The organism is uncultured Phocaeicola sp., from assembly GCF_948499155.1.
Lineage (GTDB): Bacteria > Bacteroidota > Bacteroidia > Bacteroidales > Bacteroidaceae > Phocaeicola > Phocaeicola faecalis.
In genome coordinates, this window is record NZ_CAOOSE010000001.1 from 115,344 (window position 1) to 173,014 (window position 57,671).

Below are 57,671 nucleotides of genomic sequence, written 5' to 3' on the forward strand. Positions count from 1 at the left end.
ATCCGTCCCATTGGCCAATCGCGGAGTGAGCAATACGGCACGGTTGGAGTTCACATCAAGCTCCGACAAATCTATATCCATCGTAACGGTCAGATACTTGCCATTGCGGTTCATGTTGAAGTTCTCAACAGATACACCGGGCAGAATGTCCTTCGTGTCCTGAGCCACCGCTTCAGACATACCTGTCATGCCAAGCAGGGTTGCCAGTATGAATATCGTCCTTTTCATTTCACTGTAATTTAGAATAGATAAACCAAGTTAATGGCCGCTTTCGTGACACCCACGTAGTGATGCGGCTTGTCCGTTTCAATCTTCTTGCCGCATCCGGCACACCGGAAACGGTCGTAACGGGTATAGGAATAACCGATGCCTATTTCCGTTTCCAAGTTCCAATGCCGGCCAAGTACAAAAGCGTAACCGTATGACACACCGCCTCCGACGAACCATCCCTGATAGCGGGTATCCTTCAGTTTACGGAAGTCCGTTCCAAGAAAATTCACATTGAGATTGATGCCGCCGACATTATACTGTCCTCCATGCAAATAGGCTCCGAAATAGGAGCCGCCAAAGCGGTCACATAGCCAATACCTGACTCCGGGCTGCACTGCCCAATGCTTCCAGCGTTTGTCGTTTGAGAGCGTCCACGCATTGAACTGACCATCCACTTCCAGTGTCCACTTGGGAGCAAGGCCTACCTCCAATCCTATATTCGGATTCAACGCAAAATCTGCCGTCAGATTGGTTTTCACACCCACCTTCTGCGCACAGAGTTCCTGCGAGACACAGGAGACGACTATCATAAATAATAAAAGCGCACGTTTCATTTCCTATTTATATTTATTTCAGTTTCACTCTTTATCGCAACATCTCTATAAGAGAATGACTGCATGGTAAGAATTGCGTGATTTATAGGTGATAACCGTATCAAACGGATATTGCTTTCGAACTACATAGTTGCTACGCTTAACAGAATCTGTGTAAATCAGCATTCGCTGTCGAAGAACAATTCCTGTTTATCAATCAGTTAAATCCTATTTCACGTATTCATATTTCTCTTATAGAGAGAATGAAGCTACTGCCCAACAACTATATATTTTGAGAAGCACTTCTTTTAACCATGTTTCATACGTCTTTCGAAATCCACTCAAAGAAATTGACACCCAAAGCTCTTTCGTTCCCACTATGGAAAATGCGAGTGTGTCCCCGTAAACGTATGTCCATTGATACATCTCCTTTTAAGAGAATTATTTTATATACAAAGAAAGTAAAAACATAAGTAATCGCAAAACAAATATTAAAGAAAAATCAAAAAAATATGATGATTTATTTTTTTAACCTAAAGAGGTCAAGCAATATCAGGCTTTTCACACTGTTTTTATGATGTAAAACACTTGATTATCAATCCACAATAAAATCCCTAATTCTCTTAAAAGGAGATTTAGGGATTTGCACAACAGATTTTTGTCCGATTTTACTTATTTGGCTGTATCAAACCGAAACAGATTTTCATCCAATCATAGTCCTTACAGTGCCTCAAGTATTTGTTTGTTAGCTTTATCAACGGCAGATGTATCCAGAGAGGCGAGATAGATGCGCGTGGTCTTTTCGGAATCGTGTCCCATTGCTTCACTAATGATTGGAAGCGGAATGTTCTTACTCCGGGCAATGGAAGCCCAACCGTGACGCGCCACGTATGTGGTCAACGGAATTGCCAATCCCAGTTGTTCGCCCAACTTCCTCAACTTGTCGTTGACCAGATGAGCCGCATTCTTGTACTGCCTTCGTGCATCCACTTCCATATTCTTGATAATGGGCAACAGATAGGGAGTGTCCGCGATGTCGTATTTGTCGATGATTTCCTGCATGGGTTTCTCCCATTTAATGGAGAGCTGCTGCCCGGTTTTTTGTCTGCGATAAGAGAGTATTCCGTTCTGAAGGTCTTTTTTTCTTGAGAAATGCCATGTCAATGAATGACATTCCACGTGTGTAGAACGAGAACATGAAGACATCCCTTGCCAAATCGGTCGCCGGAGAAAGAGTCAAGTCCAAATCACGGATCTGACGGATGATATTCAGCGGAACAGCCCGCTTGACCGTCTTGTCGATACCCGTATAAACGTGTCTGAACGGAGAGCGTTGTACGGTCAGTTCCTTTTCGACGGCTCGGTTGTAGATGGCCCGTAAGCCACGCATATAATAGGACGTGGTATTGGGACACACCCCTGCCGCTTTCAGGAAGTTTTCATAGCGTACCATCAAATCGGAATCAACTTCATCGAGAAACACATCATTTTCGCCACAAAAACGCTCGAAACTTCTGGTGACAGCCGTGTAGCGTTCTGCAGTACGAGGTTTCCCAATCTGTCCCATCTGCCGGATAACCTCACGGGCAAAAGAAATGAAGCCCTTGCCCTCCGAAGGTGTGAGATAGCATTTCAGCACGTCTTCGGCAGTATAGTCCTCACCGGCACGCTCCAGACGTGCGATTATATTCCTGAACCGTTTGGTGTTCGCGTACAAAATCTCTTTCAGTGATGCAAGATAATTGCTGCGGCTATCCCCGATACCGGGCGGAAAAACGATTTCCGCATGAGCGGAATCCCATTCACAGGGATATACCTTGTAACCGGTGTTAACTTGACGTGCTACACGTCCGTGAACCACTTGATAGAATAATGTGCCTTCTTTCGTCGGAATAGAAGATGCACGAAATTTAACTTTCATTGTTGCCATATATAACAGATTTAGTGTTTCCACTTATAAAAGATAAAGGAGACCGCAGCTAATGTGATGGCAATCAATCCGGCATATACAACTGTTATTTCGTTCAAAATCTCTAAATGGAGTAGTTTCACGTTTGCGAAAATGACAAGGGCAAAAAATGAGGCAAGTATCAGCAGCAATGCAATCATCCCCCAGAATGTCGCCTGTGTCATGGATATGTGATTCTCATTGCGGCGGATATCGTTGTCCGCCTTTTCGCGTTCCCTGCGAATACGTGATATGGCATTGTCGGCAATGGCATTGACTCCTTCCAATAATGCTTGTCTGTCGTTTTCTGCAAACCTTATAGGAAATGAAGCCTTAAGCAGGTCATGGAGATTCTGCATTGTTCCCGCATATGCAGCGATTCCTTCAATGAGGTCGTTCAACTTTTTATGCGCATCCGCAATCTCCGGCTTGAGTCTGCGGAACTCGTTGGCAAGCGCATCGTTCCGTTGTTCAAGTCTTTGCCGCCGTGCTTCTTTCGCCTTGATGTGGCTGACAGAGCATTGGTTTATCTTTTCCAGTTCTTCCTTTACCGCATTGATTTCCTTGAGTAGATTGCGCAATTCGGCAATCTGACAGTTCACTTCCAAGAGCAGTCCTTCAAACTCCTGCTTGTCTTGCTCCAGTTCCTGTCCGGGTGTATAATTGTTAAGCCGCTCCCGTAGGGCAGACGTATCGGGTTGTTTCATTGTCACTGATGTTTTTTAGGTTTGTCATTTACGTTTCAATCCTGATTTCATTTGTCTGCCAAGCCTGTGCGAAGCCTCACGCGCACAACGACGGGCAAACTCTATCTCGTCCTCTTCCGGGTCGCGTCCCCATTTGAGGTCGGACTGTGAGCCGCCTCCGCCACCGCCGGAAATCTCCCCGTAAGGAGAAGCGACAAGCGTAAAAAAGGCAATCGCCAGATTCTGCAAAGCCTGCCAGTTGGCCAGCTCCCGGAAATCGAACTCGTCATTCAGACAGTCAAGCACCTTTTCGGGGATATAGCGGTCGTAGTTCTTTCCGGCATATTCAAACTCAGTGCGCAGGCGGTCGGGCTGCCACTCCGTGTAATACTCATAAACCGGATTATTCCGTCCTGCATCGGTCTGTGGCTTTTGCTCGGCTTCATTGTGAACAGACGGCTTCGGTGCCGTTATAACAGGCTGTTTCGGTGTCGGACTTTCCTGTTTGGTCTGTTCGGGATGCAGTTTCTCCCAAGTCCGCTCGATACGGGATGCGGTCAGGTTGCGCCCCTTTCCAAGTTCCGAGCCCTTGAACCTTGAACTGCCTTTGTGAAGCACATAGCCGCGTATCACGCCTTTCTTGTCCTTGCGCAGATACAGTTCGTAGCCTTTGGCGGCAAGTTTCTCCGCATAGCCCTTCCAAGACCATTCGTCTAGTTCACGCAAGGCCTCCATACAGTCCTCACTGACTTGCGGAATACGGCTTTCATGTATGTGTTTGGCAGTTATCCATCCCCTTTGCCGGGCAACCTGTTCAGCTGCCCGATGTGCGCGGATGTGGATGGCGTGGTCGTTGTTGATGTTCCCGTTTTCGTCTATCCGGCAGACGACGGCATGGAGGTGAGGTATGCCGCTGTCCGATTCCCTGTGCAGCCACACGCTGGATTTGCTGCCCGATATGTTGGTCGGCACGGAAATGACCTCGCCGTCCTCATTCAGAATTTCCTGATTGTCGAAAGCCGCCGCGAAGTCGTTCCACAGTTGCTGCCAGTCCTTGACCGTGAAATCTTCGGTATGTTCCATCGCCGGACTTATCTCCAAGCGGATGACGTTGTTCTTGATGTCCGGGCGGTCCATGGTGGCGAATTTCATTTCCGTCCAGATGCCCGAAGCGTCCATGCCCTGCAGTATAAAGTTGTCGCAGATGCGCGTTATCTTTTCGGGATGTTTCTTGTTCCTCGATTCCCCCGACACGTACAGCATCGCCCTGATGCCGTGGCTAATGGATTTTGCCTTGGCTATCATACGGCATCCTCCTCTGTCTCTCCGTCCGTTGTCCCTGCCGGGTAGCTGTTCGCCTTCTGTGCGGACTGCAGGAAGTCGGTGACATGGTCTGTCACCCGCGCCACTTTCTCGTACCATTCGAGTATGGTGGGCTGATGGTGGAAAAGGCGTACCTTCTCGTCATCGTTCAGTCCGTGCAGGGCGTTGGCGAAGTTCACCATGTCCGTCCGGCAAGCCGCAAGCTGCCGCAGACCGTCCACCTCCGTAACCGAAAGCCGCTGTCTCGGCCGGTAGTTGAGTGCCCTTGCCCGGATGAAGTCGCTGCGTGTCATGCCGCACTGCCCGGCGGTGCTCTTAATCTGATAAAGCTCCTGCTCCGTGACCTTGGTAACTACCACCTTGTCACGCCTTATAACGGGCTTTTCCTGTCCGGATTCCGGATTATCCTGTATTAAAGTATCTTCGTGTTCCATATATAACTGGTGTTCTTGAAATTGTAGTGAAACGGTATCTAAAAAAGGGAAGGTGCGAGCCTGCGAGCGGCTGGGACAACGGTTTGCCGAACCGTTGCGAGAGCGTCGTGGTAATACCGTCCAGAGGCGGTAATACCTCGGCATATCTCGTAACTCAACGCTATCGCTCCATGCCATTCCACCCGTCCGTCTGCCACTTCCTGCACGGGACGGATGCCACTTATCGCCGGACTGCGGAACAACAGGAAGGGCGTTGTTTGCCCTGTAATTGTCGGTTCGGTTGTTTCCCCAGCTGCCTTTCGGCTCTTATTCTTCCCTCTGTTCATTGGTAAAAGGATTGGAAATGAATGTGCCATCCGCTGTTTTCCACCCACGGACGCACGGGAAGGTCATCACGGATGCCACCCTTGAACGGTTGGTGTCAATAAGTCCCAAGTCTGTAAGTATCGCCAGCAGGTTGCGTATGCGCTTCCTGCCCATGTTCCATTGAGTGGAAAGCTGTTCTTCGGAATACTGCGCCTGACCAGCGGAAAGCGTGAGTGGTCTGCGGAATCCCTTGCCCTCTCCGGCTGTAAGTGCCATTTTCGCCAGCAGGTCGCCAAACAATATGAAGTTTACTGTTTCCCTGCCGTCATCATCTGTCGTTGTCCCGTACAGCCATTGCAATGCCTTCTGAGAAAAAACTAATGACAGGGATGCGATACCTGCCGGGTACATGAATCTGTATGTTTCCTTGTCCATAAAACTTTGTCTTTATAAGTGTGATATTTTTGCTTTTGGAAAAGAATAAAGCCGTGTAGGAATCAGTATGGAAATTCCAAACTGCTTTCTTGTTGTTCCCTGCACGGCTTCATCTTTTGGATGGTACATAAGGGGAATATGGATTTTCCGATAATCAACCTTAGTCCTTCAATTGTGTATCAACCCGAAATGAGGGAAGAAAAAAGAGGTCGCGTGAACATTGGTAATCCGGTTCTCCACATCTTATGCACGGTCATTTGTTTGCCCCACTGCCGACTATGTTCCCTTGTGACGGTTGTACGGATGCCGGACGTTTGGCAAGGTTTGATACGGCATGGCTGATGTCCTCCGCATTTACTGCAATGGAAAGCAAGACCTTGTTCACCGTCACCAGTTGCTGCTTGTCGCAGAACTCCGACACACGTTCCAGTAAACCGAATGCACGGTTCAGCCGATGTCCCTGTGCGTTGTCTGCCGTCAGGCGGTCGTTGTCCGTACTGCTGTTGAGATAGCGGTTGAGCGCGAGGCGGTCATCCGCTGAAATGTTGTCTGCCGTCATCTTGCCGTCGGCGATGGCGATACTCACACGCAAGGCGTCCGCCTCGTAGATGCCTACGCTCTCCAAGAATGCGCGGATGATTTGTGCGTCCTTACCGCTCACCTCGCGTTTACGGTTCTCGTTCTTCTTCTCTGCCGGAACGGTTGCGGTTGTGCCGCCCTGTTCCATGTTCCTGTTCTGTTCCATACTACATTTGTTTTTTGATGTAAATAAAAAAGGTTGTTTACTTCAGTCCTGCCAGATAGCGGCCGGCTTCCTCTGCGATTTCTTCCTGTGAGGAGATACGGACACCCGTGAGGAAAGCGTCCAAGTCTTCTTTCTTGAAGAAGCACAGTTTGCCCGTCGGCTTGTACATCGGGATAGCCCGGCGCATCATCAGCTTGCGGAAGTAGGAGAGCTTGAAGCCGCAATACTCGGCCGCCTCCCTGGTGCTTAAAAGTTTTCTTTGCTCTGTCATGTGCGTATATTTTAGTGAATAATCTGCTTCGCCTTTGTCGTGGCGACAGTGCAAAGGTATGGCGGCTTTTTCCTGGAACAATCAATATAAACAACACAAACAGAATGATTTGCGAATTATAAATGCAACTATAAACAGGGTTAAAACGAAGTATAAGGGAACTATAAACCCTCCATAATCACGGATAATCCGCACATGGTAACTTATAAGTGCGGAAAGAAACAGGCCTGTTCACGGACGGGCATAAAAAAATCCCGCCATCGGGTTACGGTGACGGGAACAAGGAAATGGATAATGCAGGTCAGACCTTCTTGAACTCTTCAAGGTCGTAGGTGTCGAGCTTCGGACGAAGGCGGGTCGCCTTGCGCAGCAGTTTGGCGATATGCCGCTGGTGTTCGGACGGGTTGTCCCTGTAGGCGGTCTTGAAGTTGCTTGCCAGCTGTGCGCCGTTGTTGAGTGGCCAGAACTTCTCGAAGATGACCCATTTGCCTTTCCTGATTTTGAGGGCGGCGCAAAGGGCGCTGGCGATATAGGCGTAGAGTGTCTGATTGATTTCGTCATCCTCCTTTTTCATCAGCGGCCGGAAGTCCGTGTCAAGATAACCGTCTTCCCGGAACAGCACCAACAGGAACAGAGCATCGTTGGTTTGCAATGTTTCGGGTAGTTTCCTTATCAGTTCCGGCTGTACCTTTGAAACAAGGCTGTCGTAGTGCCTGATTTCATCCTCCTGCTTCATTATGGAAGGTGGCGTGGATGCTGAAAGCAAGGCTTCGATTTGCTTTTCTTCTGCTTCGTCCGTGTACTGTCGCTTCTTTGGAACAAGTCTGTTCCACCGTTGTAGCAGCCATGATTTTATCTGTTTGCCGTATGCCATCCCGATGGTGCAGGGCAAAAGGAAAACCACGGCGAAGAGCGAGACCATGATTATGCAAGTGCTCCAATCCGTATGTTTGTCGGGAGTAAGAATAAAGGCGAGCAACAATGAAATCACAAACCACGAAGCGGTCAGGACGGAGCGGTCTTTGGAAAGCCACTTGTCTATGATGATGTCGTACAAGAGGAAAAACTCGGCTACCAGTCCGATCCACCCGACAATGGACAGGGTGGCAAACACAAATCCTGCCGTGGTCGCTCCCATGCGGAAGGCGACGGCGGCAACCAGACTGAATGCGGTTGCGGCTACCACAGTAAGCGGCAATAGCATCGTGAGGATATTATCGGAGATTCGTTTCATAAAAAGGGGCTTAGCTTATCGAATTAAAATATGCCATTCAGTTTGTTTACGGCGGCTATTTTGTCCTCCATCAGCACCTCCGCATAAATCTGTGTCGTTGCGACAGAGGTGTGGCCAAGCAGTCGGCTCACCGTAGCAATGTCATTCGTGGCGGCGAGGGTCAGCGTTGCGAAGCTGTGCCTCCCGGTATGGAAAGAGACCCGTTTGTTGATTCCGGCTCTTTTCGCCATCTTCTTCAGGACGGTGTTGCAACCTCCGCATGTGCCTATGTCAAAGACAAAATCGTCAAGTGTCTTGTCACCGCGCTCAGGCATCCATGCCATTGCGTTTGTACCCAAAGGAACGGTTACGGGCTTTTCCGTCTTTTTCATCGCCTCTATCCTTATCGCCATCCCGGACTGTGACCGCTCGATGTTGCCCCACTTCAATTGTTTCAGGTCACTGTAGCGCAGACCTGTGAAACAGCTGAACAGGAATGCCATCTTGGTCGTAGAGCTTCGTGTCTCCACCTCCATCAGCCTGTGCAGTTCCTCACGTGTCAGGAAATCGCGTTGGTCAGTCGGCTTCTTTATCCGCTCGTCCCTTGACAGCAGGTGATAGGGGTTGCACTTGATGACACCGTCCCTTGCCGCCTGATTGAGCATCGTATTCATCTTTAATTGAAACAGGTGCATGGTAGATTTGGCCAGCCGTCTTGTTCCACCGTCGGAAGTCCGGCATTCATAGACATCGGTCATGTAGTGCAGGAATCCCCGGTAGAACTCCCTGTCTATGCAGTCCATTGTGAGACGCGGGCTTTTGATGTGCGCGAGATAGTCGTTCACCATGCGGATAAGGGTGTCGAAGTGTTTGAGATAAGTTGAGGAAAGCCCTGCGTTCGCGTGCATGGCTTTGGCGTATTCGTCCATCCAAGTGCTCACAAGAATTTTGTCAGCCTCCTTCAACGGGCTACCGTCCTCTTCCGGTGTCTCGCCGAGCAGCCGTCTGGCTCTGATGGCGATTGCCTTGTCCATCGCGTTCTTGTTCTGTTCCTTTGCATGTGGAGCGGAATCAGGGACAAGGTACAGTTTGGGATATTCATACCACCGCTTGCCCTTGTCATAATAATCAAGGTATATTGTCCTGTTGCCGTTCTTCAGCTCGCGTGTCCGTATCTCTATCCTCATGCCTGCCTGTCTTTGTCGAAGAACCTGTCCATCATATTGACGGCATCAATCTTCTTCTGGTCGATTATTTTCGCGTATATCTGAGTGGTCGCCACGTTCTTGTGACCGAGCAGCTTGCTCACCGTGTAGATGTCAACTCCTATGGTCAGCATCATCGTCGCGTAGCTGTGGCGGCTCACGTGAAAGGTCACGTGCTTCTCTATCCCGGCTTTCTTCGCCCATTCCGCCAGCCTTTGCTCTATGACGGAAGCCGCGCTTGACAGGCGGAAGATTGGCTCGTCCCCGTCTTCCATCTCACGGAGATAGCCGAGGGCATCCTTGGAAAGCGGCACGTTGACGACCTGCTGCGTCTTGAGCATCCTGACCCTTATATAACGGGTGGAATCGTTGGGCGTTGTCAGCACCTTGTTCCATGTGAACGTGCGGATGTCGCTGAGACGCAGCCCCGTAAAACAGGCGAACAGGAATGCCTTTTTCAGTTCCCCGTCATCGCAGGGAGTGGCCATCATTCTTTTCAATTCATCGATGGTGAGATAGACCCTTTGGCTTTCCTGCTGGTGGAAGCGTTCCTTGGATGTCAGCAAGGTCATGGGGTTGCGCTCGATGATACCGTCACGCAGTGCCGTGTTCAACGCTGCTGTAAGCACGGCCTGTGTCTGTAGTCCCGTACAATTGCTTATCGTCCTTTCTTCGTTTTTCAGTCGCTTGTTCTTCGCCGTGCGGAGGAAATTGATGAAGCCACGGCAGAAATCCAAATCAACCTCCAGCATGGATATGTTGAGCCGTCCGGTTGAACGTAGGTATTCCTCCACCTTGCGCCGCATGAACTTACGTCCTTTCATGGTTGATTCGGTCAGGCCGTTCCCCTCGCTGGCGTATTTTTCAAGATACGCGAGAAGTGGCATCGAGGCTTTCATCACCTTGTCAAGGTTGGCTATGCCGTAGTTCTGCAGCGCGATGATGCGCTCCGACTTTATCTTCTCGGCAACGCTTCTCGCATGTTCGTTCTGTATCTTGTCAAGAGGCGTATTCTCCGGTACAAGGTACACGCCAAGCGACTCCACCTTGCGCACACCTTTTGAATAGATGTCAAGATAGAGGCTCCTGTTGCCGTTTGCGAGCTTGCGCTCCCGGATGCGCACAGGCTCTTTCGCCTTGGTTGTCTTCTTCGGTCTTCCCATAAATCATTCAAAATTGTCCTTGCCGTCAAGCAACGTATTGTTTTTCTTCTGCAAAGGTACAATAATTGTTTTGTTTCACGTAACAAATACGCAACAAATATAAGGAATTTATGGAAATTTATGTTTCGCCAAAGGAATCAAAAAATACAATCAATTATAATTGAATACCAATATATTACACTTCTTTTAGTTACTTTGTTTTCACTTGTTTCGATTTTGTTTTCTTATCGCAAAACTTAAACATCATCCATTTTGTCTAATCGCTTAAATCTAATTGTTTTATTCTTAAGAATTAAGGCTAAACTATCAATAGAAGTATATTGGTGTATTATCATGCTAATAAATTTTAGTGTATTTGCAAAATTACAAAATAATCCCCACCTGCATTGCTACAAGTGGGGAATTTGTGAATAATAGAGTGTGCTTTAGTAATCTGAATCTCCTGTGAACGTATCCATCAGTTTATCCATCTGCTCACCAATGCACTTGTCTATCAGCTTTGCATAGTGGGCAGTCATTCTTGTATTGGTATGTCCTAACATTTTAGAAACGACTTCCAGAGATATGTTGTTTGCTAAAGTAACTGTGCTTGCAAAGGTGTGACGGCTTGTGTGAAAGCAGATTCGCTTATTAATTCCACATAGTATAGCTATGTCTTTCAGATATTTATTAATGTCCGCAGGGTCTTGAATAGGGAGTAGTTTTTCTCCACCTTTGTACTTATCCAATATCAGTTTGGCGATAGGGAGTAGGGGGATGCGTGATAGAACTCCTGTCTTAACTCTACGCTTTTTTATCCATATTCTGCCTGCACTGTCTTTCTCAAAGTGTTCAGGTGTCAAGGTCTTAATGTCAATGTAACTAAGTCCAGTGAAGCACCCAAAGAGGAACATATCTTTAGCTCGTTCCAATCTTGGCAGGGGAGTGTCAAAGTTGATAATCTTCCTCAATTCTTCTTCATCCAAGAAATCTATTTCTACGGGTTCGCGTTCCACCTTATAGACATTTACAGGATTGTAGGATATATAAGAGTTGGCAACAGCTAAATTCAGCAACTTCTTTAAGAATTTTAAATGCTTGGTGCAGGAGTTTTGTCCCATCTTCTTCTCTCCTAAAAGGTAAGCATGGAATCCTTGAATGAAGCCTAAGTTTATCTCTCTTAAATATAAGTCCTTGCGCTCATATTTCTTCTGAATAAACTCTTTGAACAGTCTGCCTGTGTATTCAAACACCCAATATGTAGCAGGGGCAACAGTTTTACCTACCATAGCCTTACGCTCTGCGTTGTGTTCTTCCAAAACTTCCAATAAAGTTTTCTCATTCAGTGCTTCCACTTTATCTGTGATAGCTTCTTTTAATAGTTCAGCAGTGATAAGATAGCCCTTTTGGAGTAGCTCAATCTCTTTTTGATATATCTTATTCCGTAGTTGAATCAGATAACCATTGATTAGCTGGGCTTCTTCACTCTTGCCTTTTACAGCTTGCTTCTCTTTGTTCCAATCAGCAGCAGGTACGTGTTTGCCTGTACTAAAATAAATTCTCTTTCCATTAGTGGTGATTGAAACTTCAATAGGTGATAGACCTTTCTTGTTTTGCTTACTTTCTCTCAATGAAAAGTAAACCATTGTACAATGTTTCTCCATTTTAAATTAAATGTTATATGGAGTGTATTGCATTGTATTATAGTTGATTATGCTAATTCTTGCAGCCGTTTTTAGAAAATGGCAAATTCGGCTGCAAATCGGCTGCAAAAGTAACTTATTTATGGCTTGATTTGAGAAGTAATTGGTTACTCTTTGCATGGGTTGTTCTGACTTAAATAAGACAGAATTTAGCTTGTTACCCCCTTACCGATTCACTATTCATTAGCTCTCAATAATGAGTGATGCAAGGTGCTTCAACCTGTTGTTTAAGCCAAGTTACCACAAATAAAAAACTCCTGCAACCACAAGGATTACAGGAGTTTATCAGTATAAAGTAACTTATATTACTTGCTCAAAGCAGTAGCCACGTCAACCGCACAAGCCACTGTACAACCTACCATCGGGTTGTTACCGATACCCAGGAATCCCATCATTTCTACGTGAGCGGGAACTGATGAAGAACCAGCGAACTGAGCGTCTGAGTGCATACGACCCATTGTGTCGGTCATACCGTAAGAAGCAGGACCGGCAGCCATGTTATCCGGGTGAAGAGTACGGCCTGTACCACCACCTGATGCTACTGAGAAATAAGGTTTGCCTGCAAGAACACGTTCTTTCTTGTAAGTACCTGCAACCGGGTGCTGGAAACGAGTCGGGTTAGTAGAGTTACCGGTGATTGATACGTCTACACCTTCTTTCCACATGATAGCTACACCTTCGCGAACATCGTCAGCTCCGTAGCATTTTACTTTTGCACGAGGACCGTCAGAGTAAGCGATTTCACGAACAACTTTCAGTTCACCTGTGAAGTAATCGAACTCAGTCTGAACGTATGTAAATCCGTTGATACGAGAGATAATCTGTGCAGCATCTTTACCCAGACCGTTCAAGATACAACGCAGAGGCTCTTTACGTACTTTGTCTGCTTTTGCAGCGATTTTGATAGCACCTTCAGCAGCAGCGAATGATTCGTGACCTGCCAGGAATGCGAAGCATTTAGTTTCTTCGCGAAGCAACATAGCAGCCAGGTTACCATGACCGATACCTACCTTACGGTCGTCGGCTACAGAACCCGGAATACAGAATGCCTGCAAACCGATACCGATAGCTTCGGCAGCTTCGGCAGCGTTTTTGCAACCTTTCTTCAGTGCGATGGCAGAACCTACTACGTAAGCCCACTTCGCATTTTCGAAACAGATAGGCTGAGTTTCTTCACAAGTTTTATAAGGATCAAGTCCGGCAGCTTCGCAGATTGCGTTAGCTTCTTCGATGTCTTTGATGCCGTTTTCGTTCAAAGCAGCAATAATCTGTTTGATACGACGGTCTTGGCTTTCGAATTTTACTTCTCTAATCATATTCTTTCCTCCTTATAATTATTCGTGACGTGGATCAATTTTCTTAACAGCTCCCTGTTCTTCAGTTACACGTCCGTAAGTACCTGTAACCTTCTTCAACGCTTCGTTAGCATCAGTACCCTTCTTGATTTCGTCCATGAACTTACCCATGTGAACGAATTCGTAACCGCAGATTTCGTCGTTCTTATCCAAGAATACGTTCTTGATGTAACCTTCAGCCATTTCAAGGTAGCGGGGACCTTTAGCCAAAGTACCATACAAAGTACCTACCTGGCTACGAAGACCTTTACCCAAGTCTTCCAGACCGGCACCGATAATCAGACCGCCTTCTGAGAAAGCCGACTGAGTACGTCCGTAAACGATTTGAAGGAAAAGTTCGCGCATTGCTGTGTTGATGGCATCACAAACCAAGTCGGTGTTCAATGCTTCCAATACAGTCTTACCCGGAAGGATTTCAGCAGCCATGGCAGCTGAGTGAGTCATACCTGAGCAACCGATAGTTTCTACCAATGCTTCCTGGATGATACCTTCTTTTACGTTGAGGGTTAGTTTACAAGCACCCTGCTGAGGAGCACACCAGCCAATGCCGTGTGTCAAACCAGAGATGTCTTTAATTTCTTTTGATTTTACCCACTTTCCTTCTTCAGGAATAGGAGCCGGTCCGTGATTAGGACCTTTCTTCACAACACACATGTGTTCTACTTCGTGTGAATAAGTCATATTCTTTACGTTTTTTGGTAATAAAATAAATATTCGTAACCACGTGAAAAAGGTTAGTTACCCTTTTCGCCCACAAAGTTAGTCCTTTTATTCTTTTCTGCAACCTATTGCGTGCCACTTTTTGATATTAAATTAAATAAATTTGTTGTGAGACAATGTTTTGCAAACTAGACTTGCCAAAATCCTTTTTTCTTTCAGCCGAATCACTTATCTTTGTACCTATATATATTATAAGGATGGAAACGAGTAAAATAGAAATTAAGGATGCAGTACTCCGACAGGGTGCTGAGGAAGGTATGGATGAATTTATTAAAGTCTTTACCGATAAGTATTTGGAGGTGACGGGCGGTGTGATTAATGCCGAAACAATGCCGTTGCTCAATGGTTACCAACATTCATTGTTGGGTTATCATTTCTTTCGTGAAGAAATTAATGAAGGGGGCTTCATTCAGTTGATTCAGAATGGTTATGGACCGTATATTTTTGATAATCCTTTTGCTAAGTCGATGCGTCTCTTTGGAGCGAAGGAGTTCTCGAAGTTGGTTTATAATGCCAAGAAGATTTATGATGAGAACCGTGCTGACTTGGAAAAGGACTGCGATGATGAAGAGTTTATGGCAATGTATGAGCAATACGAGGTGTTTGATGAATTGGAAGAGCAGTTTATGGATATGGAGGAGCTTGTCACTGCACAGATTGCCGAATATGTGGACAATAATATAGAGCAGTTTGCGGAAATAGTGGAGTAACTCGGCTTACATATTAATAAAGGTTAATGTTGGGAGAGTTGTGCAGTATTTGAGTTTGGAGCTCATTTAATCATTAAAACAACAAAAAAGAGTTGAAGTTTTCCTTTAGACTCGAATCTTTTAATTAATTTTGCAAACCCTAATAATAAAGAGAAGAAAATGAAAAAAATGAAGTTAGCAGTGTTCTTTGCTGCATTGGTATCTGTGTTATCCTTTAGTTCTTGCTTGGACACTAATAGTGAAAGTGCTTATGATGGTGTGGTTCTTGTAACTGTTACAGGTGATGAGTTTCTTGGCTATAAACTATATGCTGATGGTGGTGGTATTTTAGTTCCTACAGCTGCTAATATGAAACAGCTTGGTGATTGGAGCAAGGTTAAACGTGCTCAAGTGGCATTTAAACATTTGGATGAAGTGTTGCCGGAACCTTCGGAAAATACTACATATAAAGTAGAAATAGTTTCTGCTGCTCCATTACATGGAGGTGCTGATATGATTAATACAGCTAGAGATGTAGAAGCTAGAGACACTTTATATAATAACCAAGACCCTGTTATTGATTTAGGAGCAGTCGGTATCTATAAAGGATATATTACATTTACTCCTCAGTTCAATTATAATTCAAGTGCTCCTTACTACTTTAATATGAGTTATGAAGGTGAAGGAAAGGACGGAATTGATCTTGACAATAAAAAGTTGACTTTGACGTTCCATTATGATAATGGAAAAAACGATTCTTATAATTCTATTAACATATTATGTAGCTTCCCTTTCGCTTCTGAATTATATCGTAAGTTTAGTGATGTAGGTTCAGACTCTATAAATGTTGTTTTGAGAGCTGTCAGTGACAGAAATCTTGAAAATCCTAACTATTTGGAGAAAACAGTTAAAATGGCGGTTAAAGATTTTAAAGCTCCTTCTTACGGATACTAATAAATCATTATATTGAAAGTAGAAAAGTCCTCTTTTCCCTTTGGGAGAAGGGGATTTTTTATACCTTTGCAGTTCATTGAAGTATAACAAAGGTAAATAGATTAAGCATTGAACTACAAAGACTTATTTAATAGAGTGATGTTGTTGATTTCCTCTCCGGCCAAGGCTTGGGCAGAAATCAAGACAGAAGAGGATGGACGAAAAGTGCTTGGTGCATTTGTTTATCCCATGATAGGATTGTGCGGCTTGTCCGTTTTTATAGGCACTTTTATTGGAAATACAGCAGGAGTATCTGCTTTTCAGATAGCAATGACTCGCTGTTGTGCCATTTTTGTTTCTCTCTTTGGAGGGTATTTCTTGGCTGCTTATGCTGTAAATCAGTTGGGAAAGAAATTGCTGAACCGTGGTGAACAGTATGAACTAAACCAACAATTTGTGGGTTATGCCATGGTGGTGACGTTTGTGCTCGATATCATCAGCGGTTTGTTCTCCATCTCCATTTTGCATTGGATACTCCAGTTCTATACCGTGTTTGTGGTGTATGAAGGGGCACGCACACTGATGAAAGTGGAAGAGACTAAACTGACCCGATACACATTGATTGCTTCGGTGATTGTGATTGTTTGTCCGGCGCTCATTGCGGCGGTATTTAATGAGTTATCTGTTATTTTGAATTGATGAAACCGACTCCTGTAAATATAAAAAATAAACGTGCGTCGTTCGATTATGAATTTATCGACACGTACACAGCAGGTATTGTGCTGACCGGAACAGAGATAAAGTCCATTCGTATGGGCAAAGCCAGTCTGGTGGATACCTATTGCTATTTTGTGCGTGGTGAGTTGTGGGTGAAGAATATGCATATCGCAGAATATTTCTATGGTTCGTATAATAACCACACAGCCCGCCGTGAACGTAAGCTGTTGTTGAGCAAGAAAGAGTTGCGCAAATTGGAAGAGGCCGGAAAGAATCCCGGCTTTACCATTGTCCCTGTCCGCTTGTTCCTGAATGAAAAAGGATTGGCAAAATTAGTCATCGCTTTGGCAAAAGGTAAAAAACAATATGATAAGCGCGAGTCCTTGAGGGAAAAGGATGACAGGCGTGAAATGGATAGAATGTTTAAGAGATAGTATATATTGTGAATGGCTACATTGAAGCAGATTATTGATGAACGAATTCTCATCCTCGACGGAGCGATGGGGACAATGATACAAAAATACAACTTATCGGAGCAAGACTTTAGAGGAGAACGGTTTGCACAAGTTGCCGGTCAGATGAAAGGCAACAATGATTTGCTGTGCCTTACCCGCCCCGATGTGATAAAAGATATTCATCGCAAGTATCTGGAAGCAGGTGCAGATATCATCGAGACAAATACGTTTAATGCTCAGCGGGTGTCGATGGCAGATTATCGTATGCAGGATATGTGCCGTGAGATAAACTTGTCGGCGGCCGGAATCGCCCGTGAAATGGCGGATGAATATTCCCGAATGACTCCCCATAAACCGCGCTTTGTGGCAGGTTCTGTCGGTCCTACCAATAAAACATGCTCAATGAGCCCTGATGTGAATAATCCTGCAATGCGTGCACTCACTTATGATGAGTTGGTCAGTGCCTATCGGGAGCAGATGGAAGCGTTGTTGGAGGGGGGAGTGGATGCTCTCCTGATAGAGACTATATTTGATACGCTGAATGCCAAGGCTGCTGTTTTTGCGGCTGGGGAGGCAATGCAGGCCGTGGGGCGCGAAGTGCCCTTGATGCTCTCGGTGACGGTGTCGGATATTGCAGGCCGTACACTTTCCGGTCAGACTTTGGATGCTTTCCTTGCGTCTGTTCAGCATGCCCCTATTTTTTCTATCGGCTTGAATTGCTCTTTCGGCGCCAAGCAGTTAAAACCTTTTTTGGAAGGGCTGGCTGCGCGTGCTCCTTATTATATCAGTGCGTATCCCAATGCAGGACTTCCCAACAGTTTGGGGCAGTATGACCAGACTCCCGGGGATATGGCTTCGGAAGTGAAGGAATACATAGATGAGGGATTGGTGAATATTATCGGCGGATGCTGCGGTACGACTGAAGAATATATTGCCGGATATGTCCCATTGGTGCAGAAGGCACGTCCTCACATTCCGGTCGGTAAACCCGAACGGATGTGGCTCTCGGGGTTGGAGTTGCTTGAGCAGACACCCGAAATCAATTTTATCAATGTGGGCGAACGCTGCAACGTGGCCGGTTCCCGTAAGTTCCTTCGTCTGATAAACGAAAAGAAATACGAAGAGGCATTGAGCATCGCACGCAAGCAGGTGGAAGACGGTGCTTTGGTCATTGATGTCAATATGGACGACGGGCTGCTGGATGCCAAGGAAGAGATGACTGTTTTCCTGAATTTGGTGATGTCTGAACCCGATATTGCACGTGTTCCTGTGATGATTGATTCTTCTAAGTGGGAGGTGATAGAAGCCGGACTGAAGTGTTTGCAAGGTAAGTCTGTCGTCAATTCCATATCACTGAAAGAGGGAGAGGAGAAATTTATAGAACATGCCCGTCTGATTAAGAAGTTGGGAGCTGCAACGGTGGTGATGGCTTTCGACGAAAAGGGACAGGCTGATACGTTTGAACGGAAGATTGAAGTTTGTTCGCGTGCCTATCGTATCCTGACGGAGCAGGTCGGCTTTAATCCGTATGATATCATCTTCGATCCCAATGTGTTGGCTGTGGCTACGGGAATTGAGGAACATAATAATTATGCTGTTGATTTTATCAAAGCGACCGGTTGGATAAAGCAGAATCTTCCCGGAGCGCATGTAAGCGGAGGGGTAAGTAACTTGTCATTCTCTTTCCGTGGCAATAATTATATCCGTGAGGCCATGCATGCCGTATTTCTTTATCATGCCATTCAGCAGGGTATGGATATGGGAATTGTGAATCCCGCCACTTCGGTGCTTTATACCGATATTCCTGCCGATGTGCTGGAACGGATAGAAGATGTGGTGCTGAACCGCCGTCCCGATGCTGCCGAAAGGTTGATTGAAACGGCAGAAGCTTTAAAGAATACCGATGCCGGCAACAAAACGGCGGAACAGGAGCAGTGGCGTGAGGCAGCGGTAGAGATGCGTCTGCAATATGCGTTGATAAAAGGCATCGGCGATTATTTGGAGGAAGATTTGATGGAAGCGTTGCCGTTATACGAAAAAGCGGTGAATATCATTGAAGGCCCGCTGATGGATGGAATGAATAAGGTGGGTGAGCTTTTTGGAGCCGGAAAAATGTTTTTGCCTCAAGTGGTGAAGACTGCCCGCACCATGAAAAAGGCGGTGGGTATCTTGCAACCGCTTATTGAAGCCGATAAGCAGGAGGGGGCCCGCACTGCCGGAAAAGTATTGATGGCAACTGTGAAAGGTGATGTGCACGATATCGGGAAAAATATCGTATCGGTAGTCATGGCTTGCAATAACTATGAAATTATAGACTTGGGGGTGATGGTTCCTGCCGAAACGATTGTACAGAAAGCCATAGAAGAGAAAGTGGATATCATCGGATTGAGTGGGTTGATTACTCCGTCGCTTGAGGAGATGGCACATGTGGCTGTCGAGTTGCAGCGTGCGGGACTGAATATTCCAATTATGGTTGGTGGTGCTACGACTTCCAAACTTCATACTGCCCTGAAGATTGCTCCTGTTTACGGTGGTCCGGTCATTCACATGAAAGATGCTTCACAAAATGCATTGGTGGCAGCCCGCTTGTTGAATGCTGAGTCGCGCCGGGAGTTTGTGGAGGGAATAAACAGAGAGTATGAAGAGCTCCGCAGCAAGAATGGTGCAAAACAGGTAAAGACCGTTTCTTTGGAAGAGGCGCAAAAGAATAAATTGAATCTTTGGTAAGGAGGTTTATCCTTCAAAGCATTTAAGGAATGATTGAAAAGGGGTTGTGTCAAAATGTGGATAATACTGTCGTTTTGTTCGTAGGGGCGAGGTTCGCTCGCCCGAAAACAGTTTGCTTTGTGTCTTCGGGCAGGCAAACCCTGCCCCTACAGCTGACGATTGGATAGGCCATTTTAGTTTTGACACACCTCCTTTTTTTAAAGACGAAAGAGTTTTTTGAAAAGAACAAGGTCTTTTTAGAGGGTTGCTGTCACGAAAAAGCTTCCGCCTTTTTAATTCATTTGATGTTTCACCGCAAATCGTTGAGCATGAGTGGAATAATGCCCTGTTGTGTGTGAAACGTATTTTTTATTAAAGTCCTTTCATAGGTGATTTAGAAATTCTTCCGCTTTAATCAGTGTCTCCGGTTTTCCGATATCTATCAATTGTAAGTTGTCGGCGGGATAGCACTGAATCTTGATGTTTCTGCAAACTTGCAGATAAAAATCAATAATCGAATATTTTCCGGGTCGCATGCCTTTATTCAGCAATAGCGGGTTGATTGCTTGTATGCCGCTGTAAGCATATTCTTGATACTTTCCTTCTTTGTACTCTAATCCGGCAGGCTTCACTTGGCCTGTGTTTTTATTTATCCAGCCACATAACAGATTATTGTCATCAAACAGCAAGTAGCGGGAGGTGATGCGTCTGCTTACCAGCATGGTGGCGTATACATCTGGATTTTGCTGGTGGAAGCGGATTAAATCTTGCAAATCGCAGTTGGATAAGATATCTACGTTATGCAGTAGGATGCCTTCTTTATCTTCATGGAGAGGCGGCATGAAATACTTGCCGGCTTTTTCCAGTCCTCCTCCGGTGTCCAGCAATTCTTCTGTCTCATCAGAAATATAGATATTGACACCGAAATTGCCATTGGCCTTTAAAAAATCGAGAATCTGATTGGCAAAATGGTGTACATTAATCACTATTTCGTCAAATCCCGAAGCTTTCAGCTTTAATATAACATGTTCCAGCATAGGTTTTCCGGCCACTTCTATCAATGCTTTGGGCTTGGTGTCTGTCAGGGGTTTGAGCCGGCTGCCCAGGCCGGCTGCAAAAATCATAGCTTTCATAAAGTCGATTCGAATATTTGTTCTATGTTCTGTTCGCGGTGTATCAGGATAACCTTTACACCGAATGTCCGGTTTAAATGTTCAGCCATGTGTTGGGCTGAATAGACTGACCGGTGTTGTCCGCCGGTACAACCGAAGCATACGGACAGGTTGCTGAAACCTCGCTCCATGTATCGTTTGACCGATGCATCCACCAGTGCATAGGCGTGTTCCAGGAAAGGAAAGATTTCTCCGTCTTCTTCCAAGAAGCGGATGACAGGTTCGTCCAGTCCGGTGAAGGGCTTGTAGCGTTCGTATTTTCCGGGATTGTTCACAGCACGGCAATCGAATACATAACCGCCGCCGTTGCCTGTCGGGTCATCGGGAATACCTTTCTTATAGGCAAAACTCATCACTTTAACCGTCAGTTGGCGTTTCTTCAGCTCGTCCTTGAATTGCTTCAGCTCTGTCAGCTCACGCAGAACGGAGCATAGGTAAGGATATTCGGGATATTCATCACGCAATAATTGCCTCAGGTTTTCTATGGCATAAGGTACGCTTTGTATGAAATGGGGCTTTTTCTCAAAATACCCGCGAAATCCGTAGGCTCCCAACACTTGCAAGGTGCGGAAGAGTACAAAATGGCGCAGTTGGCTGAAGAAATATTCTTTGTCTACCGGCTTGTATTTGCAAAGCGCGTCAATGTATTCTTCTAAGAGTTCTTTTCTCAATGTGTCCGGATATTTGGCTTTGGCTTGCCATAGGAAAGAGGCTATATCATAGAAAAACGGCCCTTTGCGTCCGCCTTGAAAGTCAATAAACCACGGCTTTCCGTCTTTAATCATTACATTCCGGCTTTGGAAATCGCGATACATGAAAGTAGCTGAAGAGCTGCGGAGCAGTACATCGCTCATCTTCTGGAAATCATCTTCCAGCTTATCCTCCTGAAATTCTAGTCCGGTAGCTTTCAGAAAACAGTATTTAAAGTAGTTCAAATCCCAGAGGATGGAACGTTGGTTGAATTCCGGTTGCGGGTGGCAATGCGAAAAGTCAAATCCGTCGGCTCCTGCGAATTGGATGGCCGGCAGCAGGCGGATAGTCTTGCGGAGCAGTTCTTTTTCTTCTTCCGAGAATACGCTGGTGGCACGGCCTTTTTCGATGGCATGAAATAGTAATGTGTCACCTAAGTCTTCTTGCAGATAGTAAGTTCTGTCTTCCGAGGTGTAATAAACTTCGGGAACAGGAAGACCTTTTTTGCGGAAATGTGCGGCCATGTAGAGAAAAGCGTCGTTCTCTTCGATGGAAGTACCATAAACACCGATTAAATTCTGTGTTCCGGTGAGTCTGAAATAACGTCTGTTGGAACCGGAAGAAGGCAATTCGGTAATCGTCTCGGCGGTTACACCTGTGTATGTCTGGTATAAATGCTGTAAATCTTCTATAATCATGACTTTAGTATTTGTAAGCAAAGATACCAATTAATATTGGTAATAGAAAAATGGGGAGCGACTTCGTTTATTCGCTCCCCATTTTTTATTTGATTTCGATTTCCTCTTTCATGTCTATTTCTTCTCCGTGCATATCAGTAAACTTATATTGCAGGAATGCAAGACTTTGATCGGGGATAATCTTTATTCCGAATCCGTATTTCATTTGCCATTTACGTTTGAGTGACACAAGGCCCTGATTAACGTAAGCAGCAATATACGGGTGGATGTACAGTGTAAATTTCTTAGTCTTCAGCTTATTGACCAGGTAATCAATTTTACTCTCCAATGTATCCGTAAAAAGGATGGATGGTTTGATGCTACCTTTCCCGAAGCAGGTGGGACAGGTTTCATCTGTAGTGACATCCATAGCCGGACGCACGCGTTGGCGGGTAATCTGCATCAGTCCGAACTTACTGAGAGGGAGAATGTTGTGTTTGGCTCTGTCTTTCTGCATATTTTGGCACATGCGTTCATACAGTTTTTGTCTGTTCTCAGCCAGGTTCATGTCTATAAAGTCGACGACAATAATACCACCCATATCACGCAATCTCAACTGGCGTGCCAATTCATCGGCGGCCCCCAGATTGACATCCAGTGCGTTAGCCTCTTGTCCGTTACCGGATTTGGAACGGTTACCGCTATTGACATCCACCACATGAAGTGCTTCAGTATGTTCAATAATCAGGTAAGCTCCACTCTTGTACGAAATCGTTTTACCGAATGAGGACTTGATTTGTTTGGTAATTCCAAAATTGTCGAAGATAGGAAGCTGCCCTTTATACAATTTCACGATTTCTGCCCGTTCAGGGGCGATGAGAGATACATAATCCTTGATTTCGTGGAACACTGTTTCGTCATTTACGTAAATGTTCTCGTATGAAGGATTAAATAAATCGCGCAACATTGCTACCGTGCGGCTGGTCTCTTCATAAACCAGTGCAGGAAGTTTGGCTGCTTTTTGTGCTTTTGTAATGGTCTCTTCCCAATGTTTCAGCAAGACTTTAAGCTCGGCATCAAGTTCGGCCACCCTTTTTCCCTCTGCCACAGTGCGAACTATCACTCCGAAGTTTTTCGGTTTGATACTTTGCAACAGTTGCTTGAGGCGGGCGCGTTCTTCGCTCGATTTAATTTTTTGAGATACGGAAACCTTGTCATTGAAAGGGATAAGAACCAGATAACGTCCGGCGAAAGATAATTCGCAGGTCAGTCTGGGTCCCTTGGTTGAAATAGGTTCCTTTACGATTTGCACGATTACTTCCTGACCTTGTTGGAGGGTGGTTGAAACAGTTCCCTCTTTGTCAATGTCAGGCAGCATAGTAGCTTTTGAAATTGGATAAAGTTTTTTGCGGTCGCTTAAAACTTGCTTCAGATACTTCTGATAAGAATGAAATTGAGGTCCTAAGTCTAAATAGTGAAGAAAAGCGTCTTTTTCAAAACCGACATCCACGAAACAGGCATTGAGGCCGGGCATTAGCTTTCTTACCCGTCCCAGATACATATTTCCCACATTGAAAGAAGCACTTCTTCCTTCTTTTTGGAACTCCACCAGCGCCTTGTCTTCCAGAAGCGCAATGGAAATCTCTTTGGGTTGTACGTCTACTACTAGTTCGCTTGTCACTTTAGTATTCTTAAATTATTCACTTTTCTCATTAAACAAAGAACAAACCTGAAAGACAGTTTGTTGCTTTGCAAGGTTTGTTCTTTATTTGTCGTCAGACAGACTACAAATTATTTTTTGCTTTTATGTCTGTTCTTTCTTAGTCTTTTTTTACGCTTGTGCGTTGACATTTTATGTCTTTTTTTCTTCTTTCCGCTTGGCATAGCTTCAAATTTTATGGGTTAATACTCTAGTTGTTTATTTTTTTACTGATAATGTAAATGTCTTTGCTGGCTTAAAAGCCGGAATATTATGTTCCGGAATGATAATCGTAGTGTTCTTTGAAATATTGCGAGCTGTTTTCTGGGCTCTCTTTTTCACAATAAAACTTCCAAAACCACGCAAGTATACATTTTCCTCTCTTGACAAAGATTCCTTAACTGTATCCATGAAAGCTTCAAGTGTATTTAATACTGCTTGTTTATCAGCACCGGTTTTCTTCGTAATTTCGTTTACGATATCTGCTTTAGTCATTTCGCTAATAATTATTGTTATACTTAGTATCTTAATTTTTTGGACTGCAAATATATAGCTTTTCTAGCTCTTTAAGAAATATATTCAGAATAAATTTCCTAAAAAAATCTCTGCTTTGGTTTTCTTGCCTTATTTTTGCAGAATTATTGCACACTTTGTGCTGATTTGTAACGTTGGACATGAATAATTTTGGAAGAATACTAATAGAATGGTATCAGAATAACAGGCGCGACTTGCCTTGGCGCAGGACGAAGAACCCTTATTTAATATGGATTTCGGAGATTATACTGCAACAGACGCGTGTCGCTCAAGGTTATGATTACTATCAACGTTTTGTAAAACGTTTCCCGGATGTGTTTTCGTTGGCAGATGCCGATGAAGATGAGGTTATGAAGTATTGGCAAGGACTGGGTTATTATTCCCGCGCCCGCAATTTGCATGCTGCCGCGCGCAGCATGGCCGAGGCAGGAGGATTTCCCAAGACATATAAAGAGGTGTTGGCCTTGAAAGGGGTAGGGGGATATACTGCGGCTGCCATTTGTTCTTTTGCTTACGGAATGCCTTATGCCGTGGTGGATGGAAATGTCTATCGGGTGCTTTCGAGGTGGTTGGGAATTGAAACGCCCATAGATTCTACAGAAGGGAAGAGGATATTTGCAGAAGTGGCGGCGGAGTTGCTGGATAAAGCACAACCGGGGCTTTACAATCAGGCGATAATGGATTTTGGTGCATTACAGTGCACGCCTGTTTCTCCCAACTGTATGTTTTGTCCTTTCATTGATACTTGTGTCGCCCGGCAAAAGGGGTTGGTGGATACGCTACCTGTGAAACAGCATAAGGCAAAAGTGACTAATCGCTACTTTAATTATATCTATGTACGCATGGGCGCGCATACATTAATCAATAAGCGGACCGGAAATGATATTTGGAAGAATCTGTATGAGCTTCCTTTGATAGAAACGGAGAGCGAAGTGCCCGAAGAAAAGTTTTATGCTTTACCCCAGTGGCAGGAAATGTTGGCTGAAGGTGAGGTCCCGTCAGTACGGCTGGTGCAAAAAGGAGTGAAACATGTCTTATCCCATCGGGTGATTTATGCAAATTTCTATGAGGTTATCCTTCCTGAGAATGCTGCCTCTTTTGCACAGTATCAGAGAATTAGGATAGAAGATTTGCATAAATTTGCTGTTTCTCGCTTGGTAAATCAGTTTTTTTCGCTAATTTTGGAGCCTGATAATTAAAATGGAAGAAAAGAATGTCATTAAATAAAGTGCAATTAATAGGGAATGTAGGTAAAGACCCTGATGTGAGATATTTGGATAATGGTGTTGCGGTGGCTAGTTTTTCTTTGGCTACCACAGACCGTGCATACACCCTGGCAAATGGGACTCAGGTTCCCGAACGTACCGAATGGCATAATATTGTGTTGTGGAGAGGATTGGCGCAAACGGCTGAAAAGTATGTTCGCAAAGGAGATAAACTTTATATTGAAGGTAAAATCCGCAGCCGTTCCTATGATGACCAGAATGGTATCAAACGTACTATCGTTGAAATATTTGCTGACAATATGGAAATGTTGACTCCCCGTACTGCTCCTCAGCAGCAAGGAGGCTATGCGCAGCAGGCACAAGCCACTCCACAGCAAGTGTCTTCACAACCGGCATCGCAACAGCCTGCAGCCAATAGCGTGACAGATGATTTACCGTTTTAATTTTAAAGAACCGGATGTTTAACTAAAACCAGATTCCTTGGACCCTGACTCGTATTTATGCCGCTTGGCGGATTTGTTTGACGGTGTGACCGTGACTACTCCTACTATAGGAGCGATTATAGCTATTATATTAGCTGTTATATTATTGTATGCATCAGGCTTTGTGTCTGCTTCAGAAATTGCTTTCTTCTCTCTGTCTCCCGGCGACTTGAGTGAAATAGAGGAAGGGCAGACTTCTTCCGACAGGCGTATCAGTGCGCTGCTGGATGATTCTGAACACTTGTTGGCCACTATTCTGATTTCTAATAATTTTGTGAATGTGACGATAATCATGCTGTGCAATTACTTCTTTGCCAGCACCATTCATTGGGGAAATTCTGTAATACTTGAATTTTTGGTTATAACAGTCATTCTTACTTTCTTATTACTTCTGTTTGGAGAGATAATGCCCAAAATTTATTCGGCGCAGCATACTTTGAAGTTTTGCCGTAAGGCTGCTCCGGTCATTTCTTTTTTGAAGACATTATTTTCTCCTTTGTCTGCTTTGTTGGTTCGCTCTTCATTCTTAATTAATAAATGTGTGGCGAAGAAGAACTATAATATTTCAGTAGACGAATTGTCGCAGGCATTAGAATTGACCGATAAAAATGAGATTTCGGAGGAAAGCAACATTTTGGAGGGAATCATCCGTTTTGGTGGGGAGACCGCCAAAGAGGTGATGACGCCACGTTTGGATATGGTGGATTTGGAAATCAATACTCCTTATGCCGAGGTTCTGAAGTGTATTGTAGATAATGCGTATTCACGTATTCCTGTATATGCCGAGTCACGTGATAACATCAAAGGTATTCTTTATATCAAGGATTTGTTGCCTCATCTGAATAAGATGGATAATTTCCGGTGGCAAACACTGATTCGTCCTGCTTATTTTGTTCCTGAGACAAAAATGATTGATGATTTGCTGCGTGACTTTCAGGCAAATAAAATTCATATTGCCATTGTTGTTGACGAATTCGGAGGTACTTCGGGTATTGTAACTATGGAAGATATCATTGAGGAGATTGTGGGAGAAATCAATGATGAATATGATGATGAAGAACGCACGTATGTGAAACTGAATGACCGTACTTATATTTTCGAGGCTAAAACTCTATTGTCTGATTTCTATAAGATAATGAAGATAGATTCGGACTTATTTGAGAGAGTAGAAGGGGATGCCGATACGTTGGCAGGTCTTTTGCTTGAGATAAAAGGAGAGTTTCCGGTGTTGCATGAGCGTTTGGATTATGAGAATTATCATTTTGAGGTATTGGAAATGAATACTCGCCGGATATTGAAAGTAAAGGTCATGGTAGACGAACCCCAAGTGGCAGAAGAAACGAAGTAGTCATTATGCCGTTATATCGGAAAATTAAAGAGAACGGACTGCTGGTCGGAGTATGGAAAACCGACGAAACGATGGAGCGGTTATCCGCCTTGCTTGGCGATATCTCTATGTATGAGAAAGAACTGGAGCATTTTACCTCTGATGTGAGAAGATATGAATGGCTGGCCGTACGTGTATTGCTGAAAACATTGTGTGGAGAAGAAAAGAGAGTTGTTTATCTTCCTTCCGGAAAACCATATCTGGCGGATGGCAGCGCTCACATCAGCATATCTCATACGAACGGTTATGTGGCAGTTGCCTTGCATCCGACCGAAGAAGTGGGAATCGATATTGAAAAGTATGGGACAAAGGTTCGTAGGGTTGTCTCACGTTTTGTGCGGCCGGATGAAGAAAAAACGGTGAATCAAGGTAATGAAGTGTATATATTGCTTCTTCATTGGTCTGCCAAAGAAACATTGTTCAAGGTGATGGGAGTGGAAGGTGTCGACTTTATCCGGCATCTGCATGTTCTGCCTTTTGTCATGGAAGAGGAGGGATGCTTTGAAGCGCAGGAGTATCGGACGGAGAAACGACAGCATTATCGGGTGCGTTATCTTACTCATCCTGAGTTTGTTCTCACTTGGACTATCAAAAAAATGCCAACGTGATTCCCATCAGGTTGGCACTCAAATAAACTTGGCAGAGTTTATTCTTACTAAAAAAACTTTTACCTGATTACCTTTTCTGGATAGTGAAACGGAGAAGATAGCGGATATGAATCATCCTTTATGTTCAGTGTTCCAAGCTCTTTCCTCGAAAGCTTCAGATGTGAATTTGTATAGGCAGGTCTTCTGACTTGTTTCCGCTATAAGCACCTTCCCGGAGATGTTCTCCAGTGGTTGATGGGGTTTGCTTATGCGTTTTGTGAAACATACAGCAGCGGGACTGTTCAGGATTCTCACCTGATTCCCTTTTAATCGTTTATCTTTGGATTAAGGATAAACGAACCGATACGTTGCAAATATACTGCTTATCTTTAGAAAAACAATTAATTCTTTCGGTTTTTATAAAGGGAGGAATAGAATTTTTGCCTTATCTTTGTGGCATAATTTAGAAGAACTATGATTATAGCAGTAGATTTTGACGGAACAATCGTGGAACATAAGTATCCCGCAATAGGTAAAGAAATCCCTTTTGCCATAGAAACATTGAAAAAATTACAGCAAGAACGTCATTTCCTTATATTATGGAGCGTTCGTGAAGGTCGTTTATTGGAAGAAGCGGTGGAGTTCTGCCGTCAGCGGGGATTGGAATTTTATGCTGTCAATAGCAATTATGCCGAGGAGAAAGACAAAAGCCAGCATTATTCGCGTAAGTTGAAGGCAGACTTGTTTATTGATGACCGCAATTTGGGCGGGCTGCCTGATTGGGGGGTGATTTATGATATGGTGCACAATCGCTTGAGCTATGAAGAGGTATATCAAAATCTGAATCGTGAAGAATGCCCTGCTCCAAAAGGTTTTTGGGCAAGGCTTTTCAAATAAGAGTCTTTTATTCTTTGCACAGCGTAAATATGAACTCTAGTCCTCCACCGGGATTATTCTTGGCAAAGATAGTCCCGCCATGCAGGATGACTGCGTTTTTCACAATGGCAAGTCCGAGCCCTGTGCCGCCTAATTTGCGTGAGCGTCCTTTATCAACTCGGTAGAAGCGTTCGAACAGGCGGCTTAAATGCTCGGGAGCGACTCCTATACCGGTGTCCGAGAAACTGAAATAATAGAAGCGTTCGTCCTCACGGAAACAACGGGCTGTTATCGATATTCCTGTGCCGGCATAGGCGATGGCATTGTCTGTCAGGTTTCTGAAGATGGAATAGAGCAGGGAAGCGTTGCCGGATACAGACAGTCCTTGGGGCAGTAAATTAGATGCTGTTATCTGTTTCTCTTCCAGTTCCAAGGCAACTTCATTCAGTATGTTTTGCATCATGCCTGTCAGGTTGACTTGTTCTGTCTCTATCATATTGGGAGCTTCCTCCATACGTGTCAAGACAGAAATATCACGTAATAAATGTGCCAACCGGTTACTTTGAGCATAACTGCGTTCGAGAAACGTGTTCATTTTCTCTCGCGTCAGTCCGGGATTATTGACTATTGTTTCAAGATATCCTTGTATGCTGCTGACCGGGGTTTTTAGTTCGTGGGCGATATTCTGGGTTAGTTGTTTTTTCAATCGTGCCTGTTCTTCCTCTTGGGTGATGTCATTGATAGAAATCTCAAAGCTATCGTCTTGGAAAATAATGCAGTCTACCGAGAAAACACGTCCGCTTTTGTCTATCACAATCGACATCCGTTTTTCTTCCTTGCTGATTGTGCGTTCTTTATTTTTGGCTATGAACTCAGTAATGGGCTGAAGTTCAGGGATGGAGAAGATTTCCTCTGTCGAACTCAGGTTCTTGTCCGAGATGAGGTTGGCGTACTGGGTAAAGAGATTATTAACCAGTATTTCTTGTTTCTTATGGGTAAAGACTCCCAATCCTTCACGGGATATTTGTAAGTGGGTTATCAGTTTCTCTCTTTCGATATACAAATCTTCTTTTGTCTGATGCAGTCGTCTGTATATCTGAATGATATGTTGGGAAATCTCACCCAATTCATTCTTCGGGAATGCTCCCTGCAGGTCAGTGTCTATCGGCTCGTTGCGATCGGCCTTCAAAGCAAATTGTTGCAACTGTGTGATTGACATTCCCAATTTATGCGTAAAACGGTAAAAGATAAAAATCAGAACGAGACTCACCATAAGCGTAAACCATACAAAATGTGAATCTGCCTTTAAATGGTGCATCAGGCTGACACTATAAGGCAATGCGGAACGGATTATATAATGGGTGCCCGGATAATATCGGGCCGAATAGAAAAACTCTCCTCCCAGACTTTCGGACTGGCGGTTGATGGAGTAGCCGCTTCCTTGGCTGATGGCTTTCTTTATTTCTTCTCGGTTAAGGTGGTTGCTGAAATGTAGCGGATTCTGTTCGATATTATCGTATAACACTTTTCCTTCTTTGTCAATCAGGGTGACACGTAGCTCGTTCAATGTATGTTCGTGTACATATTTATCCAGCAGTTCCAGATTCAAGGTATCTTTTTCGCGGAGGAAGTCATTCAGACGGTCATTGTAATTCTGCAGTTGAGTGTTGAGCAGCTCTATTTTATATTCCTTTTCCCTGCGATATTGAAATGCCATGAAACAAACGGCAAAGGCAAGAAATAATACAATGACAGAAAGAAAGAGCTTCTTGCTGAACGATAATACATGGCTGGATAGTTCAAGTGTCATAATAAAGCAGACTTTTTTATTGGCATTCAAAGCAATAACCGTATCCCAGGCGTGTGACGATACATTTTCCATATTCTCCGACTTTCTTGCGCAGCCGGGTGATGTTTACATCAATGGTGCGGTCGAGTACATACACTTCTTCTTGCCAGACTTTCGCTAAAATATCTTCGCGGGAAAATACACGTCCTTGATTTTGCAATAGGAGCAGCAGAATTTCAAATTCTTTTTTGGTCAGAGAGACTTCAATACCGTCAATACTCACTTTCTTTTTGGTCATATCCAGTACGAGGCCTTTATAAACCAGTTGCTGCGGAGTATCTTTCTCGTCACCCGATGCTGTGCGACGTAGCACGGCCTTGACGCGTACCATTACTTCGCGCAGGGAGAAAGGTTTTGAAATGTAATCGTCAGCTCCCAAATTAAAGCCGGTCACTGTGTCGTTTTCTGTATCTTTGGCAGTAATGAAAATAATAGGAATAGTGGCGGTGGCTTTATTCTTTTTGAGCATACTTGCCATCTTGAAACCTGAGATCTCACCCATCATGACATCCAGCAAAAGGAGGTCGTATTTGGTGAGATCCATTTTTAAGGCTTCTTCGGCAGAGTTGGCAGTATCTACCAAGTATCCTTCGTTTTCCAAGTTGAATTTAAGAATCTCGCAGAGATCCTCTTCGTCATCAACTACTAAAATGCGGTAATCATTCATGTCGTTCCTCTTTTTATTTAATACAAAACTAATCTTTTCTTGTTTCGCATTGCAAAGATGGAGCGTTTTTATTACTATTTAATGAAACAAATATTACAAATCTGTTACATTGTAGGTATGGTAAACTCACCGGCAACCGGAACACTCATTTGATGCCGTATTTCACTTTCGCTCTTGCCATGACCTAAAAGAAACATCAGTTTTGTAAGGACGGACTCTACTGTGCTGTCATACCCGCTGATTACTCCGGCATCGAGCAGGTGAAGTCCTGTTTCATATCTTTCCATCTCCACGCTTCCCGTAGAACATTGGGAAATATTGATAATGACGATGCCACGGTCGGTAGCTTCTTTCAGTAAGTCGATGAACCAAGGCTTTTGTGGGGCATTGCCCGAACCGTATGTTTTAAGCACCACAGCCCGCAACCCGGGAGTATGAAGGATGTTCCGTATCATATTTTCCTGAATGCCGGGGAAAAGTGTCAGGATGATGACATTGGTGTCATACAGATAATGGGGTTTCAGGGACACATTGGGATTGGCTTTATGAATGCGGTCATACTCATACTTAATATGAATACCGGCTGTGGCAAGTGACGGATAATTATATGAACGGAAAGCATTGAAGTTTTCCGCATTAATTTTTGTTGTCCGGTTGCCGCGAAGCAGATGGTTTTCAAAGAAGATACATACTTCGGGAACGATGGCCGTACCATCGGGATGTTTGGCGGCGGCAATTTCAATGGAAGTGATAAGATTTTCCTTACCGTCGGTACGCAACATGCCAATGGGGAGCTGGCTGCCTGTCAGGATGACCGGTTTGCTTAGGTTCTCCAACATGAAACTAAGGGCGGAAGCGGTGTATGCCATGGTGTCTGTTCCGTGAAGAATGACAAAACCGTCAAAGTTATCATAATTGTAAGTGATGATTTTTACCAGTTTTGCCCATAAAGAAGGTTCCATGTCGGAAGAATCGATGGGAGGATTGAACTGATAGGAAGAGATGCGGTAATTGAAACGCTTTAACTCCGGGACATTCTCTTGAAGTTGGTCGAAATTGAAGGCTTCTAAAGCACCTGTTTCAGGATTCTCAATCATACCGATTGTACCGCCGGTGTATATTAGCAAAACGGAAGGATATTCACTCTTTATCATAAGTATGTCTTATTGAATTATGGCACAAAGATAGTGAATATGTGGAAATATGGCAAAAGTAAGATGGAGAAATAACAAAATGTTTTTGCTGTTTCTCCATGCATTCATTTAAGTGGTGCCTTTCTTACTCATCGTTTAATGCTTTGAGCAGCTTGTCGGTTGCTTTTTCTGCATCTCCTTTTTCATCGCCTAGCAGTGTGACGAACTTGCTTCCGATGATTGCTCCTGCTGCATTGGCGGAGGCTGTTTCGAACGTCTGTTTATTTGATATTCCGAAACCTATCATTCGTGGGTTACGCAAATTCATGGCTGCAATGCGTTGAAAATATGCTTGCTTTTGTGCACCGAAATCTTTCTGTGCACCGGTAATGGCTGCCGAGGATACCATATAGATAAATCCGTCTGTATGTTCGTCAATCAGCCGAATGCGTTCCTCGCTCGTTTCGGGTGTAATCAGCATAATGACTTTTATATCATATTTCTCTGCAATGGGTCGAAACTCATTCATGTAATCTTTAAAGGGAAGATCGGGAATGATTACTCCGTCGATGCCAATCTCTTTGCAGGTGAGGCAGAAGTTCTCGAAGCCGAATTGCATGATGGGGTTTAAATATCCCATTAAAACAAGAGGGATTTGTACTTCGTGGCGAATGTCTCTCAGTTGGTTGAAAAGGAGCTGTAGGGTCATACCGTTTTTCAATGCCTGCGTTGCGGCATGCTGGATAACGGGGCCGTCTGCCATCGGGTCGCTGAAAGGAATGCCTATTTCAATCATATCGACTCCCTTGCCTGCCAGCGTTTTAATCACGTTTGCAGTACCATCAGAGGTAGGATAACCGGCGCAAAAATAGATGGATAAGATATCCTTTTGCTTTGTGCTGAATAAATTATTAATTCTGTTCATTCTATGTTAGATTTGATTTGTTCAATAAATGTGTTTAATAACTCTGCATCTTTTTTGCCCGGAGAAATTTCGAATCCGCTATTGAGATCGATGCCTGCCCATGCAGGGTGGCGGAACTCTTTCAGAGCATGCAGGCTGTCGGGCTTTAGTCCGCCGCTCAGCAGAAAGGGGGTGGAACCGTGATACGCCGAAAGCATTTGCCAGTCGAATGTTTTTCCCGAACCGCCAAAGCCGGTACAGGCTGTGTCGAACAGAAAGTAGTCGCAAACACTTTCATAGCAGGCGGTAGGTTTCAAATCACTCGTTCCGGCAATGGAGAAAACTTTGATAACACCTAGTCCGGCACGTTTCAGGTTGAGGCATTGTTCGGGAGTTTCTCTTCCGTGTAATTGGATGTAATGAAGACCGAATTCATCTGCTTTTTGCAATATGACGGGTGTCTTTTCGTTGACAAATACGCCTACGCGTTTACATTGTTCCGGCAGGTAAGCCGGACGGCAGGAGACATAACGGCTCGAATGGGGGAAAAAGATAAACCCCATCCAGTCCGGACCGGCCTGTTCTACCCGGCGAATATTGTCGGGCTCACGCATACCACATACTTTTACAATCATTTTCTGATGTGTTTTTATAACAGACTGATAAACTCTTTCAATGCATCTCCCGGTTGAGGGGCCTTCATGAAATTCTCTCCAATCAAGAAGCCTCGAAAACCGGCTGCACGTAATTGCCGGACGGTCTGTGGGCTGGAAATGCCGCTTTCGGAAACAAGTAATATTTCTTTAGGTAACTTCTCTGCCAGTCGGAAGGAGTTTTCCACGTCTGTATGGAAAGTTCCCAGATTGCGGTTGTTCACTCCCACCATATCGATGTTGTCTTCTATGTATTCCAATTCTTGTTCACTATGAATTTCGAGTAAAACTTCCAGTCCCAGTTCGTGTGCTTTGGCGGCCAACATTCTGCATTGCTCTTTCCGGAGTGCGGCAGCAATGAGCAATATTGCATCCGCCCCTACGATGCGGGCTTGATAGAGCTGGTATTCGTCTATAATGAAATCTTTACGCAGAATGGGAAGCTGCACTTTGGAGCGCACAGTACGGATGTCTTTCAGATTACCGCCAAAAAACTTTTCATCTGTCAGGATAGAGAGGGCGGATGCCCCTGCCGCTTCATAGGCGGGAGGAATGATATCAGCTTGTGCGTTTTCTTTTATCCAGCCCTTGGAGGGTGAACGGCGTTTAAACTCGGCAATGATGCCGGAAGGGGATGCCGAAAGGCAGGCACGCATACTTATTCGTGGCATGGGGGCATTGCAGTTGTTTATCAGCAGTTCTTGATGGATGGCTGCTTTTTGCTGTTCGATTTCAAACTGTTTATGGGCAATAATTTCGTCTAATATATCTGTCATAGCTTTTACCTTATATATATATGTGTGATTGATTTGTATCTTGTATTTCTTGCGCCGGATGGTCAACTGTTTAATTCGATAAACTGTTTTAATGTTTTCAGTGCTTTGCCGCTTTCAAGTGATTCACGGGCAATGGCAACACATTCCTCTATCGGTTTGGCCGGTTCCATGGCTTGGATAGCGAAAGAGGCATTAATCAGTACACAGTCGGTCTGTGCTTTGGTGGCATGGTTCTGCAATACATTATCGAAGATACAGGCAGCTTCCCGGGGAGTTGTACCGCCATAGAGTTCCTCTTGGCGGGCGAGAGAAAAACCGAGTTCCGATGGCTTGTAAATGGTTTCATAACGATTGGTCATTACTTTAAACTCATCTGTGAGGGAGATTTCGTCATATCCGTCCAGGTTATTGACTACGGCAAAACCGATACCGAGCTTTTGAAATACGTTGGTGTAAAGGCGCATTTGGGGAAGGTCTGCCACACCCAGCAATTGGTAAGAGGGCAGGCAAGGATTGACCAATGGCCCGAGAAGATTGAAGATAGTCCGCACTTGTAGGGCTTTGCGTACCGGCCCGACGCTTTTCATGGCGGGATTGAACAGTTGGGCGTGCATATACACCATGCCACATTCTTCCATACTGCGGGTAAGTATTGATGGGTCATTGGTAAATTTAACCCCATGTTGCTCCATTACGTTACTTGCTCCGCTTATGGAGGTTGCACCGTAATTTCCATGTTTTGCTACATGGTATCCGGCACCGGCAACAATAAAGCAAGCGCAGGTAGAGATATTGAACGTATTCTTTCCGTCTCCCCCCGTACCTACAATGTCGATAGGCTTGTAGGCAGAAAAGTCTATGGGTACTCGGGTTGTAAGCAGCGCTTCACGAAAACCGATGAGTTCTTCTACCTTGATGCCGCGCATCTGGAATACAGTGAGCAGGGCGGCTATCTGTGAGTCATTATATCTGCCTTTGGTGATATTGAGCAGTAAGTTTTTCGCTTCTTCGCGGGTCAGTTCCTCATGGTTGAAGAGGCGTGATAATATAGCTTTCATATCGTTTGAATGATTACTTTTATGCATTTAGGAAATTAGCGATTATTGTTTTTCCATCCGGGGTCAGTACAGATTCGGGATGGAATTGGATTCCATGTACATCATATTCTTTATGTTTGAGTGCCATGATATATCCTTCCCGGCTCACAGCCGTTACTTCCAGACAGTCGGGGAATCCGTTTGTGTCTACCACCCATGAGTGATATCTTCCGACGGGCACTTCCTGTGGCAGTCCTCTGAATATATAATCGTCTTTTTCTATGGTTATCGGTGTTTGTACTCCGTGAAAGACTTCACTCAGGTTGGTCAGTTTGGCTCCGAATACTTCTCCGATGGCCTGTTCTCCCAAACATACGCCGAGAATCGGCTTCTTTCCTGCATAAGTCCGGATGACATTCGGCAGCAGTCCGGCTTCGGAGGGGATTCCCGGCCCCGGTGAAAGAATTATTTTATCAAATACCTCCAACTCTTCCGGTAGGAAGGCATCATTGCGCACGACGGTGACTTCCGCACCGAGCTCTTTTACCAAATGACTTAAGTTGTAGGTGAATGAGTCGTAGTTGTCTATAATTACTATTTTCATACTAGAGTGTCTTTTTACATTTGTTCTGCCAGGAGAATTGCTTTTTTAAGTGCTCCCAGTTTATTGTTTACTTCTTGCAGTTCATATTCTTCGTTGCTTTTTGCTACAATTCCGCCTCCGGCTTGAAACCAAAGTTCATTGTTCCGGCTGACGAAGGTGCGGATAGTGATTGCCTGATTCAGTGTACCGTTTAGTCCGATGAACCCGATACAGCCACCGTAGGCTCCACGGCTGTGCGGCTCATATTGGCTGATGAGTTGCATCGCCTTTACTTTAGGGGCTCCACTCAGGGTACCGGCCGGAAATGTGTCGATGAATGTTTTGATGGGATTGGCATTTTGATTCAGTTCACCGCTGACACGGCTCACCAGATGAATGACATGACTGTAATACTGAGGTTCTTTATAGAATTCTACTTGCACATCTTTACAGTTACGGCTCAGGTCGTTGCGTGCCAAATCTACCAGCATCACGTGTTCGGCATTTTCTTTCGGGTCGGCAAGTAAGGCAGCCGTGAGTTCGGCATCTGTTTGCTTGTCTCCGCTGCGGCGGGTTGTTCCTGCAATGGGGTCGATGGTGGCACGGCCTCCTTCTATTTTGCAATGTGTTTCGGGAGATGAACCGAAGATACGGAATCCGCCAAAGTCGAAATAAAACAAATAAGGTGAAGGATTGATACTCCGCAATGCGCGATAGAGTTTGAAGTCATCACCTTCATAACGCTGGATGAACCGACGCGAGAGAACGATTTGGAACACATCACCACGCATGCAGTGGCCTATGCCTTTCCGGATATTTGCCTTATGCTCCTCATCGGTCAGCGTGCTGGTCGTTTCGCCTATGGCGTGGAAATCGTAGGTCGTATAGTTGCGGTTATGGATGGCTTTTTCTATATAGTCGAGATGGGTCTCCTCATGGTCCTGAAGCATTTCAAGCAGAAGCATTTCATTGCGGAAATCATTAAAGACAATCAGATACTTATATAAGATATAGAGCATTTCGGGAGCGTCATTTTTGGGGTCGCGACTGTCTTTTACATCAATATGCTCAAAATAGCGCACTGCATTGAAAGTGGTGTAGCCATACAGACCGCAATAATGATTGTATTCTCCGCTTACTTTAAAATGGTTCAGAAAATCGGTTATGACATAATCTACCTTGTAGCCGTCGGTAATGGTATGCTCTTCTGTGCTGCCGTCGGGGTAAGTGGTGGTGGCGACTCCATGGTTGATGCCGATGCTGGCAATGGGGTTCAGTCCGATAAAGGAACGGTTATTTTCGCTTCCGTGATAGTCGGAGCTTTCCATCAGTGCACTTTGTGGGAAGATGTCGCGTACTTTCAGGTAAGTGCTTACCGGAGTATGAAGGTCACCCAACATCGTCTTGTGCTTAGTTGTATAAGTAAATGTTTTCATTATCTTGCTTCTTCCGGTTTGTTATTCAAATAAGTTTCTGTATCCTTGTCTCCCCGTCCCGAAACGGTAAGTACCACTACATCTTCGGGGCGGAAGTGCATCTTGTCGAGTGCACCCAGTGCATGAGCCGATTCCAACGCCGGAATGATACCTTCCAGGCGGGTCAGTTCAAATGCGGCTCGTATGGCCTCATCATCATTGATAGCCAGAACCATAGCCCGCTTCTGTTGGGCAAGGTTGGCATGCATGGGGCCTATACCCGGATAATCCAGTCCCGCAGAGATAGAATAAGGTTCTTCTATCTGTCCGTCCTCGTTCTGGATGACCAATGTTTTTGCTCCGTGTATGATTCCCATCTTTCCCAGTTGGATAGTAGCTGCCGACATCCCTGTCTCTATGCCTTTCCCGCCGGCTTCGGCCAATACGATTTGCACACGTTCGTCATCGATATAGTGAAAAATAGTACCGGCAGCATTGCTTCCTCCACCCACGCAGGCCATCAGATAATCGGGATAGTCACGACCTTCGTGCTCTTTCAGTTGTTTCCTGATTTCTGCACTAATGACAGATTGCAGTCTTGCTACCATGTCGGGATAAGGATGAGGCCCTACCGTAGAGCCGATTACATAATATGTATCGGTGGGGTGACAACACCAGTCTCGAATCGCTTCATTGGTAGCGTCCTTCAGTGTCATGTTGCCCGATGTGACAGGGCGGACCTCAGCTCCCAGCATTTTCATTTTCTCTACATTGACATGTTGGCGTTCTACATCGGTTTTACCCATATAAACAATGCATTGCATATTCATCAGTGCACAAACGGTTGCGGTTGCCACTCCGTGCTGACCGGCTCCGGTCTCGGCGATGATGCGGCTTTTCCCCATACGCTTGGCAAGTAATACTTGCCCGATGGCATTATTTATTTTGTGTGCTCCTGTATGATTCAGGTCTTCACGTTTCAGATATATTTTACAGCCGTACTTTTCGCTTAGCCGACGGGCAAGATAGAGCGGGGAAGGGCGTCCCACATAGTGGCGCAACAAATCATTGAATTCTTGTTTGAAGTCTTCACTATCCAATACATTTAAATAGGCGTTTCTCAGTTCCTCTACGCAGCGGTGAAGAATCTCGGGGATATAGGCTCCTCCGAACTCGCCGTAATAACCTTCATTGTTTACTTGATAAGTTTTCATTGTGATTGATGTATTTAATTTCTTGTAATTTGCATAAACGAAAAAAGGCCTGTCGTAAGTACGACAGGCCTTCATCTGAATATCCTTTTAGAATGCTAAGTATATACACACGGTCTGGTTCTCTTACGACTTATTCAGTTGCAAGGGACGCCACCAATATGTATTTACTAATATTCTTTTCATTTTTTCTGTTTCTAATTCGGTGCAAATGTAATCGTTTTGATTTTATCTCCAAAGAAAAACTTACTTTTTTTTCTATTTATTGGTAACTTCGTTCAATTTGCCTTTAACCACTTCGGCCTGTTGGTTCATTTTTTCCATCACTTCGCCACCTACTCTTTCTGCTTTATGCTTGGCTCGGTGTGCGAAATCATACGCATCTTCTTCCAAGTCCTGAATAGTATCATAAAGGTCTCTTCTCAGTTTGCGTCCTCTATTGCTGTGGGCAAAACAACTCAATGCACTGCCGACCAACGCACCCAGCGCCAGTCCGACGAAAAATTTTCCATTACTCATAATCTTATTCATTTAATTGGTTTTATCTATGAACATTTCGGCTGTGTGAATGGTTTTTAATGCATCAGTTAATAAATCATTAAAAAGGAAATAAGATGAAACGTAAACTTTGGATAAGAATAGGAGCGGTGGTATTGGCTGCGTTATTGTTGTGGTGGCTCTTTTGGGCTATATTGATTGACGAGGATGAGAACGAGCAGGGCTTACCGGAAACAGAACAAATAGAGGCAGTGGATTAATTCCCTGCCTTTTCCTGTTCTTTTTCGGAAATATTCTGTATATTCGCCTGTTGATTTTCTGTAAAAGCGTAATAGTATAAAAAGTAATAACAATGAAAACAATGAATTATTCTATAATCCGATGCATCTGTGCATTGGTGTTGGGCGTATTATTGGTAGCATGGCCCGAAGCTGCCATTCTGTATCTGGTAATTACCATCGGAGTTTTGTTTCTGGTGCCCGGCTTATTTTCTGTCTTTGGTTATCTCACCCATGGCAAGCAGAATGGGATGTCTTTTCCCATAGCCGGACTGGGTAGTCTGCTGTTCGGCCTTTGGCTGATGATTATGCCGGCATTCTTTGTCGGTATCCTGATGTATGTGTTGGGAGCTGTTCTTGTGTTGGCAGGTGTCAGCCAGATTGTAAACTTGTCTGCCGCCCGCAGTTGGACGGTTGTGCCGGGAGGTTTCTTTATTGTTCCCGTATTGGTACTTATTGCGGGCATTGTTGTTCTGTTTAATCCGTTTACGGCTGCCACTGTGCCTTTCATCATATTGGGAGTCAGCAGCATTGTTTATGGACTTTCGGACTTGGTGAACATTATTCGTTTTCGTCAGAAGAAAGACATCCACACCCCTGTGATAGAGGATGTGACCCCTATTGAAGAGATTTAAACTTAATATATTTATGAAAAAACGACTGAACTACTTATTGATTGTATTATGCTTATTGATTGCTTCTGCGTGTAAAAATGGGGCTGTTACCGCAGACTCAGGCAAAGATGAAGGCGCCGGAGGCTGTGAAGGAGAAAAGGCAAAAGCTATTTTGTGGGTGGATTATAAAAAGGGGCGTCCTATCCCTCGCGGAGTTGCTATCAAAACAGTAAAGGTGCGTGCCAAAGTGTTTGCCGATGGCAGTGTAAAAGTGCTTTCTTTCTGTAAGAAACAGTCTTTCAGAGTGGAAGACTACTTGCTGAAGAGATTGAAAGTTTACCGAATCCGGGACTGGGCATTTGAAGGGAATTATATTCAGGCCGGCGAGCAATATTTGCAGTTACGGTATATTCCTTCCTGGATGAAGTAGTAAATAACCATTCATGACGTACTCTGTCAGCGTACAATGCTTCCGTTTCCTCTTTTATTAATGAAAGGAAAATATACATGAACCACGGCCGTGGTTAACTTTAACCACGACTGTGACTAAGTCTAACCACGGTGGTGAGCAGGCTTAACCACGGCCGTGGTTAAGCTATCGCAATAGGCTTTTCCAAGCTATGCATTACTTTATTCTATACTCTCCCTGTATTGCTTCGGCGACATCCCCGTATATCGTTTGAAATACTTTCCAAAGAAAGAAATGTCGGGGAAATTGAGTGAGTAAGCTATTTCCTGAATGGTCATATCTGTCGACTTTAGTTTGGCTTGTGCATCGGTAATAACCAGTTTGGCTATAATGTCCGTCACCGTTTTGCCTGTCACCTTATTTACAGTGGTACTGAGGTGTTGGGGAGAAACGTGCAACAAATCTGCATAAAAAGAAACACTTCGTTCGTTGATATAGTGCTTGATGATATATTGTACAAGCCGTTTCACAATCTCTTCCCCCCGGTTGAAAGAGCGTTTGTCTGTTTCTGTGTTTTGATGGATGCTGCCTACCCCGTGCAGAATGGTCAGCAACATGGTACTGACTAACTCTTTGGTGGGTTGCTCGTCGACTCGTCCCATTTTTATCAATAGCATAAAATAATCCTGAAACAACGCCGTTATCCGGGGTTGCAATGAGATGACCGGCATTTCAATCAGAGCCGAGAGATAATTCATGGTAGAGTTGAAAAAGTTGGCGCCATTCAATAGTTCTTTATTGAATCCTGCCAGAAATAACCGACAGTCATGACTCTGCCGGATGACATGTACAAAGGTGTCGGGCAGGATAGTGACAATATCATTCTCCTTTATTTTGTGTTCGGACAAGTGGATAGTCATGTCACACTCACCACGCAGGCAAAGAATAAACAGACAACCATTCATACGCTGTGGGTAGTGGTAGATACGTCCGAAAGCACCGGTTATGTCAATTTCTGCTATGAAATCTTTGTTCGGTTTAAAGATGTTAATGTCGTCTGTGTACTTCATAAAAATAAAGAAGATTTTGGTTATACACCACAAATATAGGGCAGTTTAAGCAGATTACAAAGAAAATGCTTAAAAATAGACTAATATATCTTACTGTTAGCACTTGTGCACATTTAATAAATGTGAGAACTTTGCATCCGAAAACAAATGTGAAGATTAACAGTATGAAATGTAGAAAATTGTCTATTGTGGCAGTGAGTGTGGTGTTGTTCTGTTCATGTGGACAGCAACCTGCTCAGGAACGAGGACCCCGCCCGGTGAAGTTGGCGGAAGTGGCGTTGTTAAACAAAATTGAGAAATCCTATTCAGGCGTAGTGTCGCCCGACCAATTCAGTGACCTTGCGTTTAAGATGTCCGGCCCGCTGGTGGCTATGAATGTACTCGAAGGGCAGAGAGTGAAAAAGGGAGATGTAGTGGCTGAAATTGACCCGACAGACTATAAGTTGGACTATGATGCAAAGAGAGCTTCGTTTCAGAAAGCGGCATCGCAGATGCAACGTGCAGAAAAGCTGTTGATGAAAAATGCCATATCCATGCAGGAGTTTGAAACGACTCAGGCATCTTACACCAATGCGAAGTCTGCATTCGAAAATGCACAGAATACATTGAACGATACAAAGTTGCGTGCACCGTTTGATGGATTTATCCAAAAGAAATATGTGGAAAACTACCAGCGTGTACAACCGGGACAAGGTGTGGTTTGTCTGGTTAACCCCACTAAATTGCAAGTGGAATTTACCATCCCTGAAACAAATATTGCTTACGTCACTTCTCACGGAAGTATTTTTGTGGAATTTGATGCTTATAAAGGCAAGCTGTTTCAAGCAAAGGTGAAAGAGTATGTGGAAGCATCGCAAGACGGTGCCGGAGTTCCTGTGTTCCTCTATATTGACGACCCTGAATTTGATTTGAAGAAATACCAGGTGTCGGTGGGCTTTTCGTGCCGTGTGGTAGTTAATATTGAAAATGAAACGGTAAAAGAAGGAATCACGGTTCCGTTGTCTGCCGTAGTATTTGATAATACTCTGAATAATAAGATTGTATTCATTTATAATCCGTCTACTCAGAAAGTAGAGAAACGTAAGATTTATGACGAAGGAACCATTGTGGGACGTAATGATTTAATTGTGAGCGGAGAGGTGAAGGCCGGTGAGCAAGTGGTGGCCGCGGGAGCTTCTTATCTCGTAGACGGCCAGCAAGTTAAAATATTAACCGAATAAAAGAGGAGAGGACGAATCATGAATATTCCAAAATATTCTCTGGAGAACCGGAAGGTTATCTACTTTTTTCTGGCTATCTTATTGATAGGTGGAGTTATCTCCTTCTTTAAGTTGCCGAAGAAAGAGGATGCGCCTTTCGTGATAAAGACGGCGGTTCTTGTTACCCAATATCCGGGTGCGAATCCGCATGAAGTGGAGAAATTGATAACCGAACCGATTGAACGTGAGATTCAGTCAATGACTGATGTATATCAGATTAAATCGGAATCTTACTTCGGATTGTCTAAGATTTCTATAGAGTTGCAACCTACTATCGACCCTGATTATATGCCGGTGAAGTGGGATGAGTTGCGTCGTAAGGTGGCAAACATCCAGCCGAAATTGCCTGGCGGTGCATCTACTATCACGGTGAACGATGACTTTGGCGATGTGTATGGTATTTATTATGCACTGACAGCCGACGAGGGCTTTTCATACAAGGACCTGCGTGACTGGGCACAGCGTATCCGTACGCAGCTTACCCCGATTGAGGGTGTGCAGAAGGTGATGCTCTATGGTGAGCAGACGGAAGTAATTAATGTGAAGATATCTACTTCCAAGTTGTCGTCTTTGGGCATTGACCCGACTTCTATTATGGGGATTCTGCAAAAACAGAATGTACAAGTCAATACGGGAGATATCGCTACTGATATTTACCAGTTGCGCTTGCGCACAGAAGGTACTTATACCAGCCTTGAAGATATTGAGAACCAACTGATTGTCAGCAAAGATGGACGTGAAGTGCGTTTAGGAGATATTGCAACGGTGGAACGCGGCTATTATGACCCGCCTTCAACACTGATGCGTGTCAATGGCAAACGTGCCATCGGTATCGGCGTAGCCAGTGGCGCAAAGGATAATGTGGTGGCTGTTGGTAAAGCGGTGGATAAAAGTTTGTCGGAGATAGAACAATTGTTGCCTATCGGTATTGAGTTGTCTTCTCTTTATCCTGAAGATAAAATTGCGGATGAAGCCAATAACGGATTTATTCTCAATTTGATAGAGTCGTTGGTTATTGTGATTCTGATTATCTTTGTAGTGATGGGCTCGCGTGCCGGTATGCTGATTGGTAGTTCGCTGTTGTTCTCTGTAGGAGGTACCTTGCTTATCATGTTGATGTGGGGAGTGGGCTTGAACCGTACTTCTTTGGCTGCATTTATCATTGCCATGGGTATGCTGGTGGATAATGCCATCGTGGTGACGGATAATGCCCAAATCGGTATCAAGCGCGGAAAGTCTCGCTATCTCTCTCTGATAGAAGGCGCCATCAAGCCGCAATGGGCATTGCTGGGAGCGACTTTTATTGCCATTTGTTCGTTCCTGCCGTTGTATCTGGCTCCTGCATCGGTGGCTGAGATTGTAAAACCGCTATTTATCGTGTTGGCTGTTTCGCTGGGCTTAAGTTGGATTTTGGCTTTATGCCAGACTACGACTTTCGGAAACTTTATCTTGAAAGAGGCTACTCCCGGCAGTGAAGGCAAAGACCCGTACGATACCAAAATCTATCATAAGTTTGAGAAGCTTCTGACTTTGCTGATTAAGCGCCGTTTTATAACACTGACTACTGTGTTTGTTACTTTGGTGCTTTCGCTGGTCATCATGGCAGTCATGCCTCAGAGTTTCTTCCCGAAGATGAACAAACCTTATTTCCGTGCCGACTTGGTATTTCCGGAAGGTTTCAGCATTCATGCGGTAGACGAAGATGTGATGAAAGTGGAAGATTATCTGAAGAAGAATGAGAAAGTGAAGTCTTATTCTGTAACTTTAGGCGGCACCCCGCTGCGTTACTACCTGGCAAGTTCTTCTTTCGGTCCGAAGTCCAACTATGCCAATGTAATGGTGGAGACAAAGAATCCTGAGGATGCAGCCGAAGTGGAGCAGCAGTTCTATGAACACATGACTCAGAATTTCCCGAATATCATTACCCGTTCGGCATTGTTTGCGTTGTCACCGGTGCCCGAAGCTGCCATTGAAATCGGATTTATCGGTGAGAATCCGGATACGCTGACCGCCTTGGTGGAGCGTGCAAAGAAGATTGCACACGAATGTGATATGGTGACGGATATACGCTCTAACTGGGGCGATAAGGTGCCGGTATGGAAACCGATGTTTTCACAACAGAAAGGATTGCGCCTTGGCATTACCCGCCAACAGGTTGCCAATTCATTCCGTACGGCTACCAATGGTCTGCCGTTGGGCGAATATCGTGAGGGAGATATTTCACTTCCTATCCTGTTGAAGGATGAAGATGCGGAAAGTATGAACCTGAATGATGTGAAGAGTGTTCCGGTATTCAGTACGAAAGGAAACTCTGTGAAGGTGGAGCAAGTGATTGACAATTTTTCGTTGGGGTATGATTATAATGTAGTGCGTCGTTTCAACCGTGAACGTTGCATGATGATGCAGTGTGAGCCGAAACGCGGTGCCAATACGATGGCTGCCTTTAAGCAGGTGTTGGCAGCCGTACAGGAACAGATGCAGTTGCCCGAAGGCTATAAGATGAAATACTTTGGTGAACAGGAGACACAAGATGTAAGTAATGCAGCTTTGGCAAAAAATATTCCGGTGACATTCTTGTTGATTTATGTTGTTTTGTTGTTCCTTTTCCCGAGCAACTATCGCAAGCCGGTATTGATTATGCTGATGCTGCCGTTGGTGTTCATCGGTGTGGTATGGGGACTGTTGCTGTTCGGTAAATCGCTTGACTTTTTTGCCATTTTGGGCTTATTGGGCTTGATTGGTATGAATATCAAGAATGCGATTGTACTGGTAGACGAAATCGGCCTTCAACTGAAAGACGGCAAAGGGGCGGTACCTGCTGTGGTTGAGGCTACCAAGACACGTATTGTTCCGGTAACTATGGCATCGGGAACTACCATTTTAGGTATGCTTCCTTTGCTGGGTGATGCGATGTTTGCTGGTATGGCGGCTACCATTATGGGTGGTTTGTTTGTATCGACCATTCTCACCATCTTCGTGCTTCCGGTGACTTATTGTATATTCTTTAAAATCAGAGCAGACAGATAATGAAAACAAACTTTATATATATACTTGGAATGGTGTGCTTGTCCGGTACGGTTTCGGCTCAGACTACCGTAAATTATACGGAGTTCGAACAGAAGGTGTTGGATTATAGCCAGACTTTAAAGCAGAGTGTAGCACAACGTACTGCTATGCAGAAAGCAATGAAAGCCGCGAAAACCGCTTTCTTCCCCGCAGTAGATGCAACGGGAAGTTATCAGTATCGCATCAATAAATATGATATGGATTTTGGCGGAATGGCTGTTCCTATGGAGCATGATTCTTACAGTGCCGAAGTGGGAGTTGCCCAACCTATTTATGCAGGAGGAAGTATTTATCATACTTACAAGGCATCACAAATCCAGTCTCGGATAGCTGATAAATCGGTAGATTTGACCACCGATAATCTTATCTACGCCGCAGAAGCCAGTTATTGGGGAACTGCGGCTCAGAAGGAGATGTATCAAACGATGTGTCAGTATGTAGAAATTATCGGTCAGTTGACTAAAGTGTTACAAGATAAGTATGATGACGGCTATATCAGTAAAACAGATTTGATACAAATGCAGACTCGCCTGAAAGAGGCTGAGTTGCAACGTTCCAGCAGTTATCAGTCTTATCAGATAGCTTTGCAGAACATGAATGTGCTGATGGGCTTGGAACCGGATAACGAAGTCGGTCTGCTTGATTCCATTTTTGTCGAGTTGCCTCTGCCTGCTTATATCGGTGCCGATGCTGCGCTGAATGTCCGCCCTGATTACGCCATTTCTCAGTTGGATGTGGATTATCAAAAAAGACAGGTCAGCCTGGCTGCTGCAAAGTATAATCCGTCTTTGTCTATTGGCTTTAAAGAGACTTGGGGCACACAAATGTTGAACATTTCAGGCGAAACAATGTTTAATAGTAATGTGTATGCCTCTGTCAAGTTGCCACTGTTCCATTGGGGAGCGCGATTTAAGTCGACGGCTGCACAAAAAGCGATTTTACTTGGCAAGCAGTATGCTTTGCAAGATAAACAAGACCAAATCACGAAAGAAGTAGCTAAAGCATGGACTAGTCTGACTGAAAATACCCGTCAGATAGACATTGCTAAAGAAAACTGCAAGTTAGCAGAAGAGAATTTGGATTTGAATACATTTAGTTATACAGAAGGTAAGCTGACTATTCTGGATGTACTTTCTGCACAGTTGACTTGGGTACAGGCATATACAAACCTCATCCAGTCTTATTATGAGCAGAAAATAGCATTGGCAGATTATAGGAAAGCCACCGGTATAAGGTATTTAGGACAGAAATAAGTAATTTCAGACCAAAATCTTATAATTTAAAATGCCACTTTAAAGCAGGTTTGGATTATCTTTGCATCCAAATCTGCTTTTTTTCTTATATATGAATACATTATGAAGAAATTGTTACTTTTGACATGGATATTCGTATGTATGGCAGGCATGGCTTATGCAACTCCCGGACATAGTGAGTTGTTTGAGTTGCCAACAGATACGATACAACACAAAGACAGCACGGTACAGAAAAGAAGCTTCTTCAATAAGTTTCTTGACTACTTTAATGATGCGAACAAAAACAAGAAGCATAAAAAGTTTGACTTCAGTATTATCGGCGGGCCTCATTATAGTACGGATACCAAGTTGGGACTTGGACTGGTGGCTGCCGGGCTTTACCGCTCGGACAGGAATGATACTATCCTTCCTCCTTCCAATGTTTCTTTATTCGGCGATGTGTCTACGGTAGGTTTTTATCTACTGGGAATTCGTGGCACCCATATCTTTCCGCAAGATAAATACCGTTTGGATTATACTTTATACTTCTATTCTTTCCCTTCCAAATTCTGGGGAATGGGATATGACATGGGAAATGTGGATGCCAACGAAACGGATATGGACCGTTGGCAGGCACAGATAAAGGCCAGCTTCTTGTTTAAGTTGACGGATAATTTATATTTGGGACCGATGGTGGCTTACGATTATGTGCGTGGAAAGAATTTGGAACGTCCCGAATTGATGGAAGGGATGGATTTGACTACCACCAATTATGGGGCCGGCTTTTCCTTGGTGTACGATTCGCGTGATGTGTTGACCAATCCGCATAAAGGATATTACTTGAACTTATCGCAATGTTTCCGTCCCAAGTTTATGGGGAATGATTATGCTTTCAGTACCACTGATTTGCGAACCAGTTACTATCATCCTGTTTGGAAAGGCGGTTTGCTTGCCGGAGAGTTTAGAGGTGTGTTTAATTTCGGCAATCCCTCTTGGTCAATGATGGCTTTGCTGGGAAACTCTTACTCTATGCGTGGCTATTATGAAGGCCGTTACCGTGATAAACATAAAATGGAAGGGCAGATAGAATTGCGCCAGCATATTTGGAAGCGTAATGGTATAGTGGCATGGATTGGTGCGGGAACGGTATTTAATAAGTTCAGTGCACTGCGTGCCAATCATGTCTTGCCCAATTATGGCATCGGATACCGTTGGGAATTTAAGAAGAATGTGAATGTCCGTCTTGATTATGGATTTGGAAAGAACGGACAATCAGGATTTTTATTTAATATAAATGAAGCGTTTTAAAGAGATTTATCAATGGTGTTGTGAGCCGGAACAATTATTCTTTCTGTTTATAATTGTATTGGCTATTCCTAATGTGGCATTGTTTTTCACAGAGCAAATGCCTTTATTGGCACGTATATGCAATATAGTTTTGCCGGTATCGGTATATTGGATGGTGATGACGCTGAGCCGGAAGCCGGGAAAGATGATATGGATATTGTTCCCCTTTGTCTTTTTTGCCGCTTTTCAGTTGGTTTTGCTTTACCTTTTCGGACAGTCTATTATAGCAGTCGATATGTTTCTGAATTTGCTGACAACCAATTCAGGTGAGGCAATGGAGCTGCTGGACAATCTGTTGCCTGCTGTAATCGGTGTGTTTGTGGTCTATTTGCCTACTTTGGCTTTGGGCATTGTTTCGATAACGGGAGACAAGAAGTTGGATTCATGTTTTCTATACCGGCAGAGGAGATATGCCCGGATGGTAATGGGAGTGGGAGTGATTCTGACTGCATTATGTTATGTGGACAATGAAGATTATGAAATGAAGCTCGATATGTATCCGGTCAATGTGTGTTATAATCTGACTTTGGCGATAGAGCGTGCCGGTGAAACGGCCGGTTATCAAGAGAGTTCGAAGGACTTTACGTTTGGTGCACAAGCTACGCATGATAAGGATGAGGCGGAAATATATGTATTGGTAGTGGGGGAGACTGCAAGGGCTTGCAATTTCGGACTGTATGGATATGAACGGAATACCACTCCGCTACTGGATAAAACGGAAGGCCTCGTTGCATTTACAGATGTACTTACCCAATCAAATACAACGCATAAAAGTGTGCCGATGCTTCTGTCGGGAGCTTCTGCCGAAAATTATGACCGTATATATCGGGAGAAAGGTATCATTACCGCTTTTAAAGAAGCAGGGTTTCACACTGCATTCTTTTCCAATCAGCGGCCTAATCATTCTTTTATCGATTTCTTCGGAATGGAGGCGGATGAATGGAAATTTATAAAAGAAGATGTATCTGAGGAGGCGAACATTTCAGATGATGAACTATTGACGTTGGTGGATAAGCAGCTGAATGACGGACACCGGAAGTTGTTTATCGTGTTGCACATGTATGGCTCTCATTTTAATTACAAAGAACGCTATCCTTCAGACATGGCTGTGTTTAGGCCGGATAGCTTGACCGATGCGAAATATGAGAACCGTGAGTATTTATTGAATGCGTATGATAACACAATTCGTTATACGGACAGTTTCTTGGCGTCATTGATTGAAATGTTGCAACGCACGAATGCTTCATCGGCTATGCTTTATACTTCCGACCATGGAGAGGATATTTTTGATGATAGCCGAAAGCTGTTTTTGCACGCGTCTCCGGTACCGTCATACTATCAGTTGCATGTCCCGTTCCTGATTTGGATGTCTGAGGCATATCGTGAAGGAAATCCTGTTCAATATGAGGCAGTGTGCATGAATCGTGAAAAGCCGGTGGCGGGTAATGCATCTGTCTTCCATTCCATGCTGTCTTTGGGTGGCATACAGACTAGCTATAAAGAAGATAGTTTGTCTGTTGCCAGTGAGCGATATGTCGTTCGTCCCCGTTATTACTTGAATGACCATAATCTTCCTAAACCTTTAGATAAAATCGGGTTGGAGAAGAAAGACATTACACAGCTTGAAAAAAGAAACATGATGTATCCATGACAGATGGATGTGTCAAAATCTGAACGCTTCTGTCACATTGTTGTTGACAATAGGGCAGACCGCTTTTATTTTGACATATCCTCATGTACAAGTTTGTTTTTGCACTTTTAAATTTTATCAAGTGCCTGTTCCAAATCGGCCAACAGGTCATCAATATGCTCTGTTCCGATAGATAGCCGTACAGTTCCCGGATAGATTTCCTGCTCCTTGAGTTCTTGCTCATTTAGCTGTGAATGAGTTGTACTTGCCGGATGGATAACCAGTGATTTTACATCCGCTACATTAGCTAGCAAAGAGAATATTTCGAGGCTGTCGATGAATCTATGGGCTTCTGCCTGCCCTCCTTTCACTTCGATTGTAAAGATAGAGCTGGCCCCATGAGGAAAGTAGCGGTTGTATAAGGCATGGTCGGGATGTCCGGGCAATGACGGGTGATTTACTTTTTCCACTTTGGGGTGTTGATTTAAGAATTCCACCACTTTCAGTGCATTCTCTACATGACGCTCCACACGCAAAGAAAGAGTTTCCAGCCCTTGCAGTAGGATAAAGGCATTGAACGGGCTGATAGCTGCTCCTGTATCGCGTAGCAAAATGGCACGGATACGGGTAGCATAAGCCGCTGCTCCTGCCGCATCGATAAAACGGATTCCATGATAACTGGCATCAGCGTCGGTCAGTTGGGAAAATTTGCCTGAGGCTGCCCAGTCAAATCTGCCGGAATCTACAATGACACCTCCCAAAGAAGTACCGTGTCCGCCGATAAATTTAGTTGCCGAATGTACCACGATGTCTGCTCCATGTTCTATGGGGCGGATGAGGTAAGGAGTTCCGAAAGTATTGTCTACAATCAGAGGAATCTGATGACGGTGTGCGATATCTGCTACCGCTTCTATATCGATAATATTGGAATGGGGATTACCCAGACTCTCGATAAACAAAGCCTTGGTATTTTCCTGAATTGCATTTTCAAAATTGGATAAGTCATTCGGGTCGACAAAAGTGGTGGTTATACCATACTCGGGCAGGGTGTGTGCCAACAGATTATAACTTCCTCCATAAATTGTTTTGGCCGCAACAATATGGTCGCTGGCACGGGTGATGTTCTGGAGTGCGTATGTAATGGCAGCTGCACCCGAAGCTACTGCAAGTCCGGCTACTCCTCCTTCCAATGCTGCTACGCGCTGTTCAAAGACACCTTGGGTGGAGTTGGTCAGTCGGCCATAGATATTGCCTGGGTCTTGCAAACCGAAACGTGCGGCTGCATGGGCAGAGTCATGGAACACATAAGAAGTGGTTTGGTAAATGGGAACTGCACGCGCATCTGTTGCTACATCGGGTTGTTCTTGTCCTACATGGAGTTGTAATGTCTCGAAATGTAATTTCCTAGTTGCCATAGTTGTATTCTTTTAGTAAAACTGATTATTGATTTATTTTATGCAAAGTTATGATTGGCAGTAATATCAAACAAGATATTGAAGAAATACGGAAAATATATCTATATTTGCTATTGTATAAAGAAAAAGCTCATAGTCCTGCTTTCGAATGGCATACTTTAAAAGAATATTTCACTATGGATACATTAGATAAAACAGATTTGCAGATACTTCGTACATTACAAGAAAATGCACGGCTTACCACAAAAGAACTGGCGGCACGCGTCAGTTTGTCTTCCACTCCGGTATTTGAACGCCTCAAGCGCCTTGAAAGTGGGGGATACATAAAAAAATATATAGCAGTGCTTGATGCCGAGAAACTGAATCAGGGGTTTGTGGTATTTTGCAGTGTGAAGCTCAGGAGGCTTAATCGGGATATTGCAGCTGAATTTACCCGCATGATACAAGATATTCCCGAAGTGACGGAATGCTATAATATTTCGGGAAGTTATGATTATCTGCTCAAGATACATGCTCCCAATATGAAATATTATCAAGAGTTTATATTAAATGTGTTGGGAACCATCGATAGTCTGGGCTCGCTGGAGAGCACATTTGTGATGGATGAAGTGAAGCATGAGTATGGAATACATATATAAAAAAGCGTTTTAAAAAACACGTTAGTATGTGTGGGCTCACACGTTAGTATGCATAAGCCGATACGTTAGTACGTGTGGGGCTATACATACGTATGCATAAGGCCACACGTACTAACGTGTAAAAAGTTGCTTTTTTACTTCTTTTCACCTACGGTTTTCAGCATTTCCTGTACGGCGGCTTCCAACTGTTGGTCTTCTCCTGTCAGTGCCTTTTCGGGGGCATTATACACTTCGATGTGAGGTGTAAGCAACTGGTTCTCGGCATATTGTCCGCGCATATCCATACAGCCTACCTGTGGAATGCCGAATACGATAGTCGGGTCAATCTGTGTTTCCCACCACACGGCAGTCATAGTTCCCGGAACGGGCGCACCAATCAGTTTACCAATCTTCAGTTCTTTATATACCCATGGGAAACCGTGTGCATTACTATAATTATCCTCGCAAACCAATACGCAGGAAGGCTTGAGCCATTTATTGAACGGGTCACTACCGATATATTGTCCGCGTGGAACAAAACGCTGGTACTCTTTACCACTCAGCAAAGTAGCCAAATCATCGTGTAGCCAACCGCCTCCATTGTGGCGTGTGTCTACAATGACGGCTTCTTTATTGCGGCAGCGTCCGAGCAATTCACTGTATACTTCGCGGAAACTTTGGCTGTCCATACCTCTGACATGCACATAGCCTACACGACCGCCCGACAACTTATCCACGCTCTTGCGGCAACGTTCCACCCAACGTTTGTAAAGCAGATTGCTCTGTTCGCCACTACTGATGGCTTTGATGGTCACGTCAAATCGTTTTCCATTAGCGGGATTATACATGGCAAGCAATACCTTTCGACCGGCTTTGCCTTCCAGTAGCGGGAAATAATCCTGGCCTTTTAAAATTGGTTTGCCGTCTATCTTTTCGATGATACATCCCGGAGTAACGTCAGTTTTCTTAATGGCGAAGGGCCCTTTGGCCAATACCTCTTTTATTTTCAAACCGTCTCCATCGTAGGTCTCGTCATAGAATACCCCTAAAGCGGCTGTGGAAAGAGAGGCTCCCGAACCATAATAACGGGCACCGGTATGAGAGCCGTTCAGTTCGCCCAACAGTTCACTTAACATTTCCTGGAAGTCATAGTTGTTGTTGATGTAAGGCAAGAAACGTGAATAGGCTTCACGATAGCCTTTCCAATCTACTCCATGCAGGTCTTTCACATAGAATTTATCTTCCACTTGTTGCCATACGTGGTTGAAGATATATTCACGTTCACCGTATGGTTGATAATCGAAGAAAGCTTCAAATGCGACTGTTTTCGGCTCTCCGGTACTTACGCTGACTTTTTTGATGCCTCCACCTGTGCATAAGAATACGTTTTCACCCTTTTTATCAGGATACATGGCACCACCACCTACAGACTTCATCACAATCTTCGTCTTATTCTCTTTCAGGTCATGTTCCCATAAATCATATCCTCCTTCAAAAGCAGCTTGATAATATAGTTTATCCCCTTTCGGTGTGAGAACCGCATCTCCCAAATGAGAAGAATTGACAGTCAGGCGGACAATTCGGTCTCGACAGTTTTCGAGGTCGAAAGTCAAAGGTTTGACTTCTTCTTCTTTCTTTTTATCTTTCTTTGCTCCCTTTTTATCCTCTTTCTTCTTGTCGTCCTTATCTTCTTTTTTCTCTTTGTCATCCTCTTTTTTCTTATTTTCGTCGATAAGGGCAAGCTCTTCTTTATTCATACGGAAACGTTCGTATGCGTCAAGGTCAAAGAACATGATATAAACATCCGCTTCAGCCCCCCAACTGCCGTGGCTGCGATATCCGGCACGGTCGCTATACCACATCATCGCTTTTCCGTCGAGTACCCATTTGGCATTGGTGTCTGTATAGCCGCTTTCGGTCAGGTTATGGATTTCTCCGTTGCCTGATGCATTAACCAAAGCTACATCCTGATTGTTCCATCCGCCTATACCGATATAGTTGGTGAGAATCCATTTACTGTCCGGGCTCCATTGATACCATTGGTCACCGTCACTGTATGAATACTCAAACTTACCGTCCATTACAGTGCGGACATCTTTACTTTTCAAGTTAAGTACACGAATCGTGGTACGGTCTTCCAAAAATGCTATTTCTTTACCGTCAGGACTGTATTGGGGCTGGAAAGAAGCAATGGCGGAATTGGTCAGTTTCTCTTCTTTAATGTCTGTAGCATAGGTGAATTGTTTCTCTTCTTTGTTGCTCAGACTTGCCTGATAGATTTGCCACAGACCGTTTCTTTCCGAAGCATACACGATACTTCTTCCATCGGGAGCAAAGTTGATGTCGCGTTCTTGTTCCGGAGTATTGGTGATTTGTTTTGTAGTCTTATATTCCACAGAAGTGACATAAACGTCACCGCGTAAAATGAACGCCACTTCTTTAGCATCGGGCGACAAGGCTATTTCTGTTGCACCGTTCTGTCTGATTTGGCGAATCAAATCTTTGTCGTTCTTGTCCGTTAAGATGGATATTTGTACCTTTTGAGGTTCTGCTCCTTCTTTCATGGTATAGATTTCCCCATCGTATCCGTAGCAAAGTGTACCATTGTTTGCAGCAGTAAGGAAACGGACGGGATGCTTGGTATGGTGAGTGAGCTGAGTGGAATTTGTTCCGTCTACAGCACGTTTGAATACATTGAATGAACCTTTTTCTTCACTCAGATAATAGAATGACTTTCCGTCCGAAGCCCATACGGGGGTGCGGTCTTCACCGTTGAAAGCGGTTAGCTTGCGATAGCTGCGTTCTCCATCCAATGAACACAGCCAAATGTCGCGTGTGATAGAAGAAGTATGATGCTTACGCCAAGGATCTTCGTAGCCTTTCTTGTCATGATAGAGCAAAGCATTGCCGGCTTGGTTGATGCTGATATCTTCCATAGGCATGGAGGAGAACAGAATCGGGCGGCCGCCTGTGGTACTAACTTCATATACTTGTTGGAATTGTCCGGATGGGAATTGGGCATCTTCGGCTGACGGCATTACGTTTGCCAGAAACAGGAGATGGTCGGCATCCTTGAATGCCACGGGTGTTTCGTTTCCAGAGTGAGTGGTCAGTCTTTTTGGGATGCCCCCCTCTTTATCTACCACGAATATATCCATGCTGCCCATACGGTCGGAAGCAAACGCAATTTGTTTTCCGTCAGGACTCCACACGGGGTGGGTGTCATGTGCCGCGTTGGTTGTAATCTGTGCAGCTTTACCTCCGTTGGCAGGAACTGTGTAAATGTCTCCTTTATAAGTAAATGCGATGGAAGTTCCATCAGGTGAAATGGCACAATAACGCATCCACAACGGATTGTCTTGTGCATGTGCGGATAATGCCAACATAAAAGTTGCCACTCCCAGTAGTTGTCTTTTCATTTGATTTGTTTAATAGGTGTGTTAATTTATAGATTTTCTATTTCTTCTTTTTTGCAAAATAGCTTCTTACTTTCCGCATTATTTTGATGCCGGTCATGACTCCGTCATAAACGGCTATTCCGGTATTTACATGTTGCATAATCCCTTCTATACCACCTTTATTTTCTTCGGGTACAAACAATTCGTGTAAAGTTTGGGTCATTTGCGCCTTTGCTTTGAGCACTTCCTCCCGTTTCTCGGCTTTCCGCCGGGCTATTTCTTCCAGGGTGATAATCGGTGTATGTTTAGAATCGTTGTTGTTCATATCAGTCATCGTTTAAAAGCAGATTGGCGAGAAAGTTAACCATAGGTTGCATAATCAAGCGCTTACGGAAGAGTATGATTAGTATAATCAGCAGGATGATACATCCGGTGATGATGCCGTAACTAACCATCAATCCGCCTACATGGGGAGCCAATACATAAGCTAATGTAAAAGAAAGGTAGAAGAGGGCAATGATACCTAGAATAACCAATACCAATACCAGAATCAGGGAGGAAATCAATATGGTCAGCTTTTCTACTAAATGCAGTTTCACATAATCTTTTTGCAACTCTGCATATTTTTTCAGTTCTACGAAGAGTTGTTGCAGATTGTCTATATTCTTATCGTTTGCAAACATTCGCTGTTAGTTTTTACATTAAATATAGCCATTTATGTATGATGGCAGAGTCAATCGGTAAAGAGGTAAAATGAAGAATCCATAGACATATAATATATGTATATAGATTCTTCAATTCCGTTTGGAATGACAAGGTAAACTGTATGATACCTTATTATTCTTTTACTTCAGCAGCAATTTCGTCTACCAAGTCTTCCATTTCGGTGCGGCTCAGTTTGATGCCTCTTTTACGCAGTGCATCAACAATTTTGTTACGAGTATCTTCTCCTTTTTCAGGAGCAAATAAAACTCCGGCTGCTGCACCTACAACGGCTCCGCCCAGGAATGCAGCTAAAATACTTAAACTTTTCATAGTCTTATTAATTTTTGAACATTACAAAACTAACAAATAAAATTGAATGTTGTTGTTATCTGGAGGTGTTTATTAGCAAGAAATTGACAATTATATGCTGGTTAACTTAATTTAACTGCATCATAGATGCTAATGCTGTTGATATATTGCTACTTTTGCAACAATTATTATGGAATTGAACTAGAGTATTAATTTATAAAGATGGAATAATCATGAAAAAATTAGTTGTGTTGGGTATGGGATTGTGCGTAGCTTTGGCATTTTCCTCTTGTAAATCAAGCGAAAGCGCTTACAAAAAAGCCTATGAAAAGGCAAAACAACAGGAATTGGCCGAGGCTCCTGCTGCAGCCGAAGAGGTGGAAGCTGCTCCTGTGGTAGCTGCTCCTGTAGCAACTGCGCCTGCTCCGGTGGCTGGTCCGGTTCGTGAAGAAAAAGTGGAACTGGTTTCGGGTGATG

Annotated in this window: 55 protein-coding genes, 2 pseudogenes and 1 riboswitch (2 of these 58 cut by a window edge); of the genes and pseudogenes, 20 read left to right on the forward strand and 37 right to left on the reverse strand. The window is 44.3% G+C overall.

All coding sequences use genetic code 11. The features are described from left to right. The 16 genes and pseudogenes from QYT14_RS00515 to QYT14_RS00585 all read right to left on the reverse strand — a co-directional run. A protein-coding gene (locus QYT14_RS00515; RefSeq protein ID WP_288324047.1) for a DUF3868 domain-containing protein crosses the window boundary here: on the reverse strand, positions 1–228 show its 5' portion. The gene continues 1,203 nt to the left of window position 1, outside the view; the window shows 228 of its 1,431 coding nt (coding positions 1–228); it begins with the start codon at positions 226–228; its stop codon lies beyond the left edge, outside the window. An 11-nt stretch (positions 229–239) separates the two neighbouring features. Beyond that, positions 240–824 carry a DUF3575 domain-containing protein gene (locus QYT14_RS00520; RefSeq protein ID WP_288324048.1) on the reverse strand — a complete coding sequence of 195 codons (585 nt, stop codon included), beginning with the start codon at positions 822–824 and terminating at the stop codon, positions 240–242. A gap of 699 nt (positions 825–1,523) precedes the next feature. Next, positions 1,524–2,733 (reverse strand): annotated as a pseudogene (locus QYT14_RS00525) (site-specific integrase). An 11-nt stretch (positions 2,734–2,744) separates the two neighbouring features. Next, positions 2,745–3,458: a hypothetical protein gene (locus QYT14_RS00530; protein WP_229104740.1), complete on the reverse strand. Its 714-nt coding sequence runs from the start codon at positions 3,456–3,458 to the stop codon at positions 2,745–2,747. 24 nt (positions 3,459–3,482) lie between these two features. Then, positions 3,483–4,742, reverse strand: a complete 1,260-nt coding sequence (locus tag QYT14_RS00535; RefSeq protein WP_195613522.1) for a relaxase — start codon at positions 4,740–4,742, stop codon at positions 3,483–3,485. Then, positions 4,739–4,942, reverse strand: coding sequence for a hypothetical protein (locus QYT14_RS00540; RefSeq protein WP_288324049.1), 204 nt, complete (start codon positions 4,940–4,942; stop codon positions 4,739–4,741). The genes QYT14_RS00535 and QYT14_RS00540 overlap by 4 nt, the downstream gene beginning before the upstream one ends. Before the next feature lie 558 nt (positions 4,943–5,500). Beyond that, entirely contained in the window at positions 5,501–5,935 is a 435-nt protein-coding gene (locus QYT14_RS00545; protein WP_195613520.1) for a hypothetical protein, read from the reverse strand. A 253-nt stretch (positions 5,936–6,188) separates the two neighbouring features. Then, positions 6,189–6,680 (reverse strand): hypothetical protein, encoded by a 492-nt coding sequence (locus tag QYT14_RS00550; protein ID WP_195613519.1) that lies wholly within the window; start codon positions 6,678–6,680, stop codon positions 6,189–6,191. A 37-nt stretch (positions 6,681–6,717) separates the two neighbouring features. Continuing rightward, complete coding sequence (locus QYT14_RS00555; protein WP_195613518.1) at positions 6,718–6,951, reverse strand: excisionase family DNA-binding protein; 234 nt, start codon at positions 6,949–6,951, stop codon at positions 6,718–6,720. A gap of 301 nt (positions 6,952–7,252) precedes the next feature. Beyond that, the gene (locus QYT14_RS00560) at positions 7,253–8,185 is read right to left on the reverse strand and encodes a hypothetical protein (RefSeq protein WP_195613517.1); all 933 of its coding nucleotides are present in this window, start codon (positions 8,183–8,185) and stop codon (positions 7,253–7,255) included. Positions 8,186–8,208: 23 nt separating this feature from the next. Then, on the reverse strand, positions 8,209–9,105 hold the full coding sequence (locus QYT14_RS00565) for a site-specific integrase (RefSeq protein ID WP_288324050.1): 897 nt from the start codon (positions 9,103–9,105) through the stop codon (positions 8,209–8,211). A gap of 72 nt (positions 9,106–9,177) precedes the next feature. Continuing rightward, positions 9,178–9,351 (reverse strand): annotated as a pseudogene (locus QYT14_RS18830) (site-specific integrase); the annotation flags it as partial. Further along, positions 9,348–10,532: a site-specific integrase gene (locus tag QYT14_RS00570; protein ID WP_195613515.1), complete on the reverse strand. Its 1,185-nt coding sequence runs from the start codon at positions 10,530–10,532 to the stop codon at positions 9,348–9,350. The pseudogene QYT14_RS18830 and the gene QYT14_RS00570, both read right to left, overlap by 4 nt. Before the next feature lie 425 nt (positions 10,533–10,957). Next, on the reverse strand, positions 10,958–12,175 hold the full coding sequence (locus QYT14_RS00575) for a site-specific integrase (protein ID WP_237471281.1): 1,218 nt from the start codon (positions 12,173–12,175) through the stop codon (positions 10,958–10,960). A gap of 344 nt (positions 12,176–12,519) precedes the next feature. Beyond that, on the reverse strand, positions 12,520–13,530 hold the full coding sequence (locus QYT14_RS00580) for a GGGtGRT protein (RefSeq protein WP_005847449.1): 1,011 nt from the start codon (positions 13,528–13,530) through the stop codon (positions 12,520–12,522). 18 nt (positions 13,531–13,548) lie between these two features. Continuing rightward, positions 13,549–14,250: a hypothetical protein gene (locus QYT14_RS00585; RefSeq protein ID WP_005847450.1), complete on the reverse strand. Its 702-nt coding sequence runs from the start codon at positions 14,248–14,250 to the stop codon at positions 13,549–13,551. Positions 14,251–14,486: 236 nt separating this feature from the next. Here QYT14_RS00585 and QYT14_RS00590 point away from each other — a divergent pair, with 236 nt between their 5' ends. The 5 genes from QYT14_RS00590 to metH all read left to right on the forward strand — a co-directional run bounded on the left by QYT14_RS00590 (position 14,487) and on the right by metH (position 19,810). Next, the gene (locus QYT14_RS00590) at positions 14,487–14,999 is read left to right on the forward strand and encodes a DMP19 family protein (protein ID WP_237038159.1); all 513 of its coding nucleotides are present in this window, start codon (positions 14,487–14,489) and stop codon (positions 14,997–14,999) included. A gap of 159 nt (positions 15,000–15,158) precedes the next feature. Next, complete coding sequence (locus tag QYT14_RS00595) at positions 15,159–15,932, forward strand: hypothetical protein (RefSeq protein ID WP_288324051.1); 774 nt, start codon at positions 15,159–15,161, stop codon at positions 15,930–15,932. Positions 15,933–16,040: 108 nt separating this feature from the next. Next, positions 16,041–16,610 (forward strand): Yip1 family protein, encoded by a 570-nt coding sequence (locus QYT14_RS00600; protein ID WP_237038157.1) that lies wholly within the window; start codon positions 16,041–16,043, stop codon positions 16,608–16,610. Then, on the forward strand, positions 16,610–17,062 hold the full coding sequence (gene smpB, locus QYT14_RS00605; RefSeq protein WP_237038156.1) for an SsrA-binding protein: 453 nt from the start codon (positions 16,610–16,612) through the stop codon (positions 17,060–17,062). The genes QYT14_RS00600 and smpB overlap by 1 nt, the downstream gene beginning before the upstream one ends. 12 nt (positions 17,063–17,074) lie before the next feature. Beyond that, entirely contained in the window at positions 17,075–19,810 is a 2,736-nt protein-coding gene (gene metH, locus QYT14_RS00610) for a methionine synthase (protein WP_288324052.1), read from the forward strand. 362 nt (positions 19,811–20,172) lie between these two features. Here the strand turns inward: metH and QYT14_RS00615 are convergent, their stop codons facing one another. The 4 genes from QYT14_RS00615 to QYT14_RS00630 all read right to left on the reverse strand — a co-directional run bounded on the left by QYT14_RS00615 (position 20,173) and on the right by QYT14_RS00630 (position 24,522). Further along, a complete protein-coding gene (locus QYT14_RS00615; RefSeq protein ID WP_288324053.1) occupies positions 20,173–20,922 on the reverse strand; it encodes a sugar phosphate nucleotidyltransferase in 750 nt (249 codons plus the stop codon). Continuing rightward, a complete protein-coding gene (locus QYT14_RS00620; protein WP_288324054.1) occupies positions 20,919–22,349 on the reverse strand; it encodes an RNase adapter RapZ in 1,431 nt (476 codons plus the stop codon). Before QYT14_RS00620 ends, QYT14_RS00615 begins: the two co-directional genes overlap by 4 nt. A gap of 85 nt (positions 22,350–22,434) precedes the next feature. Then, a complete protein-coding gene (locus tag QYT14_RS00625) occupies positions 22,435–24,009 on the reverse strand; it encodes an Rne/Rng family ribonuclease (RefSeq protein WP_237038152.1) in 1,575 nt (524 codons plus the stop codon). A 237-nt stretch (positions 24,010–24,246) separates the two neighbouring features. Next, positions 24,247–24,522, reverse strand: a complete 276-nt coding sequence (locus tag QYT14_RS00630) for an HU family DNA-binding protein (protein WP_005936990.1) — start codon at positions 24,520–24,522, stop codon at positions 24,247–24,249. A 179-nt stretch (positions 24,523–24,701) separates the two neighbouring features. Here QYT14_RS00630 and mutY point away from each other — a divergent pair, with 179 nt between their 5' ends. From mutY to QYT14_RS00655, 5 genes are all read left to right on the forward strand, one after another. Then, complete coding sequence (gene mutY / locus QYT14_RS00635) at positions 24,702–25,760, forward strand: A/G-specific adenine glycosylase (protein WP_288324055.1); 1,059 nt, start codon at positions 24,702–24,704, stop codon at positions 25,758–25,760. 14 nt (positions 25,761–25,774) lie between these two features. Further along, the gene (gene ssb, locus QYT14_RS00640; RefSeq protein ID WP_237038150.1) at positions 25,775–26,230 is read left to right on the forward strand and encodes a single-stranded DNA-binding protein; all 456 of its coding nucleotides are present in this window, start codon (positions 25,775–25,777) and stop codon (positions 26,228–26,230) included. A gap of 37 nt (positions 26,231–26,267) precedes the next feature. Continuing rightward, complete coding sequence (gene gldE / locus QYT14_RS00645; RefSeq protein ID WP_237038149.1) at positions 26,268–27,617, forward strand: gliding motility-associated protein GldE; 1,350 nt, start codon at positions 26,268–26,270, stop codon at positions 27,615–27,617. Between the two features lie 5 nt (positions 27,618–27,622). Continuing rightward, the gene (locus QYT14_RS00650; RefSeq protein ID WP_288324056.1) at positions 27,623–28,264 is read left to right on the forward strand and encodes a 4'-phosphopantetheinyl transferase superfamily protein; all 642 of its coding nucleotides are present in this window, start codon (positions 27,623–27,625) and stop codon (positions 28,262–28,264) included. Between the two features lie 155 nt (positions 28,265–28,419). Continuing rightward, a riboswitch (cobalamin riboswitch) is annotated at positions 28,420–28,623 on the reverse strand. Positions 28,624–28,717: 94 nt separating this feature from the next. Further along, on the forward strand, positions 28,718–29,140 hold the full coding sequence (locus QYT14_RS00655) for a BT0820 family HAD-type phosphatase (protein ID WP_237038147.1): 423 nt from the start codon (positions 28,718–28,720) through the stop codon (positions 29,138–29,140). A gap of 7 nt (positions 29,141–29,147) precedes the next feature. On the opposite strand, the gene QYT14_RS00660 is transcribed toward QYT14_RS00655, so the two are convergent. The 11 genes from QYT14_RS00660 to QYT14_RS00710 all read right to left on the reverse strand — a co-directional run bounded on the left by QYT14_RS00660 (position 29,148) and on the right by QYT14_RS00710 (position 39,866). After that, the gene (locus QYT14_RS00660) at positions 29,148–30,929 is read right to left on the reverse strand and encodes an ATP-binding protein (protein WP_288324195.1); all 1,782 of its coding nucleotides are present in this window, start codon (positions 30,927–30,929) and stop codon (positions 29,148–29,150) included. Between the two features lie 16 nt (positions 30,930–30,945). Next, entirely contained in the window at positions 30,946–31,635 is a 690-nt protein-coding gene (locus QYT14_RS00665; RefSeq protein WP_237038146.1) for a response regulator transcription factor, read from the reverse strand. Between the two features lie 104 nt (positions 31,636–31,739). Next, a complete protein-coding gene (locus QYT14_RS00670) occupies positions 31,740–32,789 on the reverse strand; it encodes a type I asparaginase (protein WP_288324057.1) in 1,050 nt (349 codons plus the stop codon). Positions 32,790–32,913: 124 nt separating this feature from the next. Beyond that, positions 32,914–33,693 carry a tryptophan synthase subunit alpha gene (gene trpA / locus QYT14_RS00675; protein ID WP_288324058.1) on the reverse strand — a complete coding sequence of 260 codons (780 nt, stop codon included), beginning with the start codon at positions 33,691–33,693 and terminating at the stop codon, positions 32,914–32,916. Next, on the reverse strand, positions 33,690–34,307 hold the full coding sequence (locus QYT14_RS00680) for a phosphoribosylanthranilate isomerase (protein WP_288324059.1): 618 nt from the start codon (positions 34,305–34,307) through the stop codon (positions 33,690–33,692). The genes trpA and QYT14_RS00680 overlap by 4 nt, the downstream gene beginning before the upstream one ends. A 14-nt stretch (positions 34,308–34,321) precedes the next feature. Next, positions 34,322–35,101 carry an indole-3-glycerol phosphate synthase TrpC gene (gene trpC / locus QYT14_RS00685; protein WP_288324060.1) on the reverse strand — a complete coding sequence of 260 codons (780 nt, stop codon included), beginning with the start codon at positions 35,099–35,101 and terminating at the stop codon, positions 34,322–34,324. Positions 35,102–35,163: 62 nt separating this feature from the next. Further along, positions 35,164–36,159: an anthranilate phosphoribosyltransferase gene (gene trpD, locus QYT14_RS00690; protein WP_237038141.1), complete on the reverse strand. Its 996-nt coding sequence runs from the start codon at positions 36,157–36,159 to the stop codon at positions 35,164–35,166. A gap of 19 nt (positions 36,160–36,178) precedes the next feature. After that, positions 36,179–36,742, reverse strand: coding sequence for an aminodeoxychorismate/anthranilate synthase component II (locus QYT14_RS00695; protein WP_288324061.1), 564 nt, complete (start codon positions 36,740–36,742; stop codon positions 36,179–36,181). 14 nt (positions 36,743–36,756) lie between these two features. Continuing rightward, a complete protein-coding gene (locus QYT14_RS00700; RefSeq protein ID WP_288324062.1) occupies positions 36,757–38,157 on the reverse strand; it encodes an anthranilate synthase component I family protein in 1,401 nt (466 codons plus the stop codon). Beyond that, positions 38,157–39,350 carry a tryptophan synthase subunit beta gene (gene trpB, locus QYT14_RS00705; RefSeq protein WP_288324063.1) on the reverse strand — a complete coding sequence of 398 codons (1,194 nt, stop codon included), beginning with the start codon at positions 39,348–39,350 and terminating at the stop codon, positions 38,157–38,159. Before trpB ends, QYT14_RS00700 begins: the two co-directional genes overlap by 1 nt. Positions 39,351–39,605: 255 nt before the next feature. Then, positions 39,606–39,866: a YtxH domain-containing protein gene (locus QYT14_RS00710; RefSeq protein ID WP_289307892.1), complete on the reverse strand. Its 261-nt coding sequence runs from the start codon at positions 39,864–39,866 to the stop codon at positions 39,606–39,608. Between the two features lie 95 nt (positions 39,867–39,961). Here QYT14_RS00710 and QYT14_RS00715 point away from each other — a divergent pair, with 95 nt between their 5' ends. The 3 genes from QYT14_RS00715 to QYT14_RS00725 all read left to right on the forward strand — a co-directional run bounded on the left by QYT14_RS00715 (position 39,962) and on the right by QYT14_RS00725 (position 41,167). Beyond that, entirely contained in the window at positions 39,962–40,105 is a 144-nt protein-coding gene (locus QYT14_RS00715; RefSeq protein ID WP_237038137.1) for a hypothetical protein, read from the forward strand. A 92-nt stretch (positions 40,106–40,197) separates the two neighbouring features. Next, entirely contained in the window at positions 40,198–40,758 is a 561-nt protein-coding gene (locus QYT14_RS00720; protein WP_237038136.1) for a DUF308 domain-containing protein, read from the forward strand. Positions 40,759–40,771: 13 nt separating this feature from the next. After that, on the forward strand, positions 40,772–41,167 hold the full coding sequence (locus QYT14_RS00725) for a DUF4891 domain-containing protein (RefSeq protein ID WP_237038135.1): 396 nt from the start codon (positions 40,772–40,774) through the stop codon (positions 41,165–41,167). A gap of 200 nt (positions 41,168–41,367) precedes the next feature. On the opposite strand, the gene QYT14_RS00730 is transcribed toward QYT14_RS00725, so the two are convergent. Continuing rightward, a complete protein-coding gene (locus tag QYT14_RS00730) occupies positions 41,368–42,216 on the reverse strand; it encodes an AraC family transcriptional regulator (RefSeq protein WP_288324064.1) in 849 nt (282 codons plus the stop codon). A 164-nt stretch (positions 42,217–42,380) separates the two neighbouring features. Between QYT14_RS00730 and QYT14_RS00735 the strand changes: the two genes are divergently transcribed. The 5 genes from QYT14_RS00735 to QYT14_RS00755 all read left to right on the forward strand — a co-directional run bounded on the left by QYT14_RS00735 (position 42,381) and on the right by QYT14_RS00755 (position 50,771). After that, positions 42,381–43,436 (forward strand): efflux RND transporter periplasmic adaptor subunit, encoded by a 1,056-nt coding sequence (locus QYT14_RS00735; RefSeq protein ID WP_237038133.1) that lies wholly within the window; start codon positions 42,381–42,383, stop codon positions 43,434–43,436. An 18-nt stretch (positions 43,437–43,454) separates the two neighbouring features. Beyond that, positions 43,455–46,502, forward strand: a complete 3,048-nt coding sequence (locus tag QYT14_RS00740; RefSeq protein ID WP_237038132.1) for an efflux RND transporter permease subunit — start codon at positions 43,455–43,457, stop codon at positions 46,500–46,502. After that, a complete protein-coding gene (locus QYT14_RS00745; protein WP_288324065.1) occupies positions 46,502–47,794 on the forward strand; it encodes a TolC family protein in 1,293 nt (430 codons plus the stop codon). Before QYT14_RS00740 ends, QYT14_RS00745 begins: the two co-directional genes overlap by 1 nt. A gap of 102 nt (positions 47,795–47,896) precedes the next feature. Then, a complete protein-coding gene (locus QYT14_RS00750; protein WP_237038130.1) occupies positions 47,897–49,081 on the forward strand; it encodes a BamA/TamA family outer membrane protein in 1,185 nt (394 codons plus the stop codon). Continuing rightward, positions 49,068–50,771 carry a phosphoethanolamine transferase gene (locus QYT14_RS00755; RefSeq protein ID WP_237038129.1) on the forward strand — a complete coding sequence of 568 codons (1,704 nt, stop codon included), beginning with the start codon at positions 49,068–49,070 and terminating at the stop codon, positions 50,769–50,771. Before QYT14_RS00750 ends, QYT14_RS00755 begins: the two co-directional genes overlap by 14 nt. Before the next feature lie 107 nt (positions 50,772–50,878). Here QYT14_RS00755 and QYT14_RS00760 read toward each other — a convergent pair whose 3' ends face one another. Beyond that, complete coding sequence (locus QYT14_RS00760) at positions 50,879–52,165, reverse strand: O-acetylhomoserine aminocarboxypropyltransferase/cysteine synthase family protein (RefSeq protein ID WP_288324066.1); 1,287 nt, start codon at positions 52,163–52,165, stop codon at positions 50,879–50,881. Between the two features lie 176 nt (positions 52,166–52,341). Here QYT14_RS00760 and QYT14_RS00765 point away from each other — a divergent pair, with 176 nt between their 5' ends. Then, positions 52,342–52,803 carry an Lrp/AsnC family transcriptional regulator gene (locus QYT14_RS00765; RefSeq protein ID WP_237038127.1) on the forward strand — a complete coding sequence of 154 codons (462 nt, stop codon included), beginning with the start codon at positions 52,342–52,344 and terminating at the stop codon, positions 52,801–52,803. A 134-nt stretch (positions 52,804–52,937) separates the two neighbouring features. Here the strand turns inward: QYT14_RS00765 and QYT14_RS00770 are convergent, their stop codons facing one another. From QYT14_RS00770 to QYT14_RS00785, 4 genes are all read right to left on the reverse strand, one after another. After that, complete coding sequence (locus QYT14_RS00770) at positions 52,938–56,201, reverse strand: S41 family peptidase (protein ID WP_237038126.1); 3,264 nt, start codon at positions 56,199–56,201, stop codon at positions 52,938–52,940. Between the two features lie 37 nt (positions 56,202–56,238). Beyond that, on the reverse strand, positions 56,239–56,505 hold the full coding sequence (locus QYT14_RS00775; RefSeq protein ID WP_237038125.1) for a hypothetical protein: 267 nt from the start codon (positions 56,503–56,505) through the stop codon (positions 56,239–56,241). 1 nt (position 56,506) lies between these two features. Beyond that, on the reverse strand, positions 56,507–56,863 hold the full coding sequence (locus tag QYT14_RS00780; RefSeq protein ID WP_237038124.1) for a phage holin family protein: 357 nt from the start codon (positions 56,861–56,863) through the stop codon (positions 56,507–56,509). A gap of 154 nt (positions 56,864–57,017) precedes the next feature. After that, positions 57,018–57,215, reverse strand: a complete 198-nt coding sequence (locus QYT14_RS00785; protein ID WP_237038123.1) for a YtxH domain-containing protein — start codon at positions 57,213–57,215, stop codon at positions 57,018–57,020. Positions 57,216–57,427: 212 nt separating this feature from the next. Here QYT14_RS00785 and QYT14_RS00790 point away from each other — a divergent pair, with 212 nt between their 5' ends. Next, a protein-coding gene (locus QYT14_RS00790) for an SPOR domain-containing protein (RefSeq protein ID WP_237038122.1) crosses the window boundary here: on the forward strand, positions 57,428–57,671 show its 5' end (the start). Its footprint extends 251 nt past the window's final position; the window shows 244 of its 495 coding nt (coding positions 1–244); the start codon lies at positions 57,428–57,430; its stop codon lies beyond the right edge, outside the window.

Bases quoted from the DNA above. Each gene is read 5' to 3' on its own strand.
- QYT14_RS00700 (WP_288324062.1), bottom strand. From the start codon at position 38,157: ATGAAAACATTTACTTATACAACTAAGCACAAGACGATGTTGGGTGAC.
- QYT14_RS00540 (WP_288324049.1), bottom strand. From the start codon at position 4,942: ATGGTGAACTTCGCCAACGCCCTGCACGGACTGAACGATGACGAGAAG.
- QYT14_RS00710 (WP_289307892.1), bottom strand. From the start codon at position 39,866: ATGAGTAATGGAAAATTTTTCGTCGGACTGGCGCTGGGTGCGTTGGTC.
- QYT14_RS00555 (WP_195613518.1), bottom strand. From the start codon at position 6,951: ATGACAGAGCAAAGAAAACTTTTAAGCACCAGGGAGGCGGCCGAGTAT.
- QYT14_RS00570 (WP_195613515.1), bottom strand. From the start codon at position 10,532: ATGGGAAGACCGAAGAAGACAACCAAGGCGAAAGAGCCTGTGCGCATC.
- QYT14_RS00720 (WP_237038136.1), top strand. From the start codon at position 40,198: ATGAAAACAATGAATTATTCTATAATCCGATGCATCTGTGCATTGGTG.
- QYT14_RS00650 (WP_288324056.1), top strand. From the start codon at position 27,623: ATGCCGTTATATCGGAAAATTAAAGAGAACGGACTGCTGGTCGGAGTA.
- mutY (WP_288324055.1), top strand. From the start codon at position 24,702: ATGAATAATTTTGGAAGAATACTAATAGAATGGTATCAGAATAACAGG.
- QYT14_RS00715 (WP_237038137.1), top strand. From the start codon at position 39,962: ATGAAACGTAAACTTTGGATAAGAATAGGAGCGGTGGTATTGGCTGCG.
- QYT14_RS00550 (WP_195613519.1), bottom strand. From the start codon at position 6,680: ATGGAACAGAACAGGAACATGGAACAGGGCGGCACAACCGCAACCGTT.
- QYT14_RS00770 (WP_237038126.1), bottom strand. From the start codon at position 56,201: ATGAAAAGACAACTACTGGGAGTGGCAACTTTTATGTTGGCATTATCC.
- QYT14_RS00725 (WP_237038135.1), top strand. From the start codon at position 40,772: ATGAAAAAACGACTGAACTACTTATTGATTGTATTATGCTTATTGATT.
- metH (WP_288324052.1), top strand. From the start codon at position 17,075: ATGGCTACATTGAAGCAGATTATTGATGAACGAATTCTCATCCTCGAC.
- QYT14_RS00560 (WP_195613517.1), bottom strand. From the start codon at position 8,185: ATGAAACGAATCTCCGATAATATCCTCACGATGCTATTGCCGCTTACT.
- QYT14_RS00760 (WP_288324066.1), bottom strand. From the start codon at position 52,165: ATGGCAACTAGGAAATTACATTTCGAGACATTACAACTCCATGTAGGA.
- QYT14_RS00775 (WP_237038125.1), bottom strand. From the start codon at position 56,505: ATGAACAACAACGATTCTAAACATACACCGATTATCACCCTGGAAGAA.
- ssb (WP_237038150.1), top strand. From the start codon at position 25,775: ATGTCATTAAATAAAGTGCAATTAATAGGGAATGTAGGTAAAGACCCT.
- smpB (WP_237038156.1), top strand. From the start codon at position 16,610: ATGAAACCGACTCCTGTAAATATAAAAAATAAACGTGCGTCGTTCGAT.
- QYT14_RS00780 (WP_237038124.1), bottom strand. From the start codon at position 56,863: ATGTTTGCAAACGATAAGAATATAGACAATCTGCAACAACTCTTCGTA.
- QYT14_RS00735 (WP_237038133.1), top strand. From the start codon at position 42,381: ATGAAATGTAGAAAATTGTCTATTGTGGCAGTGAGTGTGGTGTTGTTC.
- QYT14_RS00590 (WP_237038159.1), top strand. From the start codon at position 14,487: ATGGAAACGAGTAAAATAGAAATTAAGGATGCAGTACTCCGACAGGGT.
- QYT14_RS00745 (WP_288324065.1), top strand. From the start codon at position 46,502: ATGAAAACAAACTTTATATATATACTTGGAATGGTGTGCTTGTCCGGT.
- QYT14_RS00755 (WP_237038129.1), top strand. From the start codon at position 49,068: ATGAAGCGTTTTAAAGAGATTTATCAATGGTGTTGTGAGCCGGAACAA.
- QYT14_RS00620 (WP_288324054.1), bottom strand. From the start codon at position 22,349: ATGATTATAGAAGATTTACAGCATTTATACCAGACATACACAGGTGTA.
- QYT14_RS00730 (WP_288324064.1), bottom strand. From the start codon at position 42,216: ATGAAGTACACAGACGACATTAACATCTTTAAACCGAACAAAGATTTC.
- QYT14_RS00535 (WP_195613522.1), bottom strand. From the start codon at position 4,742: ATGATAGCCAAGGCAAAATCCATTAGCCACGGCATCAGGGCGATGCTG.
- QYT14_RS00575 (WP_237471281.1), bottom strand. From the start codon at position 12,175: ATGGAGAAACATTGTACAATGGTTTACTTTTCATTGAGAGAAAGTAAG.
- QYT14_RS00785 (WP_237038123.1), bottom strand. From the start codon at position 57,215: ATGAAAAGTTTAAGTATTTTAGCTGCATTCCTGGGCGGAGCCGTTGTA.
- trpC (WP_288324060.1), bottom strand. From the start codon at position 35,101: ATGACAGATATATTAGACGAAATTATTGCCCATAAACAGTTTGAAATC.
- QYT14_RS00680 (WP_288324059.1), bottom strand. From the start codon at position 34,307: ATGATTGTAAAAGTATGTGGTATGCGTGAGCCCGACAATATTCGCCGG.
- QYT14_RS00750 (WP_237038130.1), top strand. From the start codon at position 47,897: ATGAAGAAATTGTTACTTTTGACATGGATATTCGTATGTATGGCAGGC.
- trpA (WP_288324058.1), bottom strand. From the start codon at position 33,693: ATGAACAGAATTAATAATTTATTCAGCACAAAGCAAAAGGATATCTTA.
- QYT14_RS00655 (WP_237038147.1), top strand. From the start codon at position 28,718: ATGATTATAGCAGTAGATTTTGACGGAACAATCGTGGAACATAAGTAT.
- QYT14_RS00665 (WP_237038146.1), bottom strand. From the start codon at position 31,635: ATGAATGATTACCGCATTTTAGTAGTTGATGACGAAGAGGATCTCTGC.
- QYT14_RS00545 (WP_195613520.1), bottom strand. From the start codon at position 5,935: ATGGACAAGGAAACATACAGATTCATGTACCCGGCAGGTATCGCATCC.
- QYT14_RS00670 (WP_288324057.1), bottom strand. From the start codon at position 32,789: ATGATAAAGAGTGAATATCCTTCCGTTTTGCTAATATACACCGGCGGT.
- QYT14_RS00595 (WP_288324051.1), top strand. From the start codon at position 15,159: ATGAAAAAAATGAAGTTAGCAGTGTTCTTTGCTGCATTGGTATCTGTG.
- QYT14_RS00740 (WP_237038132.1), top strand. From the start codon at position 43,455: ATGAATATTCCAAAATATTCTCTGGAGAACCGGAAGGTTATCTACTTT.
- trpB (WP_288324063.1), bottom strand. From the start codon at position 39,350: ATGAAAACTTATCAAGTAAACAATGAAGGTTATTACGGCGAGTTCGGA.
- QYT14_RS00580 (WP_005847449.1), bottom strand. From the start codon at position 13,530: ATGATTAGAGAAGTAAAATTCGAAAGCCAAGACCGTCGTATCAAACAG.
- QYT14_RS00695 (WP_288324061.1), bottom strand. From the start codon at position 36,742: ATGAAAATAGTAATTATAGACAACTACGACTCATTCACCTACAACTTA.
- QYT14_RS00660 (WP_288324195.1), bottom strand. From the start codon at position 30,929: ATGACACTTGAACTATCCAGCCATGTATTATCGTTCAGCAAGAAGCTC.
- QYT14_RS00520 (WP_288324048.1), bottom strand. From the start codon at position 824: ATGAAACGTGCGCTTTTATTATTTATGATAGTCGTCTCCTGTGTCTCG.
- QYT14_RS00630 (WP_005936990.1), bottom strand. From the start codon at position 24,522: ATGACTAAAGCAGATATCGTAAACGAAATTACGAAGAAAACCGGTGCT.
- QYT14_RS00765 (WP_237038127.1), top strand. From the start codon at position 52,342: ATGGATACATTAGATAAAACAGATTTGCAGATACTTCGTACATTACAA.
- QYT14_RS00530 (WP_229104740.1), bottom strand. From the start codon at position 3,458: ATGAAACAACCCGATACGTCTGCCCTACGGGAGCGGCTTAACAATTAT.
- trpD (WP_237038141.1), bottom strand. From the start codon at position 36,159: ATGAAAGCTATATTATCACGCCTCTTCAACCATGAGGAACTGACCCGC.
- QYT14_RS00615 (WP_288324053.1), bottom strand. From the start codon at position 20,922: ATGAAAGCTATGATTTTTGCAGCCGGCCTGGGCAGCCGGCTCAAACCC.
- QYT14_RS00585 (WP_005847450.1), bottom strand. From the start codon at position 14,250: ATGACTTATTCACACGAAGTAGAACACATGTGTGTTGTGAAGAAAGGT.